The organism is Streptomyces resistomycificus, assembly GCF_001514265.1.
Taxonomy (GTDB): domain Bacteria; phylum Actinomycetota; class Actinomycetes; order Streptomycetales; family Streptomycetaceae; genus Streptomyces; species Streptomyces resistomycificus.
In genome coordinates this window covers 224,876-281,132 of record NZ_KQ948996.1, presented here as the reverse complement: position 1 = coordinate 281,132, position 56,257 = coordinate 224,876, and the positions used below count along the sequence as shown (strand labels likewise).

The following is a 56,257-nucleotide window of genomic DNA, read 5'->3' as shown; positions in this document are numbered from 1 at the left end:
CTCGGTCCAGATCAGCATCGCTGACGGTGAGGGCTGGACCGCGTACAACCGGTTCTGGCTGCAGGATGTCCCTCCGGGCAAAACCGGACGGGATGACGCGCTGATCGGATCCAAAGAAATGGGTCCGGTTCCGCAGGTGCCGAAGATTTACGTCGATGATTTCACTCCCCTCGTCGACCGAGAATAGAAACGAAGACCAGTGACGGACCGCCGGCCGCCGGGACACCGGCACTAACGACATCCATGTGCAGGCGCGCGTGACATAGCCCTGGACAGAGTCTCCTGGTGTACATCAACCCACGGAGAACGAGACCGGTTTGGATGCGGCACGCTCCAGCCGTATCCCGGATCCCCTGCCTCCAGCGCACCATTGACGCCCGTATCGCCCGTGTCCAGAAGAGAGATGAGGAAGACAGTTGATATCCGGCTGCAGAAGACACGCGGTGACGGTCCTCGCCGTCACCGCGGCCCTCACAGGGCTCATACGGATTCAGCCCGCATCCGCCCAACCCGCCCCCAAGCCAGAGTCCACGCCTTCCCACAGCGCTGCCGGGCGAGGTGTGAAGAGCCCTGACAAGACCCTCGGCCACGGGTGGAGGACGGCGACCGACCGGGCCGTGACCGCCGCCGCCGACAGTGACGGCCTCCATCTCCTGGTCGCCGACAGCAAGAACGCCTACGCCTGGAGGACCGCCGCAGTCCTGAGCGAGCCCCAGCTGCCGGCCGACACCTGGATCGGCAACCAGTGCGTCATGGACGACCACCACGCGGCCGTCGTCTACGCTCCGCGCACATTCACCAACAAGCCCGACCTGATGCAGGGCGGCGCCTTCACGGCGATCGTGAACCTCGATGACGGCAGCGTCACCAAACTGCCCTTCACCTCCTCCCTGGCCTACTTCGACCCGACGTGCAACCCGGCCACGCATACCGCCGTCTTCACCGCCCTCCGCGACACCAAGACGCGCCTGGTCACGGTGAACACGAAGGGCGCCACCGTCGCGGACACCACCGCGAAGGGCGAGATCACCTCTGCCGTGCCCACCAAGGACGGTGCGATAGCCGCCGCCGGCAACCGGCTCGTCCACGTCGACCGCAAGGGCAGGACGACCGAGCTCGCGGCCGCGAAGCACGCCCCCTACGGCATCCGTGTGGCCGGTGACGGCACGGTCAGCTACCTGGACCGGACCGGCGACACCCGGGCGAACGTCAAAACGTACGCGCACGGCAAGACGGCCACGGTCGCCGGCGGCAGGCTCACGGCGATGAACCTCCGCCAGGCAGCCGGCGGCGCCGTCTTCCTCACCGGCCACGCCACCCCAGCCAAGGGGTTCAAGGCCAGCGGCATCACCGCGCTGAACGTCTCACCGGACGCGGATCTCTCCAGTCACGGTCGCCTGGCCGTCAATCCGGTCGTCTCCCCTGCCGTCAAGGCGGGACTGGACCACATCAAGAACTCGGGCAAGAACTTCACCACGCCCAAGACCAAAGAACCCGCGCCCGAGCAGGAAAACGGCACCGTCAGTCACGTCCTGACCATCACCGGCACGGTGGCGGCCACCGGCAGGAACACCAGTCAGACGGCTCCGGAACCCACCACGACAGCGGGCGGCACCCCGTCGCCATCGCTGACCGGCTCGACCAAGCCGCAGCTCACGACGATGAGCATGATGACCACGGCTGCGGACAGCCCCAGCATCGAGCACAACCCCATCGACACGGACCGTTGGTGTTCCGTGCCCCGCAACGACGTGGAGACCCAGGCTCTCCAGCCGACCCCCAACCAGGTCGAATGGGCCGTGGACATGGCCATCCGCGGCAATCTGCGTTCGGGCTATCTCACTCAGGGCGGCTGGCGCTCGCAGACCGGGATCAGCACCATCGACCCGCAGGGCATGTTCCCCGCCCCGACCTTGAACACCGGCGGACGCATCCCCGCTCAGGTCGAACTGGGCATCCTCGCCCAGGAATCCAACCTGTGGCAGGCCGAATCCGGCGCCATCCCCGGCCAGATGGGCAGCCCCCTCGCAGCCGTAGACGGCTTCTACGGCCATCAGACCGGCGGATCCCTCTCTGACTACTGGACCATCCACTGGGACGAGTCCGACTGCGGATACGGAGTCGGCCAGGTCACCGACGGCATGCGGATGGCCGGTCACGAGAAGGATCATGAGACCGCGCGGGATCCCAACGAGCAGCGGGCCATCGCCATCGACTACGCCACCAACATCGCCGCCTCGCTGTACATCCTCGCCGACAAGTGGAACGAGGTGCACGGGTCCGGGCAGACGGTCGCTGTCAACAACGACGATCCCGCCAAACCCGAGAACTGGTTCACCGCCGTGTGGAACTACAACCTCGGCTTCAACAAGAAGGCGGACGAGTCAACCAACGGCAACTGGGGCCTGGGCTGGTTCAACAACCCGGCGAACCCCGTCTACCCGCCGTCCCGGCTCGCCTTCATGGACACCGACCTCGACCACGACGCCAACCAGGACGCGGCCCACCCGCAGAACTGGCCCTACGAGGAGAAGGTGATGGGCTGGTCCGCCTGGTCCATCGACACCGGGCACTCCTACGCGACCTCCGGCCGCCAGGACTGGCCGGGCGACCCCGGCTTCTCCTCCGCCGGCTTCTACCCCGCCTGGTGGAACACCACGGCCGAGCGCTCCGCGATCAAGCCGCCGCTGGACACGTTCTGCAACACGGCCAACAACTGCGACGTGTCCAGCCCCCCGGACTGCCCGGACGCCGGCTGCTACACCCAGTACTGGTGGAACGCCTCCAACGCCACCTGGAAGAACGACTGCTCCTCCACCTGCGGCAACGAACACATCAAGTACGTGAGCCTCATCAGCGAGCCCGGTCGCGGCTACCGCCTCCAGTACGGCACCCCCGTGTGTTCCGGAGCGCCTGCGGGTTCCCTCGTCGTCGACGACGTGCCGACCGGCACCGAGACCTGGAGCAACTGCGGAACGACAACCACGGACGGTTCGTTCCAGTTCACCTTCTACCCCGACCCGAACGCCACGGGTCCGGGGCTGGGGCCGTACGACGCGAAGGCCGATCTGCACCAGATCGGGGGTGGCTACGAGGGGCACTTCTGGTACGCCCACACACGCGACTACGCGCATCTGGGCGGTACCAGCGGGCGTATGACGGCCCTGGGAACCTGGAAGCTGAACGGCCCGGTCAGCGAGAAGCAGGCCGAGGTGTTCGTCCACGTCCCCGACACCGGAGCACAGACCCACGAAGCCATCTACAAGATCAACACGGCGTGGGGGGAAGCCCAGGTCCGTCTCGACCAGGACGCCAACGAGTCCGACAAGTGGGTCTCCCTGGGCGCGTACCGGTTCAACGACAACACCCCGCAGGTCACCCTCTCGAACTCCTACGGCACCGCATCCGGCGACGACGACATCGCCTGGGACGCTGTTGCCTTCGTGCCCGGCGACTACGGCATCAGCAACGACCGTCCCGTGGACCTGACCCTGCCCGACCCGAACGAGAACAGCCCCGATCCCGACCTGCTCGACCAGCCGGTCAGCACCGAGGCGACCGGAGCCCTGAACGAGGAGGCCTCCAACCCGGCACAGGACGGCAGCGTCGTGCCCTACGTCAGCAGCCATGGTGTGGCCCCCTGGTGCGACGACGGCAAGATCGTCGCTCGTGCCACCCGCACCATCGAGTGCGAGACTCGTGTCGTTCCCTACTACCTGCGGGTGGACGGCCAGGTGAAGGCCACCGCCTGGTTCCAGTTCCAGCGCACCATCGAACTGACCGGCACCAACTCCTTCACCGAACACCTCAGCGTGGCCGGTGAGGATATCCCGCCGGATTTCGCCATGATCCAGCTCGCGATCAACGAGCACCTGTGCGCATCACCGTGCCGGCCCGTCGAGGCAAGTATGAGCGCATGGCAGGGAACTCCCACGTGGACAGCCGGTGACACCCACGAGGCGTCCATCACCTCGTCGTACACCTGGGACACCTCCACCAGCGGACAGACCTACTTCTTCCACCCGGATGTCAAGATCGACGGTGACGAGTACCCGTCGGACGACAGCATCCAGTACCAGTCCACCGGCTACCAGTGGAGCGCGAGCACATCTCGGGCGACCGACCTCGACACGGTCCGCTGCGACACCGTCGTCACCGTAGGCGGAGGCTGCGTCTTCTCCAACTACGCCCCCACCTACACCTTCAACGGGGCCAAGTATCCCCAGGCCGCCGCGCATGCCTGGCTGATCCAGACCTTCTCGCCCAAGCACCCCGGGTCCAAGGTGACAGGCCAGCCCCTCTACTACCTGAGCGACACCAGCCAGAGGGACAGGAACCGGGGCCGCATGTGCCCGACCGGGTGGGCAGCCGACAACGGCGACCTCAGTGCCCTGGACGGGTCCAGCGATTCGATCCTCAACTGCGACGAGTTCGCCTTCGGCGCCAGCTACAACAGCGGCGGCATGAGCACCAGCGAAGGAGGTCTCAACCCGGCCATCCCCGACGACAGCACCACCGGAGTACCGAACGGGCGGGCCTGCATCCAGACCTACGCCACCGAGGTCAACGGCACGATGCACCTGTACAACCTCAACGGAACGGTTCCCACCTGGACCGAGGTCTGCGGGCGCTCCGCCATCTCCGACACGGACAACCAGCAGTCCATGTCGCCCTTCGGCGGATTCATCACCAAGATGCGCCTGATGGGCAAGGACGCCTACTGGCTCGACACCGCCACCTCCGGGGACTGCGGAACGCCCAGCGTCTCGACGTCCGTCAAGTGCACCCTGAGGGCAACCAGCTGACACCCGGAACCTGACACAGCGCACCCGCCTGAGCCCGCCCCCCAGGGGCGGGCTCAGGCGCCTTCCGGCAGCCGGATCCACGCCTCAGCCGCAAGCAGTCACTCCTCGCCCCACCTGAGCGACCCCTTCTCCACCCGTGCGGGCCACCCGCCCCAGCTGCCGCTCTCCAGGGCATCCGCGAACGAATCCAGTAGCGCCGCCAGCGACGGGGAAGCCGCCACCGGAACAGAGCCCTCGCCATACTCCAGCGCAGGGAAGCCGGACGTCCCAGAAGCATCCACGGCGTATCCGTAGTACTGCCCCTCAAAGTCCTGGATGACAGGGACCCAGGAAGCCCTCCAGTAGCCGTCGAGGCCGTTCTCTTCCTCAGTCCGCCGCCATTTGGCGTACTCCGTGGCGATCTCTGTGCATCCCAGGAGAATCTTTCCGTAGGGGAAGATCGCCGCATCCAGGTGACGGACAGGCACCACCCGCCCGTTGGGAAGGCTCCGGGTGGTGTCCTTCGCTGTGCTGCCGTTGTTCATCCGCAGCAACGCCTCAAGCACGTCGGGCACCTCGAAGCCCAACGCCGCACGCAGACCCTCGACGTCCTCATCCGTCGCCGGCCCGCACAGGGCCTGGGCACTGGCCGGCGCGTTCACCGTAAGCCAGTGCACTATCCGCCCCCACGCCGACTGCACTTCCTCTGTCTCGGACACTCCGGCTACACCGCCTCTGTATTCATCAGAGCTACCCACCAACACCGCACGCACCATCGGCATCCCGCCCAGCGTGCTGCGCCAGAGGCTCAAGGCCTCGCGGCGGCGCCCCTGCGCGTGGCCTGACTATAGATGCGCACTGAGACGGCGGTTTGAACGGGCTGGTCGAGGCGAACCTGCGCGCAGCCCGGCAGGTCCTGAACGCCTGACCACCCCCTACCCGGGCTGGTCCGGGGCTTCCGCTCGGTGCGGGCGCCGCTGCACCGCCGCATCCAGCTCCCGGCCCACCGGCCCCGGCAGCGGCTGCCCCAGCGCCCAGGCGATCACGGCTTCGGCGACCGTGTGCAGCTTGATGTTGGTGTGCTGGGAGACCTCGCGCAGTAATTCAAACCCTGCGGCCGGCGGTAGCCGGTGGGCCGCGACGAGGACACCAATGGCCTGGTCGACCGTCGCGTGAGAGTCGACCGCCTGCCGCAACTGAGCGTTCTCCTGCTCAAGACGGGCCACCGCGGCGTCACGCATGCCGCCGTCGTGGGGCCGCTGTTCGCGGGAGGTCGTCATGACAGGTCTCCATGCAGGGGGCGAGGATCTCCCTACGCCTGCCCCGGACGGGAACAGCAAGACATCCTCAGCGCGGCGCGAAGATCACATGAAGTACGGGAGGGCTCTTCGCCGCCCATGGACAGCGAAGAGCCCGAGAGGCTGTCTCCCCAACCCCTCCCCTACCGAGTCGCCCTCACTAACAGGCTCACACCTCCTCCGTACGATCCACGGCCACGGCAGCACTCTCAACACTCTCAACGCGTCAATGAGGCGAATGTCTGCCGCACAGCGCCGTCGCTGTCCGGCAGGACGCAGGACGCCGTGTCAGACCTTCCGGATGCGCCGTAGGCGTCGCCCGTCGGACCCGGTGTGGACTATGGGCATATCCAGCAGTACAAGCCGTGGCCCTGGCCGACGGCTCGCTCCGCGAGGGCAGCCAACTGCTGGAGAAAGTCGGCGAGATGGTCCTCGTCCGGTGGTGTCGAGAATCGACCGGAGCTGGCCCAGCTTCGTGCGACATCGTTCAGGAACTCCCGGTCGACGCTCGCGAGTTCGTCACGGAAGGCATCGGTGAGCGACACACTGACAACGTCACCTTCGCCCACCGTGGCTACCAGGTGGCCGTGCCGGGGGTCGGCCTTGATGACGCTCGCGGGTCGGCCTGTCAGGACGAATTCGACCGTCAACAGGTCGACGATCGGATCCACGCCCTTCACCACGAACTGGTCGTACCCGGTCCCGCTGGGTTCGCCGTCCGTACGAACGACCGCTCGCCCGGCATCCTGATCATCCGCAGCGGCGTAATAACCGAAAAGAACTCCCATGCGCCCGATCATGACACTCTCTGGTGAGAATCGGACCACGTCGCGCAAGTCCAGTGACCAGGCCCGACGTTCGTGCCACGGAGGTCGATCCAGCACCCGTCCTTGGCGGCACCGCGGTTCCTACCCGGACAGCCCTCTTGTGTTCCACCGCAATCCGATGAGGGGCGCGGAATTTTCCGGTCTCCTGTCAGGGAGCGAGGTAGCGTCCAGGTCATGACGGACCTGGTTTCGGTACCCCTTGACCTCCCGTGGCTCGGTGTGGGCTGCGGCGACGGAGACGGTGGACTGCCGTTGCGTTGCCGTCATCGCTGACCCGTCTGCGCTCGTGCGGTCGTGGGACCTGGCCGCCGGCCGCCCTCTGGCGAGTCTCGCTGGTGGGGCGTGGGCAGCGGCGACGAGCGCGGTGAACGGTCGGTCCGTGGTCCTTGTCGGCAGGCAGAGCGTTCCTCGGCTGCTGATGTGGGACCCGGTCACGGGAGAGGCTGTGGGCGACCTCGTGAGCGACCCGTCGGCGGGGCGCATCGGCGCCGTGGTGGCGGTGGCGACGGCCGTGGTTGACGGCTCCCCCAAGGCCGTCACCCTGCACGACGATAGTAGCGTCAGAGCATGGTGTCTGGCTGAGCAGCAGTATGAGGGCCTGGTCGCACCCCTCACCCATGGCAACCAGCAGCGGGTGTCGCTGACCGCCGCCGTCGTGGGCGGCCGGCTGGTCGCCATCACCGGCGGCTGGGAGGGCCAGGTTCAGAGGTGGGACGTGGCCGCGCTGCACGCAAGTGACGAAGTGTGCGCCACTGACCGGCCGCACCGGTCCGGTGTGGGCCCTCGCCACGGCCGTCGTCGGCAGCCGTCCCCTCCTCGTCACCGGCGGTGACGACCGGACGGTACGGGTGTGGGACATGGCCGACCACCGTCAGGTGGGCTCGGATCTGGTGTTCCCCACGGAGGTAACCGCCGTGACCATGGCGTCCGACGGACGGCTGGTAGTGGGGTTCGGCGGCGACATAGCGGTTTTGGCACCGCACCCACGTGCCTGAGCATGCCTGGAGCGCCGCCGCGGCAACTGCGGTCCCCCCGGGGCGGCCCCAGCGAGACGCCGACCGGCGCCGTGCGCAGCTCCCGTGAGACCGGTCTGGTGCAGCACGGGCGGCCCTCTGCGCCCGTCGCAGATGTAATGGTTGAATGTATTTGACCCATGACCACACTCTGGCGGACATGGCACGAATTTCAGACGTGCGGCGTGGATCGTGGTGGTGCCCCTCCTGTGGCCTCTCCTCCGAGCCCTGCCGCCCGGTATCCGAACACTTCACGTCCGAGGGAATGGTGCGGTACCTGTGGTGCACCACCAGTGGATGGTTCATCACCCGGTCCGACTTTCAGCTGATCCAGGTAAGTGAACAGAGCAGGGAAAACCCGTCCGCTGCGCGTGGGGCTTCGTAACGCCCAAAAAGGTCACGTGCTTCGTAACACCAAGAAGGTCACGTGCAGCAAAACCATTACGGCCGCCTGGGGGCGGTACTGTCCGCCGATTTGATCAATCTCCCCGAGTTGAGCGCGGCGAGCATTCAAGCTCTGCTCGAGGCACACGAGATCCGTCGCCCGGAGGTCGAGGATGCCGATGTGGAAGGTTTCGGGCGCTGGCGGGATCACCTGGCGTGGGTGTTCGACGCGAGGGATTCGGCTGAGCGGTGCTCCGCCGTCAACGATTTGCTGGTGGAGGCAACCATCCGTCCGTGGGTGACCACCCATGACGGTCTCCAGCCTCATCTTCACTTCGTACCGGACTCGGCTGACGTGCTCTCCCGAGTCAAGGCCGTCACCGCCGGCGGCCTCGCCTTCGTCCTGTGCTGGGAAGGGGGCGAACGGCTGGGGCGATGCATGCGCTCCGCGTGCTCCCGAGCGTATGTGGACACCTCCAGGAACGGACGGCGACGCTACTGCACAGCACGCTGCGGAAACACTGAAGCGGTGATGCGGCATCGTTCCCGACACTCACGCCCCAAGCCCTGACTCGGCTGGCCGGTTGTCCCTCTCGGGCACGGCAGCCTGTCGCACCCTTGGCGCCCGCGTGCTGTGGACGTCGCAGACGGGGTTTCCTGTCACCCGCCGACCTCGTGTGGGTTCCACGACGTGGTGAACCTTCGCTCCCGCCCGGCAGCGTGTCGGTTATCTCGGCCGCGCGGGAGCCGGGTCCCTGACGGGTGGCCGCGGCGTGCGACCTGCTGGACATGTCGATGCCACGGACAGCATGGGTTGCATCGGAGCCGGGTGGAGGTCCTGTCCGGGCACGACGACCACCCACCGGCCCGCGCCCTGTCAGACACACTGCGCGGGCACCGCTGGAGGCCCGCTCCAAGCATCGCGCAGGGCTTTCGCCGAGCTGTGGGCGGTCGTTGCGCCTGCTTTCTCCTACACCAGCACGTCGCCGGGATCCCGGGTGCGGATACGCGTTCGGTCAGGAGCGGACGATACGGCGTACGTTGTCCACAGCGCCGCAGCCTGCCTTCAGCTGACGCTCCCGTTCCTCGAGGAACGCCCCGCCCAGCTCCTCCCGGCGCTCCATGGCGACGTTCTCGCGCGCTCCGTTGAGGATGGTGCGCTCCTCCTCGTCGGCGTGGTGGGTGACGGCTTCTACGAGCTCTTCCAGCTTCGTGTCCCACTCCTCAGAGCCGACCTCGTCGACCTCCAAGAGTTCGAGGAGTGCCTTGTTGCCCTCCTCATGCTCCTCCTCGCCGTGCTCAACCTCTTCGTCCTCGATCTTCTTGTAGCGTTTGAGGGCGGGGTACACCTTCGACTCTTCCGCCAGCGCGTGCGCAATCAGCAGATCGGCGAACTCCCGCAGGGCGGCTGCCCGGTCAGCTTCGACGCTGCGCATCAGACGAAAGAGATCTTCCATTCTCCGGTGATCCTGGAGAATGAGTTCAACGACGTCTCGTGTCTCGGCCATGAGAACAGGCATCACTTTCGTACGAGGGAACCTTGCCGGAACCTATTGCCCCGCCCGCGTCGGCGTACTCACGCAAAGTGGCTCTGTCAAGATTTTCGTAGCCGGAGAGCACCGTGGCGCGGCGGGCGGCCGGTCCACGTAGCCGCGGCGTGGGTGGGCCATCAGCATGACGCGGTGGCACGCCGTGGGGATGCCGGCGCGTCCTGCCATGATGCGTTTGGAGTCCGAGGTCGGCGATGCGGCCTTCGTTGGCCTCGGCGTTGCGGGGTGGAAGCGTCGCGGACTGTCTCGGCGGCGGCGGCCTGGGCGTGGGCAGGGAGGCCGCAGACCACCGTCACGAGCGTCCTTCACCGGCCGTGGAGCGGATCCGGGTGCCGTCAGCCCAGGCTCGGAGGTGTCCACTGCCGGCATGCGGCGTAGGTGCGGCCAGTCGCGGGAGGGGCCGGCCGGAGAGCGTGTTCCGCGCTCGCACGTCCGTGACGGCTCGGCGTGCGGCTGAGTAGGGGGCCGACCTGCGCGGTCGCGCACGGCACGGTGCTGGGACATCGCCGGCTGCCATCGCCTACGTAACACAAGCGGCGACACCGTGCACAACATGCGCACTACGCCATTCGGCTCCATCCTGAAAAGCGGCACCATCGGCTGCACAGGCCGACCATCCCTCGGGAGGTCCTGTGATTCTGCTCGCTCTCCTTGTGCCCGCCCTGATGATGGCGTTTCTCTTCGGCATGGACGCTCTGGAGAATCTCCTCTTCCCCCGCCCCGCAGCGGCAGATGACGTGGGGACTCCCACCGACGACATACAAGCACGCTTGTCCTGACAGGAACGCGCGACGGAGCAGCACTGACGCGGCACCTGCGGGCCCGAGGGCATCGGGGTGACCGAGGGCAATCAGCCGACAGGGCCACCCGAGCGGACCGGCGGTGCAACGCCGCACGACTCGGCACGGTCTTCGAGGGGGTGTGCTTTACCTCAGGAGGACGTTCGTGGCGATCGGTACGATCCGCGAGTCGACGTCGGAGAGCGCAAGCTCCATTGCCCGGAACCCGACCTGCCGGAAAGGGACGGTCACGGAGGTCAGCTCCGGGATGAGGTTCACCGCTGGGCCGATGTCGTCACGGCCGAACACATTTGTACGCCCCCGCAGGCCCACGCGCCCCCTGGCATCCATGGTGATGCAGGCCGGCGTCACCGCCCTGGTGGAGAAGCCGACGACGCTGAGCCGCTCCGCTCCGGAGTGAGCCGAACCCGCTCACTCCGCAAGCCCCTGCGGTGTGCGCTCCCCGCCCACAAGGGAGTGCACACCCTCCTCGCCACCCCGGGGGCTGCGATCGCAATAGACGCGGGGGAAGTGTCTGCGAACGACCAACGACGGAAGGCCGGAGAAATACGAGCGGTTGATGACACCACACCGCCGGTGCTGCTGCTGGCCGACGTCAATGGCTCGGCGAAGTCGAGGCACTCCAGGTGACAGGGACACTCGATGTCGGCACGAGTGACAAGCGATCCGTGGCCCAACATGGAATCTCCAGACCTGCACCGGCTAGGAAGATCTGAACCCGACATCCGCCCGGCGCAACTCCCCGGCCGCAAAGACGACATACGCGGCTCCAGCAAGGATCAGGCCTGGGATCGCAAGCATGCTGCGCTGATCGCTCTCGAGGACGGCCAGGTACCGGCTGTGCGAGACCTCAATCGTGCCGCGCGCGTGGGGAGTCGTGTCGAAGACGAAGTATCGTCCGTCCTTGACCTCTGCCGCCTGCAGGTTTCCCGCGTCGACCGAGCTGAGAAGCATCAGCACGACGCCTGAGACGACCAGCGCCCCGAGCACTGCCTGCAGGTTGCCGGGCAGGCACCGAAAGGCGAGCCACACCGAGTGCCGGTCCGGTCCACTCAGGAACATGCGCACCAGGGCAGCTATAGAGATCGGGAAGAGAAGCACCACGATCACCACCATCGGCCACTTCGAGCCCACCAGCGGCAAGGTACCCGGCAACCACGTGAGCGCGGCGAGCAACAGCAGCACGGCGCTCAGCCCGGCCGCGGTCCCCCCGTGCAATTTGAAACTGCACCCCATATCCCCAGAGCCTGCCACACGCGCTGCTCCGCCTCATTGCCGTAACTCGGCAGAGCTGCCTGCTCCCCGATGCCGGGTTTCGCTTCGGGCCGGCAGACAAGGTCCGAAGGCGAGCGGCGCAGGGTCGAGGAGCAGCGATTGCCAGATGGTCGGACGCTCGGAGACTTCCACGCCGTCGGCCGCCCGCCCTCAGCGAGGCGGGTGAGACGGGAGGGCATCGGGGTCGGCGCGCTCGGCCTTGGCTGCGTCGGCGAGGGCTGCGGCAGCGGCTTCCTCGGCCTGAGCCGTGTCGTCGGCGGCCTGGGCGGCCATGTCGTCCGGGGGTTTCTCGCGGGTGGCCGGCGACTGGGGCAGTACCTCGGTGAAGGCGCGGGACACACCCTGGAGTGCGGAGGTGATCTCGCTGGGGATCACCCAGAAATTGTTGCCCGAGCCTTGCGCGAGTTGTGGCAGCGTCTGGAGGTATTGGTAGGCGAGCAGCTTGGGGTCGGGATCGTTGCGATGTACGGCCTGGAACACCTCGTCGATGGCCCGGGACTGGCCCTCGGCCTGGAGAATCGCAGCGGTACGGTTACCCTCCGCACGCAGAACCGCGGCCTGCTTGTCACCTTCGGCAGTGAGGATCTGCGACTGGCGTTGCCCTTCAGCCCCGAGAATCGCGGCCCGTTTGTCCCGCTCGGCTCGCATCTGCTTCTGCATCGCGTCCTTGATGGACTGCGGGGGGTCGATGGCCTTGATCTCCACCCGGTTGACCCGTAGCCCCCACTTGCCGGTGGCCTCGTCCAGCACACCACGGAGCTGGCTGTTGATGGTGTCCCGGGAGGTGAGCGTCTTTTCCAGGTCCATCGATCCCACGACGTTGCGCAAGGTGGTGACGGTGAGCTGTTCAACCGCCTGAAGGAAATTCGCGATCTCGTAGAAAGCTGCTCGTGGGTCGGTGACCTGGAAGTACAGAACGGTGTCGATCTCGACGACCAGGTTGTCCTCGGTGATGACGGGCTGCGGTTTGAAGGACACGACCTGCTCCCGCAGATCAATCACCGGATGAACGCGGTCGATGTAAGGGATCACGAGGCTGAGGCCGGGATTCAGGGTCCGGTGGTAACGGCCGAGCCGCTCGACATTACGTGCACGCGCCTGGGGCACGATACGGACCGCCCGCACCACGGTGAAAACCGCGATAAGCGCGACAATCAAGCCGGCAATGAGGAACGGCGAGGCTTCCATAGTTTCAGTCCCGTGGGTAGACGATCGCTGTGGCGCCGCTGATCTCCATGACATCGACGGTCTTTCCAGGAGGAATCACCAGCGTTTCGTCGTAGGCGCGTGCCGTCCACTCCTCACCCCCGATGCGGACCCTGCCGCCCAGGCCCGTCACCTCCGAGACGACATACGCACCCCTGCCGACCAGTGCGTCTACGCCGAATCTCTCTGTCTGGGGCCGGAGAACGTGGCGCAGCGCAATGGGCCGCACAAATAGCACGGTGACGGTGGCTACGACGGTGAACACCAAGAACTGCAGCGGCAATGGCAGCCCGACCGCGGCGGATCCCGCCGTGACCAACGCGGCCGCACTCAGCATTCCGAGCGCGGCAGTAAGGGTGAAGATCTCCGCCGCAGCCAACACGGCTGCGATGATCAACCAAATCAGCCATGGATCCATTGCGTGCCTCTTCTGACCGGTACGGGTGCGGAAGGGCCTGACTCCCACCATTGCACCCCGACACGGGACGGCCGCGATACCCCTGGGTAAGGAAAGCCTGCCGACCGATCGGAGGTGTACCAGCGCAATGTGCACGCCGAGCAAGCCGCTTCGTATCTTTGCGGCAATTTTACCCATTTGGCAAGATCCGCGAACTCCTCAGCACCGGCCGGCTGGGTCCGAAGATCAGCCACCCGCTGCCGAGCAGCCTGCCCTGGCCACGTATCCGCGTCAGCAGTTCCTTATCCGAGTCGAGGCGGTCGGTGGCCTCGATCAAGGCGCCCATCGCGTCGAGAGTGACAGCCGAGCGGCTTCAGACGGCGGATGACGATCCGGCGGCAACTCGAAACGGACTCCCGCAGCACCACGACGAGATCACCACACGGGGAGCCCGCCTCGTTGCCGTCTCCCCCGCAAGTCCCCGACGCGTCCCTCTCCCCGACAGAGAAGCACCAGCTCTCCTTCAGCGTCCTCAGCGACATCGGCTCCGACAACGCCAAGCAGTACGACCTCGCCCCCGACCTCCCCGACGCCCGCCACCTTTGTCATCGACGGGGACGGCGTCCTCCGCTGAGCCTTCGCGGACCCGTGCTACATGACTGCCCCACTGTCAGACCCGGGCGAGTTCGGCGGCGCCGAACGACACGTCGAATCGGTCGCACCAGATGCTCACGCTGCCGAAGCCCGACGGATTCACCTCAGCGGGCAGGGCGTAGTTCTGACTTCCCTTGTTGCCCTTCAGCTTGCCGAGGCTGACGTACTTCCCGTCGTCGAACACATGCCACCCGGCCCTCCCCTGCTTCACCGGCGCATCGGTCAGCCAGACGCGCAGGTCCGGTCCGTTGCTGGTGTTCAGGTTCTCCAGCCGCACGACATGGGAGCCGTCCCCCAACCGTACGAGTTTCACCGTGCCCGAGGTCGCGTGCTCGTGGCTGATCAGCTCGCCGCTCGCCAGCGTCTGCGGACCGGTGGCCGGGGAGGGCGGCGCGGAGGGTTCGTCCGAGGGTGCCGCGCCAGGAGGAGCGGAGCTCTCCACGACCCCGGGCAGCGCCTCTTGGACGGTCTCGTCCTGCCACAGCTTCCACGGCTGGAACCAGTACAGCCCCAACCCGACTCCGCCGACTGCCACCACCAGCACCACGATGACCAACGGCCCGGTCAACACCTTTCGCACGCGCCCCATCCCCGCTCGCTTCCTGAACTTTTCCGTCTGCTCTCCATTCAACGGAGACTGGCGGCCATCCCGCACCCCGCAGGTGATGACGGAATCCTTACGTCGCACCGTCAGCCACGGGGACGAGATACGAGCGGACAGCCCGGCTCGGTCGCGTTGGCTGGGCCCCTGCCGACGCCGACACACGGCCTAGGGTGGCCGCGCCGTGATCATTTCACTGCTGTCGCGCAGGACCGCGGAGCTTCACCCAGCCTCCCTGCCGCCCGCGAGTCGACGACGCCACCAAAGATCAGAGCACCACTGGCGGCGGTCGGCAGACGGATCAGGAAGAGTGCGCTTGAGGTACACAGTGTCCAGAGAGACCACTTGGCGTTCCAGCTCGGACCGGGCTCGGACAGGCAACTGCTCCAGGACCAGCTCAAGCACGTCGCGTGCATGCCTCACGTCGTCGAAGGAACAACCGCGGCACGAGCATTCCGCATCCTGCGGATAGAGGGGCCGGCGTCCAGGCGGCTTCAGGAACGTTTGGTAACGCCGCAGCGCACGGTCCGTGGCACCGGGATAGACGTAGTAGTCGGCCGATAGCCTCTCTACTCGATGTACCGCGAGGCTGGTGCGGGCAGAGAGCCCGTGGATCCGATCCGGCAGTGGGTCCTCCCAGGCGCGAGGACCATGCTGTTCGACGCGCAGAGCGCCAGGCCGTCTACGCGGCATCGGCCTTTCGGTATGCAGTCATGAACCTCATCATGCCAGCGCCCGCGCCCCCGCAGCCAGGAGTGACGGGGCAACCCTCAGCCGGTGAACCGAGGTCATGGACAGAGTCTGGGGCTGTCCGTCGTCCACAACTGACGGCGCCGTCGGGCCCGTTGGAGGAACGCGAAACCGATCAGCGCGGGCAGGACGAGGAGGACGCCGAAGGCGAGGACCTGGCCGCAACGCCTCAACCCACTGCCGTCCCGATAGCGATCTCTGGATCGTCAGCTTGGCGTCTCTTGCCCCGGCAGGCCTCCGCGTGCCCGGAACTGTGGCTTCCACCACGGCGAATGTGGTCTTGTCCTGGTGAGATCACTGGATGCTCGGTTTCCTCCTCCGTCTCCTGCCGTTCTGGGTCCGCGAGCCCCTACTCATCGCGGTCGGGTCCGTTCTCGGCGTACGCATCATGTATCTCGCCGTCCGCGATCACGACCGGGTCGCGGCCGGTCTCGGCGTGGTGTTCCTCGTGTTCACCGCGGTACGCGTCTACGCGGTGGTCCGGGCCCTGCGCGCACGCCGGAACCCGCTTCCGGCAACCTCCGCGGACGGGGCGACGGTCGATGCTGCCGCCCAGACCCAGGTACAGGCCCAGGTTCAAGCTCAGGCCCCGATTCAAACCCAGGCCCAGGTTCAGGCTCAGGCCCCGATTCAAGCCCAGGCCCAGGCCCAGGCCCAGGCCCCGGTTCACGCTCAGGCCGGAACCGGGCCGCGTCCCGGCCCGGGCACTCCGGAGAAGGAGCCCAACGCATGGGGCCAGGCCGCCGCGGCCCTGGCCCTGTTCGGGGCACTCGGGGTAGCGCTGTGGGTGGCCCCCCGCGTGATGCCGTCCGAAGACACCACCCCGCAGCCCGTCTCGTGTTCGGAGGGGGCACACGAGGAACTGCCGAAGGCCTACAAGCAGACACCCCAACCTGTGACCGGTGAAGAGCTGTGCAAAGCGCTCAACCGGCCAGACCTGGCCAAGCTCCTGGGAACACCCGGAGAGACCGCGACCACTGCTTCCGGCACAAGCGACACCGCTCCTCTGACTGATGGGAAGGTCGCCCAACCGGAGGCCCAGGTCGCGTTCGACACGTACACGGTGAACGTCTCGGCCACGTACAACGAGCTGTCGACGGACCAGTACGTGAACCTGATGAAGTTCGGGAACGAGAAGGACGTCAAGACGCTTACGCTGCTCGGTCGGCCAGCGGTCCTCTCCTCCGATCACACCATGAAGATCGAGATCAATCTCGGGAGTGTCGGATCAAGCGGACCGGTCGAACAAGGTCCCCTCGCCAGGACACTGTCCGTGGCCCTGGACCGAAACGACCGGGGCGGCTACTGCGACATCACTGTGTGGAGCACGTCCGGAGCCGTAGCCCTCCCGGACGACAGCGTTCTCCTCGACATCGCTGAGAGGGTTCTTCCGAGGATTCCCGAAGGGCCTGTCCGATGAGACGCCGAGAACACCCAACATGCGGTGAACTGCGACCGAGTAACCGGGCTGCCGGGCTGCCGGGCTGCCGAAGTGGGACGGTTCTCCGGACATCCCGAGATGTCTCGTTCGGGCAGGCCAGTAGAGTGGCGGGGACGAGAGAAGAGATCCTCCGATGGACTCCCGCATATCGCGCATACGCTCCAAGCTGGCGAAGGTCCCGTACCAGGGGCAGCGCAGCCACTCGATGGGCGCCCGCCGTCACGCGTTTCGCGTTGGCCCGCGCATCAGTTCCGCGCAGGCGGACGCCTTCGAGGGCGAAAACCACATCGAATTGCCGGCGGCCTACCGAAAGTTCCTAGTCGAACTGGGAGGTAGCGGAGCCGGCCCCTTCTACGGTCTGCTTCCGCTGGAGGAGTGCAGGCTGTACACCATGGACCGGCAGCCGCCGGACGGCACCCCGCGGGGATTCCATCACGTGGACCACCCGGACGCGCTGCAAGGAGATCTATTCCTCCACATCATCGAGATGGGCTGCACCGACCTGTGCCTCATCGGCGTGACTGGCCCCCTTACCGGCCGCATGCTCACCGGTAACGCGGACGGCTTCTGGCCCCCGAACGTCTCTTCGTCCCCGGACTTCCTCTCCTGGTACGAACGCTGGCTGGACCACATGCGGGACGGCAAGGACAACGTCGCTCTGGGGCTCACCTCCCCGGCTACCGTCGCAAGCACCCCCTGGGGCCCCCGGGCCAGAGCCCGGAAAGCTCCGTGGTCGCACACCACAGAGTGTTGAGGTCCGACGACGGGCCTGACCCGGGTGGCGGCGGGAAAGAGCCGGAGCCGGCCGATGGCCACGCATGCCCCGAGCCACCGTCCGTCGGCCCGACCACGATGATCGCAGGCACGGCGGTGTTCAGCGCTCAAGCACCCAGCCCGGTGCCCAGGTCCCGTCGGCGTCGTGGCCGGCCCCTGTGGCGGCGAGGTGGGCGCGGAGGGTGGCCAGCGCAGGGTGGGGGTTGTCGCGGCGCCAGAGGAGCGAGTGCGGGTAGACGGGCGCCGGGTCGGTCACCGGGATACGGCGCAGGCCGTGGCCGGCGGGCCAGACGAGGCGGGTCTGCTCGCCCATGAAGGTGGCCAGGGCCGGGGTGTCGGCGATGGTGTCCAGAAGCGCGTCGGAGCCGAAGTTGGGGCCGGTCGCCTCGATGGTGAGGCCGAACTCGGCGACGAGGTCGTCGTAGTAGGCGGCCCACTCGGTACCGGGGACGATGCCGGGCATCCAGATCCGGTGCCCGGCGAGCTGAGCGACGGTCACCGACCGGGCGCCGGCCAGCGCGTGGGCGGGGCCGGTGAGGAGCTGGAGCGGCTCGTCGAGCACCCGGACCGACTCGATGTCCTCGGGAAGGGGCCGGCCGGGCGCGGCGACGGCGCGGAAGGACGCGTCGATCTCACCGGACCGGATGGCTGCGACGGCCTTCTCGATGTCGAACAGCCACACCACGTCGAGCTCGATCTCGGGGTACGCGCGGTGGAAGCCGCGCATCAGGCCCGACACCGCGCCGCGCGAGGCGATCACGTCGACGCGCAGGGGACGGCGGCCGGGACGCACGGACGCGACCGCGCGCTCGGCGACGCGCAGCATTTCGCGCGCGTGGGACAGGAACGCCTGCCCGTCGATGGTCAGCTCGGCGCCACGCGCGGTGCGAGTGAACAGCCGCACGCCGAGGCTGCGCTCCAGCGCGGCGATTCGCTTGGAGACAGCCTGCTGGGTGACCGCCAGCTCGGCGGCGGCTTCCTGGAACTGCCCCGCGTCGGCGGCGACGACGAAGGTCCGGACGGTATCGAGGTCCACGCCGACACCCTACGGGTACAACCCTTGGTTGTGGCCGGATGGTCCTACGGTTGTTTGATCCCTGCTGCAGTGCTCGCTTTGATGCTTCCGATCGCGGATCGGTTGTGCGGGTGAGTGGCGAGGGAGCGTCGGATTTGAGGAGCGGGCACCGGCTGGGACATCTGCTCGGACATCGGCTGGGGCGGCGATTCGGGTGGCTGTGGGGAGCGTACGGGACCAGTGCGCTCGGCACGTGGCTCGCCTTCGGCGCATTCCCGCTGATCGCCATCCAGGTGCTGCACGCCGGACCGGCCGAGGTCGCCGCGCTCTCGTCCGTGGGGGCTGCGGTGGGGGCCGCCGTGGCGGTGCCGCTCGGCCCGTGGGTGGAGTTCCGCCGCAAGCGGCAGGTACTGATCGCGACGGACCTGGTGCGTTTCGCGGCGCTGCTGACGATCCCCACCGCGTTCACGCTCGGCGCGCTCAGCTTCCTTCAGCTCCTGCTGGTTTCCGTCGTCGTCGCGGCGGCCGACATCACCTTCCGCGCCGCCTCCGGCGCGTACCTCAAGACGCTGCTGCCGGCCGAGGACCTGCTCGTCGCCAACGCCCGGTTGGAGTCCACGGCTTGGACGACCACGATCATCGGACCGCCACTGGGCGGCGTGGCGATCGGGCTCCTCGGTCCGGTGGCCACGGTGGTGGCTGATGCGGTCAGCTACCTGCTCTCGGCCCTGGGCATCCGCATGATAGGCGGGCACGAGCAGCGGCCCGAGCGCCCGATAGGCGGGCACGAGCAGCGGCCCGAGCACCGGGAAGCCTCGCGCGTGCGGGCCGGAGACCTCCTTCACGGCTGGCGGTACGTCCTCGCGGACGCGGCACTGCGTCCGCTGTTCTTCAACACCGTCTTCTTCAACGGCCTGGTGATGGCCGCCCAACCGCTGCTGGCGGTCCTGATGCTCGGCCAACTCGGGTTCACACCGTGGCAGTACGGCCTCGCCTTCGCCGCGCCCTCGATCGGCGGACTGCTCGGTTCGCGGCTGGCCCGACCGCTCGTCACCCGGTTCGGACAGCACCGGGTCCTGGTCGTGACCGGGGCGCTGCGCGCGATCTGGCCCGTCGGCCTGGCCTTCCTGGGCCCGGGGACCGGCGGACTGTTCCTGGTGATGGGCGTCGAGTTCGGGCTCATCTTCTGTTGCGGGGTCTTCAACCCCGTCTCCGCCACCTATCGCCTCGAGCGCACCGCGAGCGACCGGGTCACCCGCACGCTGACCGCATGGTCGGTGACGACCAAGACCACGACCGCTCTCCTGACGGCCGTCTGGGGCGTGTTGGGCAGCCTGCTCGGCCCGCGTACGGCCGTCGGCCTGGCCGGCGTCCTCCTGCTGGCGACCCCGCTGCTGCTCCCCCGCCGCGCGGCAGCGCTTCCCTCCGAGCCGGAGCCGACACCGAACCGCGCCTGACGGGCCGCCATGGTTGTGGCCGCGATCGGGCAGGGCGTACTGCCCATGTTCGAAGCGGCTCACCCTCCGCGTACGGCCCCGAGAAGAGCGTGAGGGCTATTCAGGAAGGTGAGCCGCGGGCCCAGGGAGTAGGCCGTAGTCACAGTTCATGGCGTCCCGGGAGAGCCCGCATCTCAGGCGAAGCCAGGACGGCATTCACCCACGGGCCGGGACAGCCACCAGGGCCGATCATGAACCGTGCGCGCACGTCGGCCCTGACGCTGTATCACACCTGACGGACCCTACTGACCGACCGGTTCAGAAGGCGTGCGCCATCAGCTCGGCGAACAGCGCGTGCTCGTCGACCTCGAGGCCCCGCGAGCGGAACCAGCCACAGACGTTGGCGCAGTCGCGCTGGAGGAAGGTCATCCCGTTGAGGTTGCCTACCAGGTCGACGATCTGTGGCAGGTCGATGATGACCAGCCGCTCGCCCGCCGCCAGGATGTTGTACGCCGAGAGGTCGCCGTGCACGACGCCGTTCTGCACCATCGTCGCGAGTGCATCGGTGAGCTGCTCGAAGTACGCCGCCAGCAGCTCGGGTGAGGGTCGAGTCTGGGCTAGCCGGGGCGCGGTCTCGACGGCCCCGTCCTCGCCGACGACGCTGATCCACTCCATCAGGATCTCGGTGCCGTCGATCTGGACCGGGTAGGGAACCGGCAGCCCGAGGTTCCAGAACCGCACCAGTGCACCCCACTCGGACACCGCCCACTCACCGGCCGCGACCTGCCGGCCGAAGGTGCTCTTCCGCTTGAGGGCCCGCTCGTCACGTGAGCGCTTCATCGAGCGGCCCTCCGTGTAGGACGCGGAACGGTGGAAGGTCCGGTGCTCGGGAGAACGGTACCGCTTGGCCGCCATGACCACGCCGGCGGCGGGGTCGAGCGGGTCTGCGCGCTCGACGAGGTGGACGTCCGCCTCCTTGCCGGTCTTGAGGACGCCGAGTTCGGTGTCGATCGCGCCCTGCGAGGTCACCACCCAGTCCGGGAGCGGCTGGGGGCCTCGGCAGAGGGGTTCGACGCTGAGCCAGGTCGACCAGCGCTGGCCGTCCTCGAGGTCGTCGTAGGAACGGAAGTCGAAGACGAACCGGTCGTCGATGTCGCCCAGGTCGTCCAACGGCGGGACGTAGCGGGAGGGGGCGGTGGTGAAGTCGTCAGGAAAAGCCGGGTGCTGAGGGTGTCGAGGGTGCTGCGAGAGATCGTCGTGAGACATCGCTGGAGGTGCTCCATGAGGTGAGAGAAAGGCGGTCTGCGGGCAGGCCGAGGACAGTCGTCGTCACGGTCGTGCCTCCTCTCGTGGAGCACCGGGCAGCTCCCGGTGTGTGGGCCCATGGTGAAGGGCGGGCACGGGGAGCGGCAACCGAATTAGGTCGTGTGAGGAGCCGTCACACCGGCCCCTGTGGGTGGGGGTCACTCTGGGCAGGGTCGTAAGCGATGGTCGCGTACGTCATCACCCCCGGGATCGACGGTTCGGATGAGAGGCACTGGCAGAGTCCGTGGGAGAACCAGTGGGGGCCTCAACGGTCCGGACTGCACCGGCGCTTGGAGCCCGCCGGACCTGGTCGACCGCTACAGCCACCTCGCCTCTGCAACCACCTCGTCCCTGCAACCACCCCCGGCGCCGCAGCTGCCCGAGGAGCAGGCGCCGGCAGCCCGACTCCGAGGGGCGTAACCAACGTCTGGGGCTCCTAGACCTAGGCCCTGTCTCTTTGGAGCTCTGACGCCTTGGAAGATGGCCGATTACTCTGTCGTGATGGCCAAGAGGATTGAGTCCGAACTGGTGGTTGACCTGCGAGGTAGGCCGATCGAGACGCTCGATGATTTCTGGGACGCCGTGGCTGAGCCTTGCGGACTGCCGGAGTGGTTCGGCCGGAACACGGAAGCCTGGCGGGACACTATCCAGACGCGGGGCATCTCCGAGGTTATCGATAGCTATGACGTCCTGGTCGTGCACGTGGACAAACGAGGAGTCTTCGCTGCCCGGAACGGTGAGGCCCGAGCCCTGCGAAGCGCCTTCTCGGGGAAGCAGTCCCGCCTGGTCGTGCACGAGCTGCTCTGATCACCGCGTCGAGCGGGACCAGATCAGGATGGCTGCCAAGTGCAAAGCAGCCTCGTAGGCCAGGGCAAGCTTGTCCGTGCGCATTGCCAGACCACGCCATTGCTTCAAGCGGTTGATGCACCGTTCGACGGTGTTGCGCTGCTTGTATGCCTCCGCATCGAAACCTGGCGGCCGGCCGCCGGCTCGCCCTCTCCGCAGGCGGTGTCCGACCTGGTCGGCAGGCTGCGGAATGACGGCGCGAATGCCCCGCCGTCGGAGATGGCCGCGGATCGCGCGGGAAGAATACGCGCGGTCCGCGAGGACGGTCTCCGGCCGAGTCCGGGGCCTGCCGAGTCCGCGCCGGGGGACGCGGATCCTGGCCATGACGGCCTCGAATGCCGGAGCATCGCCCGCCTGACCAGCGGTGACGTAGAGGGCCAACGGCCGTGCCCGGTTGTCGCTGGCCAGATGTACCTTCGTACTCAGGCCGCCACGAGAACGTCCGAGTGCGTGGTCGTCGGGTTCTGACCGTCGCGCAGCCCCTTTTTCACAGCCCCAGCCGCGTGCTGATGGGCTCGGCAGATGGTGGAGTCCACCGAGACAGTCCATTCCACGTCGTCATCCGCGTCGGCGGTGGCCAGGACGGCGGCCAGGATCCGTGCCCAGGTGCCGTCAACGGCCCACCTGATGAGGCGTTTGTGGGCCGTCTGGAAGGAGCCGAGTTCCCCCGGCAGGTCCCGCCAGGGCGAACAGGTGCGGTACTTCCACGCAATGGCCTCAAGGGTGCGGCGGTGGTCGGCCCATCGCCGACCGCGGACCGGATCGGCCGGCATCAGCGGCTCGATCCGGTCCCACATCGCATCGGTGATCACTAACCGGATGGACACGTCCGATCAACTGACCAGCCCACCAAAGAGACACGCTCTAGATGTATGAGGGCTCGACGTTGGTGACCTCTCGGCCCTCGACGCTCAGGGGCGCATTCGCGTGGGGCACTCGTCGTCCTCTCGAAGTCAGACGACGGCAGGCGCGACAGCTGTCGTGCGCGCCTGCCGCAATGCGGCCTTTCAGCCCTTCGGTGCGACGCGGATACGGTTCCCGTCAGGATCGGCTGCGAGGAAGGTCAGCCCGAACCCCGCATCATGAGGCTCACGCAGCATTTTGACCCCCTTGGCATTCCACTGCTCAAAAATCGCGTTGAGCTCGTCGGGTCCACCGTCGATGGCCAGGCAGATTTCACTGGTGCGCGGGACGTCCGGTGACAGATCCTCGAACTGGCCAGACCACAGACCGAGGTCAGCGCCTGGCCCGAGGTCGAAGGTGATGTATCCCGAAGTCTCGAACGAGGGGCTCATGCCGAGGAGGTCGCCGTAGAAACGAGCTGCGGCGGGAGCGTCGTTCACGTAGACGATGGACACGACGGATGTGGTCATGGTTGTTCCTTCTCACAGGTGGTAGGTACGCATCCACCAGCCTGACCGGGATATGCGCCGCATCGTGTCGCAATTCGCTGAGAAAATTGGTGGGTGACCCCAGATCGCTTCTTCGCCCTGATGCTGCTCCTCAAGTCGAGGGATGCCGTGACCACACAGGAACTCGCCTCAGCGCTCGGGGTGTCCCTTCGAACCATCACCCGAGACCTGAACTGGCTCCGCGACGCCGGTCTGCCGGTGACCGCACACCGGGGCCGCCTCGGAGGCGTGACCATGCTGCCCGGGTCCGGGCTCGACCTCACGCGACTCACACCGGGCGAGCGTGATCATCTCTCGCTCACCGGGCTGGATGAGAAGCAACGTGCGGAGCTCAACGCATCGGCCGAAAGCAAGCGCGCGCTCTCCAAGATCGGCGCTACACAGCCACGTCGAGGTCATGAGCTCCTGCCGCTCACCGACGTAGTGCACGTGGACAGCCGTCCCTGGCGTGAGGCACGAGCTTCCGGCACGACTCCGGCTTCGCTGATCGGCGCGGTGCGGCGAGGTCGCCGACTACGGATCGAGTACGACAGCTCACGCGAGGCATGCCCACGCGACCTGGTCGTGGATCCCTACGGGCTGCTCGCCAAGGCCGGCATCTGGTACCTCGTCGCCGACTGTGCCCGAGTGCCACGGATGTACCGACTCGAACGGATCACGACGTGGAATGAAGTCGACCAGCCACGACGGATCCGCGAGGGCCGGACCCTGGCCACCGTCGCCGCAGCGCTCATTGATCAGTGGGAGCACAACCACGCGATAGAGGTCAGCGCCACCATCGACCGGACCCAGATCGAGCGAGCGCAACGGATCTTCGGCCTACCACTCGTCCCGGACAACCATGAAGAATCCGCCACCGGCCGCAAGGTAACGATCCGCTTCCTGCATCTGGAGGACGTGCGAGCACTGCTGCCGTTCGGGAGCGCCATCACTGTGCACGGCCCCACCGAGGCCAGGGCTCACCTCCGCGACCTCGCCACCAGTCTCGCCCACCACTATGCGCCGTCACCAACGTCCTGACCCGCAACACCGACGTACTGCTCGGCGTATTCCACCGTCGGGGCAATGGGCGTGATGATGTCGATCAGGACGCCGTTGGGATCGGCCACGATGAAGTGTCGCTGCCCGAAGTCCTCGCTGCGCAACTCGAGGACGGGCGGGAGCCCTTCGCGGGTGACGAGGCGGTGCCATTCCGCGTCTACGTCCTCGACTTCGAAGTTGAGCAACAGCCCCTGGGCGCGGCTGCGGTAACCCTCCGGGAGCGTTGGGTGGGTGTGGTCGAGGAGGGCGAGTTCGTAGCCGGCCTCCCCCGGATGCCGCAGGCTGACGTACCAGTCCGTCTCGAAGGTCGTCCTGAATCCCAGCAGGCGTGTGTAGAAGTCGCTGGACTCCTTCAGCCGCGCCGTGCAGATCACCGTATACAAGCTGGTCAGCATCATCACGGAACCCTTTCGCATACCATCGGTATGCGAAGCAGGCTATTGACGTACCATCGGTATGTCAACGAGGGGAGTGCGATGCGGCAGCAGGGCGTTCGGGCACAGCAGCGGGAACAGACCAGGCAGGCGCTGCTGCGGGAGAGCAGACGGCTGTTCTCGGAGCGCGGCTATGCCGCGGTGGGGACGGCAGAGCTCGTGCAGTCGGCCGGCGTGACCAAGGGAGCGCTCTACCACCACTTCCCCGGCGGCAAGACGGACCTCTTCCGGGCGGTGCTCCTGGAGGCCCAGCAGGAAGTGGGCCGACGGGTCGCCGCGGCCGCCGATGCGCAGGAGGATCCGTGGGTCCGGTTGACGGTCGGCTGCCAGGAGTTCCTCGCCGCGGCCACCGCACCGGAGACAGAGCGGATCATGCTGGTGGACGGCCCTGCCGTGCTGGGCTGGAGCGAATGGCGGGCGATGGACGAGGCCGCATCGGCCCGCCATCTCACCGAGGCACTGACCTCCCTCGTCGATGCGGGGATCATCGCCCCGCAGCCCGTCACGCCCCTGGCCCATCTGCTCTCGGGGGCGATGAATGAGGCGGCTCTCTGGCTGGCGTCCTCGTCCGCCGGCCCCGAGGACCTAGCAGACACCGCGGCCGCCCTGACCCGCATGCTCCAGGCTCTGCGCGCCGACTGAGCCTCTGCCGAGCCGCCGGACGACCAGGGCACCGTGCGGATATCAAAGGGATGGAATGCCGCCCCCGTCTCACCCACGCACTCGCCGCCAGGCCCGGACTCGATCCGCAGCGACGGATGAAAGGGGCAAGGGCGGGCAGAAGAAACGGATGGCTGACCTTTCACAGTTGTTGCAGCAGGGCATGCGCCGCCGCCACCTGAACGCGCAGGCCCTCGCCGAGCGCACAGGAATCCGCACCCCCCGCATTCGCGCCTTCGCCCAGGACGGCGCCCATGGCCCCGTTCATCCCACGCAAGCAGAGCTGGCCGAACTGGCCACTGCCCTGGCTCTGCCCCTGCCTGAGGTCCTTGCTGCCGCCCGCACTCCCCAGACTGCGTCGTCGGCCTGACCGTCCCGGCGCGCGTGCACGTCAGGCGGGCGGGCATGCCCTGAACGTCGACAGCCGCAGTGTCACCAGCGGCTTCCCGTGCGGGGCTCCGCGGACCGCTCGCTGACCAGAAGGGCAGTCCTTGAGGACTTGCCCTGGGCTCGGCGAGTGCTGCCGTCGAAATTCGTAGATCCCTACGACGCGGCCGCGTCCGGAGTCGGCCGAGCACACCAAGCTGTGGAGGCGGCGGCCGTGGTCTGGCCGCGTCTTCGTCGCCTCGCCGGGCTGCACCTGGCGGAAGCCACCCCGGTGGTCGACAGCGTCAACGGCGGGCCGCGAGAGCCTGCTTCAGTCCTGTGCGATCACGATCACCTCGTCGCGATCGGTCCAGCGCCGTCGCTCGCCCTTGTCCGGGTTGATACGTACTCCGTGGTCGGGAACGGCGGTTGCCCGGTCGTGGCGGCGGTAGCCGATGGCGCATTCGCCCCGCTGCCGCGCCGCTGCGACGACCGTGGCGAAGGACGTCTCAAAGCCGGGCAGGACGTACGACGCCGCCGGTCGCAGGTGGACCTGACTGCCGGTGAGGGAGAACAGTTCCTCGAACACGGCGGCCAAGTGCCGGTTCTGGGAGATCTGGGCCATCAGCAAGCCGATGAGTTTCCCGCTGATGATCACGTCGGCTCCGGGGCTGACGGGCGCGAGCGTCCGGTTGCGGTCGTCGGTCATCTCGGTGACCACCGGCAGTTCCCGTCCGGTCTCCTGTTCCAGTAGTTGCAGTACGAGGAGCGTGACGAGGGTCCGGTTGTCGGCCTCGTCGGGCTGTTGTCCCGGCAGGGGGTCCGGGCCGAGCACGACGACGCTGTCGTACGAGTCGATCTCCAAGCATCGAAGTGTCTCGGGCCGGGTGACGTCTCCAGGCCGGAAGGTGACGGTCAGCCGGGGTGCGAAGGCTGTACCGGCGTCGCGTACCTGCTCGGCGGTCACCTCCTTCCGGTCCGCCACCACGGCGATGACCGAGCCGTGCACGGCGTTCCGGCCCAACTGGTCGACCATGAGCGAGGCCCGCCGGTTCCAGCCGAGGATCAGAATGCGTTCGGGCCGAGGGCTCTCCGGCTGCCAGGACGTCATCACCGACTCGTCGACCAGCCCGGAACAGTCGCTGAGCCGCGCGGTGTCGTCGTCCCGCGTGATGACGATCAGCCGGTCACCGGGGCTGATCAGGGTCTGGGGCGATGGGTTCAGCAAGGGTTTGCCGTCGCGCAGCAGACCGACCACGCTGGAGGTGGCGTAGGCAAGCAGCGTGTCGCCGAAGGAGCGACTGGTCAGAGCCGGGTCGAAGGTGAGGTAGAACTCGTCCCCGGCGAAGTCCAGAAGGTCGCGGTACACCAGGGAGAGTCCGGGACGGCGAGCGGACTGGACGATCAGCCGGGCGGTGATCGCGTCGCTCTCCAGGACGGTTCCGTGGGTTCCCGCGGCGAGGGCTGCCGCAAGCCGGTACCGGTCGTCTCTGACAGCGGCCACGACGGGCGGACCTTCCGCCTCCCCGAGTGCGGACCGCAGCGCCAGCAGCGTCTTGACCACTTCCGGGTCCGCTGACGGATCGTCGTGGGGCAGCACCAGCACAGCACTGGCCGCGCCGGGGTTGGTCAGGGCGAGCAGGGCGGGGTCGGTGGGGGGACCACTACGGCAGATCAGCCGGGTTCGGCCGGTGGCCCCCACCTTGCTGCCGAGGGTCTCTTCCATGGTGGTCTTGTTCCGGTCCGCCAGTACGGCCACCGCGCCGTACCGCTGGTTGGCGTTGGCGGCCACCAGTTCGCCCACCACCGTGAACACCTGCTCGGACCAGCCCAGCACCACCGAGTGCCCCTGCTCGACGACGGTGGAGCGGCCCCGCCGCAGGGCGGTCAGGCGCTCGGTGAGCCCCGTGGTGATCAGACCGACGAGGGTGGAGACGTACACCAGGGCGACCAGCGCGAGCAGTACCGACAACAGCACACGCAGGAGCGGGCCTGTTGCCCCGCCGAGCCGCAGCGTCTCACCAGTGAGACGCCAGATCGCCACCATCCTCCCCGAGCGGGACTCGGGGGCATGTGGGTCCGTCCACACCAGCACGGCGCTCGCCGGGAAGACGACTACGAGGCAGCCCAGGGCCAGCCAGCCGACGAGTGCGGAGGTGCCGCGCGCCAACGTGGTGTCGAACCAGTAGCGTGCCCTGCCGGTGAGCGAAGCCCTACGTTCCACGCCTACCCCCTGTTCGGCTGCCCGTTTGCTCGGCTGCCCGTTTGCTCGGCTGCTCGGCTGCTCGGCCGAGGTACCGGCGGCGGCAGCCACACCGCTCCCGATTGCCCCGTCGCTCCCCCACCGGCCGCACACGGCCGCGCGGCCACCTGGAATTGTGCCGACGAGGCGGCCGTGACACGCGGATCACCGTCTGTCTTTCATCCCTTCGGGGACGTCCCCGAAGGGCACCGCTCCGCGGACATCCGACCTGGCGTCAGCGGTTTGACCTCGGCATCGCTCGTTCGGGGCAACGCCGCGGCACAGGTGGGCGGGTCGGGTCGGCCCACCGATACAAGTGCGTCATGACTGAAGATCATGAGGCCGTCGTGTCAGGTTCAGGCCTCTCAAGGCGCAGCTTCACTACGACGGCGGGAACGGTTGCCGCGGCCACGGCTCTGGCCAGTGGCACGCCTGCCGCAGCGAAGTCCGTACAGGCCGTCCCGGCCGCACCGGCGCCCGCCCGGGGCGCGGACTTCGACAGGTGCCTGGCTGTGGCCCGGGCCCTGCTGGTCGTGGACGACCACGACCGCCCCCTGGTCCCCCGCTACGAGCGCGTGCTCCGGGACGGACTGCCCGCCCAGCGGACGGCCACGCCCAAGAAGGTCCTCGTCGTCGGGGCCGGCCCCGCCGGGCTGGTGGCGGCGTTGCTGCTGAAGCGGGCGGGCCACCACGTGACCGTTCTCGAGGCGAACGGCAACCGGGCGGGTGGACGCATCAAGACCTTCCGACGCGGCGGCCACGAACGGGCGGCGCAGCCCTTCGCCGACCCCCGCCAGTACGCCGAGGCGGGTGCCATGCGCCTGCCCTCCAGCCACCCGCTGGTGATGGGCCTGATCGACCAACTGAACCTGAAGAAGCAGCGTTTCCACTACGTTGACGTCGACGGCGACGGCAGGCCGGCCAACCGCACCTGGATTCACGTCAACGGCATCCGGACGCGACGCGTGGACTACGCCCGCGCACCCCGCCGCGTCAACCGGTCCTTCGGGGTGCCGCGTGCCCGCTGGGACACGCCCGCCGCCGCCATCCTTCGGTCGGTGCTGGACCCGGTGCGCGACGAGTTCAGCACCGTGGACGCCGACGGCAAGCGGGTCGACAAGCCGCTGCCGGAACGAGTGCAGGGCTGGGCCAGGGTCATCCAGCGGTTCGGCGACTGGTCGATGTTCCGCTTCCTGACCGAGCACGCGGGGCTGGACGAGCGGACGGTCGATCTGATCGGCACCCTGGAGAACCTCACGTCACGCCTGCCCCTGTCGTTCATCCACAGCTTCATCGGCTCCTCCCTCATCAGCCCCGACACCGCGTTCTGGGAGCTGGAGGGCGGCACGGCGGTGCTGCCGGACGCGCTGCTGGCGCAGGTTCGCGACACGGTCCGGTTCGACCGCCGGGTCACCCGCATCGAATACCACCACCCCGACCGCGCAGCCTCCGACACCCGGCACGTCGGCCGCAAGGGCCCTCAGGTGTGGGTGGACACGGTCTCCGAGGGGCGCGACGGTCCGGTGGTGCGTGAGCAGTTCACCGCGGACGCCGCCGTGGTCACCGTGCCCTTCTCCGGCCTACGGCACGTACAGATCAGCCCCCTGATGTCGTACCGCAAACGCCGCGCGGTCGCGGAACTGCACTATGACAGCGCCACGAAGGTGCTGCTGGAGTTCAGCCGCCGCTGGTGGGAGTTCACGGAGGCCGACTGGAAGCGCGAGCTGGGCCGGATCGACCCGAAGCTGTACGACGCCTACCGCACGGGGCGCGCACCCGCCGACGGCAGCCTGCTCGGCGCCCATCCCTCCGTGCCCGCCGGCCACATCACGCCGGGCCAGCGCACCCACTACGCCGCCAACCGTGCCGTCTCCCGCGACCAGCCAGAGGCCGCACACGTCGTGGGCGGCGGTTCGGTGTCCGACAGCGCCAACCGGTTCATGTACCACCCCTCCCACCCGGTGCCCGGCAGTTCGGGCGGAGTGGTGCTGGCCTCCTACAGCTGGGCGGACGACGCACTCCGCTGGGACTCCCTCGATGACGAGGCCCGCTACCCGCACGCCCTGTGCGGACTGCAGCAGGTCTACGGCCAACGCGTCGAGGTCTTCTACACCGGCGCCGGACGCACCCAGAGTTGGCTGCGCGACCCCTACGCCTACGGAGAGGCGTCCGTACTGCTGCCCGGACAGCACACCGAGCTGGTGCCCTCCATCCCCGTGCCCGAGGGCCCGATGCACTTCGCCGGCGACCACACCTCTCTCAAACCGGCCTGGATCGAGGGCGCCCTCGAGTCGGCGGTCCGCGCCGCTCTGGAGGTCCACACCTCGCGACCTGACTGACGACCCGCCTAAGGGCTCGCGGATCGACCTGCTGTTCCGCACCCGGATTCGTTCACGTGGCAGCGGCGTCCCTGACACGACACTCAGTCGGTTGGCGCGCCTCCTTCGGCTTGGGAGGCCTAAGAACGAATGCGCGGACCGATTGCCCCTTGTACACGTCTACGACTCGGGAGCGAAGTAGTCACATGATCGGCCGGACAAGTCCAGGGCAGACGGGAGGTGTTGCGTACCTCGCGCTGTGAAGCCGATCGCTCACGCCCCTCACGCCCCAGGGGCGTCGCCTTCACTTGGTGCGCAGCATCCTCGGGACGAAAAGCAGGGTGCGGGTAACGGCCAGCCGCCTAGGAGTGGGCTGGCCGAGCCTCCCCGAGGTCTGAGGGGTGAAAGCGGGATCCGGCCGTTACGTCAGGTTCGCGGCCGCCCTCTCACAGCCGCAGCCTGACCAGCAGCCGGGCGAAGGTCCGATGCATTTCGGGGTGAAACGCCGTGCCCGTGTGGCTGCCCGGTCGCCCGGTGGGGTCACGGGGAATGGCAGAGGCCCACCGCATGTGCTTACAAGGCGAGGGTGACCGGACGGCCGGGAGGCTGGGGGCGTGGTCGTCGACGTGATCAAGGCATTGCCGCAGGCAGGCAGCGGCGGGCCCGAGGCCCCGGCTGCGTGCCCGCCGGGACGGCGTGTCAGACCACGGCGAGCCGGTCTACCAGCAGTTCCACCCTCGGCTCGACGTACTCCGGTGGCAGCCGTCCCGCCCGGGTCAGGGTCGCCAGGCCGTGCAGGGCCGCCCAGAACGTCTCGGTGAACAGCCCCGGGTGCACGCCGTCCCCGGCGACCTCGCCGAGGCTCTCCAGTAGGGCGGCGAAGGCGTCCTTGAGAGGTTCCGGGGTGTCCTCCTGCGCGAAGGCCAGGCCGCCGTCGAGCTGGAACAAGGCGTCGTAGACCGCCGGGTTTCGTGCGGCGAAGTCGAGATAGGCGCGCGCGAGGGCGGCGACCCGCTCGCGCGGGCCGTCCGCACCGGAGGCAGCGTCACGCACGGCCGCGGCCAACTCCGCGGCGCCTTCCAGGGCGACGGCGCCGATGATCTCGCGCTTGCCGCGGAAGTGGCTGTAGAGGACGGGCTGGCTGTACTCGATGCGCTCGGCGAGCCGGCGGGTGGTGACCGCGTCCCAGCCCTGCTGCTCGGCGAGTTCGCGGGCTGTCGCCACGATGAGGCGCTCGCGCTCCGCCCGTTCGCGCTGCTTGCGTTCCTGTACCGACATGATTCGATCCTAGCACTGCTAGACAATCAAGCGGCAGTAGTACTAGCGTTGCCTCATCATCTAGCAACACTAGATTTCAGGGGGCACCATGTTCAACGCACTCGAGGTCGTCACCACCGTGACCGTCGGCGTGATGGTGGGGGTCGAGTTCTCCGTCGCCTTCGTCATGAACCGGATCCTCAACGCACTCCCCGAGGACAGTCGCCAACTCGGCCATGCCCACGGGGGCCGGATGCTCGGCGCCGTGATGCCGGTCTGGTACATCGGCTCGGTCGTCCTCGTCGCGGTCTGGGCCATCGCCGGATGGCACCAGCACGGCACCGGCCTCGTCGTCACCGCCGGCGCGCTGCTGATCCTCAGCGTGATCATGTCGCTTCTGCTGCTCGTCCCGATCAACAACCGGAACAAGACGTGGACCCCTGACAACCGGCCCGCCGACTGGAAGGACCAGATGAACCGCTGGGCCCGCTTCCACTACGTCCGCGTCGCCGTCATCATCGCGGCCTTCACCCTGCTGGTCACAGCCCTCACCTGAGCCCGCGGACCCACCCGACACGCACTGGTTCGCCCCGTCATATCGACGGCTTTCCCCCGTCATATCGACGACTCTTGCCCCGTCAGTCGACGACTTTCGCCCCGTCGGGTGAGCGCGACAGGACCTCGGATTAGGACCCCGCGGGCCGACATCGCGCCGGTGGCGCGCAATCCCCACTCCCCCGGGCGGCAGCCGGCTACCGCGAAATCACGGCATCCGGGAATGCGGCTGCCGCCCGGATCCCGCAACGGCGATCCCGACAGACCGCGCCCCTCGATCAGCCGCGTCCGCGCGGCCTGATCAGGCTCCACACGACTCAGCAAGCTCCACGAAGCTCACCAAACTGACGAAGCCTCGCAAGGAGAAGAAGAATGTCGCTGAAGAAGATCAACACCCTCCTGGCCGCCGCCTTCATCCTCTTCATCCTCTGGTTCGGGGCGATGTTCATCCTGAGCCCGGACACGACGGCACCGGGCTTCGGCCTGCCGAGCTGGCCGTCCGGCGACGGCGGCGGCTTCCTGATCATCAAGGGAATCCGCGACGTCGTCCTGGCCCTGGTCCTGGGCGTCCTGCTGGTGACGGGCCACCGCCGGGCGCTGGGCTGGGCGCTGCTGGTGGAGGCCCTTGCCGCGTACGGCGACATGACCACCGTGCTGGCCCACCACGGCTCCGTGGCCACCGCGCTCGGCGTCCACTGCCTGACCGCGACACTGATGGTGGTCAACGGTCTGCTCATCATGCGCGAGACCCGCAAGGTCGCGCCCGCTCCGGCGACGCCCGCCCCGCAGCCCGTCTAACACCACCTTGGCCCGGTATTCCCCTGCCAGCGTCTGCCGGGGAAAGGCGAGGCGCCCGGCCACCAGCCGCAAAACGCCCTGAAAATGGCCCATCTCTCCCGAGATGGGAGCGGGCTCTATGCGGGAGAGGTCCAGCGCACGCTGGATGTCAGAACACGATCGAGCACCGCCCGGCCTGCGGGTCCCCACGTCGGCTTGCCGCCGGGAAGGCCCCGCTCCCCGTTCTGTCCCATGAGGATGAGGAAGAGGCTCTTCAGAGCGGCCAAGCCTCGGGCGCGCCGGACCGTCGCCTCGTCCGCATGCGCGTACACCTCGAAGAACCGTGAGGCCGCGCCTGCGGGAAGCAGCACCCAGGCGGCCGCGAGGTCCCACGCCGGATCACCGGCGAACATGGCATCGAAATCAATCACGCCCGCGAGCGTCCCGTCCGACACGACGACATTCGCGGGATGGAGGTCACCGTGCAGCCATACCGGCGGGCCCTCCCACTCGGGGGCCGCGACAGCATCGTCCCAGACGGCCCGGACGGCCCGGACGTCGGCGGCAAAGCCGCCGGGGGCAATGGCTTGCAGGAAATTTTCGAAGCCGTCGGTGCAGTTCTTGGGGTGAGCGCCGCGGTCCAAACTGGCCGGCGCCTCAGCGGGCGCCTCCACATGGAGCGCCCGGAGGAAACCCGCCAGAGCGTCGGCCGCGTGGTCGCCGCGACTGATCGAGGTGCAGTCGAGTGGCTCGCCGGGAACCCACGTCATGATGGTCCACGGCCTCGGGAAGCGCGCGGACGGTTCACCGATCCGCACCGGATTCGGAACCGGGAGCGGAAGACGTGGGGCCAGGACGGGCAGCCACCGGCACTCCTTGCGCAGGAGATCCGGGGCACCTTCCGTGCGAGGCATGCGCACGGCCAACTCATCCCCAAGGCGCCACATTTGGTTGCCCCAGCCGCCCGCTACCTCGCGGATGGTGAGCCCCGCGAGGTCCGGATGCTGCTCCTTGAGAAGAGCGTGCACCAGCTCTGCGGTGATCTCGATCTCGGACTCGGTCATGCGAAGCCACAGTACGTGAGACAGGCGGAGCGAACACCGATTCGGACGATCTTCCGGAGCTGGTCGTCGACCTTCAGGTCGTTCCACTGGATGACCGAGGCGCCCCTTACTGGCGGAGGACTGAGCCCCACCCAAACTGAGGCCGCTGTTCTCGTACTTGGCTTGCAGCCCGGCCGGGGCAGGGCTGCAAGCGGTCGAGGCGTCAGCGCACGTCGACGTAGTCGCCCGCTGCGCTGGCCGCCGACGTGGTGGACGTGCCCGCGAAGGACCAGCGCCAGTAACCGTCGGCCGAGGCGGTGACCGTCGTCGACAGGTTGCCGTAGTTGTTGGTGGAGACCGTCTTGACGGTCGTGTAGGTGTTGGTGCCCGCCTTGCGGAACTGCAGCTTCACCGGCTTGTCGGCATAGCCGGCGTAGGTGCGCTTGTCCCAGTTGGCGCGGGTCAGCTTGCCTGTCACCTTGAGCGGCTTGCCTTTGTACACCGGCTCCGGCGAGGCGTCGACAGTGAGCTTGCCGCGCCGCAGGACGGGGTGCTTGGGCTCGCCGGCGTTGTTGTACAGGTCGCCGTCCTTGGCCTGGAGCTGGACAGTCACGTCCCACGGACCCGCGAGGGCGTTGCGGGGCACGCCCCAGCCCGAGTCGAGCTTGACGGTGAGCTTGCAGGTGGAGGTGGTGGCGCTGGCCGCGGTGCACTTCGGGCTGCCGTGGTAGGACCAGTAGTCGTCCCCGGCCTCGCGGTCGATCGCCAGGAACGCCAAGTTGCTGCTGATTCCCGAGTCGTCCGAGGCGGTCACCGAGATGGTGAACGACTCGGTCTGGGAGGTGCCGAGCACGAGAGGCTTGCCACCGTTCACGGACAGCTTCTGGATCACCACACCGGTCTCCGCCGCGTACGCGACAGGGGCGGTGACGGCGGAGGCGGAAAGGACCAGGGCACCGGTGAGAACGGTATGTCTGGATGTTGCGCGCATGAATTCCCAAACGGTTAGAGCCGGCCGCAGACCGTGAGTCCCCCCGGTCGCGGGCATGGCGGGTGGCGTGAGGATACGTCACCCGCAAGGCTCAACCGTCGGGAGAGGCCCCGCCAAGTCCCCACGCCCGGTGCATCGCGTCGGCTCCGTCCGCCAGGGCGTGATCGACGGAGCTCTGTGAGATCGACCCGCTTCCGCGCGAAGGGGCGTCTCCTCCAGTCCGAAGCGGAAGGCGCGCCCATGTGGTTGGTCAAGGGCCACTACCGGCTCAGCGGACCCACCGCCCGGCTCGTCGTCGGACTGGTTGTCATCTACTCCGTGCGCGCCATGGAGGTTGCCCACCTCGACCTGGCGGACCCCCACCTCACCCACCGGACTCTCGCGGTTCGACGGGGCAAACGCATCCACACCGTCTACCTCAATGCCTTGCGCGGCGGACCGTGGCGGGTACGGCCGTTGGCCTAGTAGGCGGTGGACCAGGCTTGTGTGGTGTGCTGGATCCAGCGCTGGATGGTGGTGTTGATGCTGTCGGGCAGGGCGCTGAGGTGGTCGATGGCTTCCCGGTCGTTGGGGTGGGACGCCGGCCGTGGTGAGGGCTGCGCGCGGGTCCAGGCGCCGCCGGTCGCGCGGGCCGACCGCGATGTCGAGGCGCTGGGCGGGTTCGGGGACGGCAGCAGGTAGTCGTCCTCCACGCGGGAGCTGACCCGCGAGCCAGTTCGTGGGCGAAACCGACCGTTTCGGTGAGGCGGTCGTTGGCCGTATGGCGGTCGAGTTCGGCAACGAGGTCGGCGTCGAACTCGGAGGCACGATCGGCGAGCACTGAGGGCGGTAGGAACGAGGTAGACCGGAGGATGTGGCCGGCAAGTTCGGGAAGGTGAGATTGGACCCGACCTGCACCAGGGGACGGTGTCCACGCGACCACCGTGGCATGGGGCAGCAGCCCGGCCCAGGAAAGTGACCGGAGGGCAGCAGACCACCTCCGTAAGCCAATCGCCCGGCGCTGCAGGTGCACGGCGTCGGCCCGCTCGGAGTTCCCGGGCGGGCCGACGCCCACGGGCCTACAGGTGGCGTCCCTCCTCATCGTCGTCCACACCGTCGGTGTCGATGTGTTCCTTACGAATCCGGCCGCGCACCGTTTCCTCGTCGGTGTGCTCCTCGGTCGACAGGCGCACCCGCTCCACCGGCACTGCCTCGGTCTCCACCACGGGACGCTCTTCGTGCAGGGTGACCTCGTGCTCGGCCTCGCCGATGTCGTGCCCGGACATGGCCGCGTCCCGGTTGGCGTCCGTGATCGGCTCGCGCTCGACGCGGACCTCCTCTCGGCGCACCGGCACGGTCCGCTGCACTTCCTCGGTGACGACGTACTTGCGCAGCCGGGCCCTGCCGGCCTCACGGCGCTCGGTGCCGACGCGCATGCGCTCCTCCGAGCGCGTCATCGCATCGTCTTCGCCGACCCCGGTACCGGTCGAGCGGGACATGTCGCCGGTGGCGTCGGGGGTGGGCATACCACCGGTGCCGGTGTGTGCCCATCCGCCCTCGCCGGGCTGGTTGGCCTGCTGCCAGGCGTCGTCCCAGGCGATGCCGTAATGCTCGTACAGGCGGTGCTCCTCCTGCTCTGACAGGTGTCCGCCGGCGTCGACGTCGACGTTGGGCGCGTCCTTGACCTTGTCCTTGGGATAGGGCACCTCCAGGTGGTCCTCCACCACGGACGCGTCGCGAATGGGTACGAACGACTCGCTGGTGCCGAACAGGCCGGTCTTGACGCTCACCCATTCCGGCTGGCCGGTCGCATCGTCGAGGAAGACGTGCTTCGCGTCACCGATCTTGTTGCCCTCTGCGTCGCAGACCGGATGGTCCATGACGGATGAGATCTGCTCACGGGTGATCACAGGCTCCACCCTCTCCTTAATGTCCGATTTACTACTCTTCGCCCCTTTCGGTTCACCACTCCATCCAGGCCGAAACCACTGGATGGCAAATCGCAGGATTTGCCGGACGGCGAATTGAGCAGCGCATCGGGCCAGCTGCGGTCGCTCCGGTGGACGCCGAGCACGTCGATACGGGGGCTGGACTCGCGCCGCGCGGGTACCTCGGCGAACCGGCCGCATGTGCCGAAGCCGGCGGCGCCAGCACGTCCACGTCCTTGCCGGTCAGGTGGGTCAGCAGCGCGTCCGGCCGCTGTCGGTGGTGAGACTGCGAGTGCGTCTCGCCGGGGCCATGGACGCGGCCACCAACGGGTGAAACATCCGCTGGCATGGCACAGGGGTTCGGGGGTAGTCGTCGGACGTTGACGAGGATGCGGCGGGATGCCTGGGGAGGTCGAACGCCGCGTCCTCGTCCTTTCTGCCGAGTCCACCGTCAAGTCCCCGCGTGGGCAGTACCCCTCGACCCCCACTCGCGAGTACTGGTCCGTCCAGTACTGTGTCTCGGGAGACAAGGAGGGTCATGGAAAAGAATCCGGAAGGTCGCTCGGCCCGCAAGCGTCAGGCAATCCTGGAAGCGGCCACGGAGGTGTTCCTGAACAAGGGGTACCTGGGCACGAGCATGGACGAGGTCGCCGCCCTGGCCTCGGTGTCGAAGCAGACGGTCTACAAGAACTTCACCGACAAGCAACGCCTGTTCACCGAAATCATCCACGGCGGTCTCGACCGCATCGACGAACTCTTCAGCGGTGTCACCGGCTCACTGGCCGACACCCAAGACCTGGAGAACGACCTCACGGCACTCGCCCGCCAGTTCGTCACCATCCTCACCCAGCCCCGCATGCTCCAACTCCGCCGACTGGTCATCGCCGAGGCCGACCGGTTCCCCGAACTCGGCCGCACCTACTACGAACGCGGCCCCGAGCGCGTCCACGCCCTGCTCGCCCAAAGCTTCGGACGTCTCGCCCACCGCAAACTGCTGGCCCTGGACGACCCGCTGCTCGCGGCCAACCACCTGACCTGGCTCATCACCTCCATCCCGGTCAACAAGGTCATGTTCTGCGGCACCGGCGAACACTTCACCCGCACCGAACTCGACCACTACGCCGACGAGGCGGTACGGGTCTTTCTCGCTGCCTACCGCCACGACACGCGTTCCGCTTGACGGAAGGCTCCTCGGGTGGCGGCCTGAAACAGCGGATCCTGATCGCCCACTGAGCCGTCGGCCCCTGAGCGCAGCTCGTGAATCGGGAACGTCGCAGGTGAGAGGTGTGCCTCGCACCCCTCTCCGTGCAGTTCCTCCGGCCGCAACGCCCAGGCGATGGCCTCGCCCGCGCCGAAGTACGAGGGATCGAGGTGGAACGTGGTCCTGTTCCCGTACGGCCTCCGCGCGAGGCACTCCTCCCAGACACCGACGGGAGCCACCCCGGCCAGCTCCTGGCAGTAACCATGGCCGTCCAGCCAGACCTCAACGACCGTGCGAACGCTGAGCGCGGCTGCTGCCGCAGGAGCCCACCGGTCCTTGTCGAGCAGCGATGCACAGAACCCAGGAAGGGGCCTTCGCCGCTCGTCGACGCTGTGCGGTTGATCGTCCTCCACCGTGAAGCTGAGGTCAGATGTGATCTCGACACTGATCTGCCCGTGTGTGCCGTCACGGCGGTGCAGCGCGTCCCAGACCCCCCGCTGCAGCACCTCAGTGGGAAGCTCGGGACTATTCCGCTCGACACGGAAGTACAGAGCCGGACGGGCCCGTACGTGCTCCTCGAACGCAATCACCCGATGCTGATCGGCTGTGAAGCGCTCCACGCACCTCCCCGTCACCACCTCGTTCGCCAGGGCACGATCATGGCACCCGCTCAGGTCACGCTCCATGCCGTCCACTCTCAAACCGTTCGCTGCCCCTCCGCGGCGCGTGGTCGAGGCCGAGCGGCCCGCTTCCGACGCTCAGGGCGGGCTCCACTCGTGTGGGCCGCCGCCGCGCCATTCCACCCAGCGCGGATCGTCCAGCACGCCCTCGGGATCGACGACGCCCGCTCCTTCGAGGAAGACCACCAGGTCGTGGTCGCTGTAGGCGGTGCCGAGGATCTCGTCCCGACCGTGCGAGTGCACAGTGACGGGTCGGCCACCGGTGCGGGAGGGGTGGTGTACGACGATCGGCGCGCTGGTCACGTCTCCCAGCGTGCTCCCGGCAGCGCCGTACGGCGAGTCGGATACCCCGACAGGAGGGCGCCGGACCAGTCGAAGCGGCGCGAGACACCGGGACGCGGGTCCTCCAGCGTCCGCCCGCCGGACGACGAACGGCCCCGCCCTCTGGAAGCGACGCCGGTGTCGATTCCGTGGCCGAAGGTCACGCAAGCAGCCTTACCCGCACGTCACCACTCACGCGGTCCACCTGCACCGCATGACCGGCCTGTGTGAGGACCGCCAGCAGCGCCGACCGCAGAGCAGCGCGAATGCCCTCGAACTCGGCGTCCTCTCGGCCTGCGGGATCCAACTCGCTGCCGGGCACCCACACCACCATCACCGAGTCCGTTTCCCGCCGCACCCGCAGACCAGGGCTGCCCTCATCACGGGCCGACGCCACCTCGAAGCCGGCACGGGCCAACGTCCCGCGCACATCGGCGAGTAGCTTCTCCACGGCATCAGCAGTCACCACCAAAGCCTATACACACAACTCCTGACTGTTTTGGGCACGGGTGCTTCACGTACGGAAGAAGGGGGGGCCGGGCGCATGCAGTGGGAGCCGACGCGCCGGATTGTCGGCGAGATTGCGTGCGGTCGGTACACCGCGGCGCTGGCCCCGCTCAGAACGGCAAGCGTCCCCGCGCCCTGCGGCCGGCCGAGCCGCTGCGGCCCACGGCGCGCGAACTGGACCGGAAGGGCTTGCTCAGCAAGCGTCCCAGCGGACCAGGGGCCTTGGAACCGGCGCGCGATCCAAGACCCAGGGTGCGCTGGGCGCCGTTCTGAGGGTGCCGGCTCAGTCGCGGGACGACGAAAGCGAGCACGGCAAGGACTGCACAGACGGCGATCACGCCGACGATCATCATGAGGAGACTCCTGGGCCGGTCCGGACGAGTTCGACTGCGTGCCCGCAACGCGGACACTGTTTTCGTTCTCGGCCGAGTTCCCGCTCCGACATTCAGCACGCCCCGGGAGGGACGGAATCAAGGATGAAGCGCACTCACGAGCCCAGAGCGCCGTCGACGGAGGCGGGCATTTCGGCTTCGGACTGGCCGCGTCGGAGCACAGGTTGAAGGCCCATCCCTGGAGCCACAAGCGTCGTAGGTCCAACGAGTTCGCAGGACGTTCACCATCTCCCTGACACCGTGGCGCATCAGGGGAAGAGGAAGTTGGCGATGGTCGCGTCGATGACCTGTGAAACCGGGATGATCGAGGCGTCGTTGACGAAAGTCCGGTTCTGGAAGACCGCGACGAAGCGGCGGCCGGCCGAGGCCTCCTTGATGATGGCCGCTTCCGAGGCCACCTTGGCGCCGCTGTTCACCGGCCCCAGTCCGATCTTCGACTGGAAGGTGACGAACTGCACCGAGGTGTCGCGGTTGAGGAACAGGTGCAGACGCGGCACGTTCACCGCGTTGAACAGAAGCTTGAGCATGGCCTCGTCGGAGGCCGCGTCGACAAGCGGTGTGTTCTCAGGGTCGGGGGTCTGGCCCGGGTCGACGCCCGCGGCGCCCGCCGCACCGGGACTGGCGGCCAGGAAGGTGAACAGCCGGGCCATCTGCAAGGCGGACGTCGCCTGGGCTACCGGTGTGTCGTTGACGCACGGGATGCGCTGGGGTGGGAAGCCGTGCTGGAAGTCGCCGCACAGCCACATCCCGTCCGCGGTCTGCGGGGTGTCGACGGCACCGTCGTCGAAGAACTCGGCGGTGGCGGCGGCCTTCGTGAGATAGCCGAAGCCCAGTCCGTGGACCACCGCACCTGCCGCGCTGTTACTGCCGTCGACGATCGCGTCAAACAAACTCCCGAAGAAGTCGGGCGTGAAGTTGACCGTGGCATCGGGCTGCACCTGGAACACCTTGTCCCATCGGGGAAGCAGGAAGCCCTCGAGGTTCTTGCCCGCGAGCTGGGCGACTCGGTTTTCGTTGATCTCTCTGTCGAAGGTGCCGCGCAACAGCGCGAGGGTGTCGGCCGGCGCCGGATGAGCAGTCGAGATGAGCTCGTTGGCGGCCCTGCGGAGTTCGAACGCGGCCCACATCGCGGTGGCTTTCAGCAGGCTCGCCGAGTAGTGCACCTCCTCGACGAGCTGGCCGGCGAAATCGTGCGGCTCGGCATCAGCCAGGGAGACCAGGACGATCGGCGTCTTCTCCAGCCCGTGTCCGAAGGTGGCGATGGCGGCGTCGAAGGCCTGCTGGAGATCGGGGTCCGGGTCGATCAGTTCGGGTTTGGCGTCGGGAAACAGTCCCATACACGGCTCCCGGGATACGGCCGGGCGCACGCCCGGCTGCCGGATGGCGACAACGGCACAACGGGCCGCCAGAAGCTCATATCTCGATGCTGGCACGCCCGGGGATGCATCGCACTCCGGTGCCCCGACCCGCTCCAGGGCGCGTTCTCCTGGGACGTCGTCGCGGAGGGCCTGGCGGGACCGCCGAGCTCCCGGTCACCGCGGCCCGTCACTGCAGCTGCCCCACGCTGCGACCCGAAGCCGGCACCTGCTGGAGGTGCCAGGGTTCCCTTGCCGGCACAGGTACCGGCCCCGGGCCTGACCGGGCGCGTACCCGCAGACAGACCGGCGATACAGGCCGTTGTGTGTACAGGACGTGAGAGAAACCCGGACACGACGGAGGGGGCGCACCGGTGATCAGTGCGCCCCCACCCACATCTCGCGTCCTACCAACGCGACTTACTCACGCGCCTCACCAGCGATACCAGCGCCCTCGCTTCCCACTCGGTCCCGTCGAGCGGGCGAGGAAGCCGACCAGCCAGATGACCAGGACGATCACCGCGATCCACCACAGAGCCTTGAGGGCGAACCCGGCGCCGAAGAGGATCAGAGCGAGCAACAGAACTACTAGCAGGGGAACCATAGTTATCAACCTCCGTCCCGCCGTGTGCCCCCACCTGATCTCCACACACACCGAAAACTTATCTGTTTCTTATTCGCCACTCGGGGCACTTTGACAGGCCGCCCGCAGCGAGGCGGTCAGGTGGATTGGAGCCAAAAGTGCAGCACGTCGGTGACGTCAGCGGGGGCCGGTTTGCCATCCGCATCGGTCACCGCGGTCACGGTCAGGCCGACGACGGCGGCGAGTTCCTCGAACTGCTCCCGGGTGTACCAATGCATGATCCACGGGCGTTCTTCGATGGTGCCGGCTGAGCCGTGGTGCCGTTCGTAGCGTAGGAGCGACGTCTGGGTTCGGGCTGTTTCGTCGCGTTGCTCGGCGACGACGGATACTCGGAGTTCGGCGCCGTCGGGTGCGGCGGCTGTGCGCACCCGGCCGATCTGTTCGGCTGGGGTCGGCGCGGGGGTGAACAGGGGCACCAGGGCGGTACCACCCTCAGCCAGGTGAGCGCGGATGCCGCGCAGGGCGGCGAGCGCTGTGGCGTCGTCGGGGAGCAGGGTGAAGGTCGGCCCGGCGAGGAAGATCGCCCGGTAGCGGCGGGGCAGGTCCAGAGCCTCCATGCGCTGGTGGAACACGGTGGCAGCGATGCCTAGTTCGTCTGCCCGGTGCCGGAGCCGCTCCAGCATGTCGGCGGAGGAGTCGACGCCATCGACGTCCAGGCCACGCCGGCGCAGTTCGAGCAGGGGATCACCGTCTCCGCACCCCAGCTCCAGCGCCGGCATGCCGACTTGCTGGATGAAGGCCGCGTAGGGTTCGGGATCCTGGGAGTAAGACTTCAGCGGTGCGTAGAGTTCCGCGACGATGCCGGTGTAGAAGTCAGCTGGGTCCACGATGGTCACCCTACGCAGCCCGTTCCGTACCTTCACTCGAATATCAAGCGCTGCCCTGAGGGGATCGAGGTTCGCGGTCACCGCGCTCGCCGTGCGGGGTTCCGGTCGCTGCGGACCGTCTCCCCGCACGGCCTTGGCCACACGGATCAGCTCGGCTGGTCTCCGGTGTAGCGGTAGATACCGCCGGCGGAGTTGACGACCCAGACGGTGCCGTCTGCAGCGGCGCCGACGTCGACCGCGCCGCCCGGGATGCCGGTCCAGGGGTTCGCGTCGTGTCCGGTGTAGCGGTAGATCTGGTCGGAGGAGTTGATGCCCCAGACGTTCGTCCGGGAGCCGGCGGAGATGCGGGACAGGCCGCCCGAGACGCTCACCCAGTCGGTGGAGCCCTGGTCCCCGGTGTACCGGTAGATTCCACCGGCCGAGTTCACATGCCACACCGTCCCGTCCGCGGCCACGCCGATGTCCACCGCACGCCCCGGGATGCCGATCCACGGGTTCGCGTCATGCCCGGTGTAACGGTAGATCTGCCCCAGCGAGTTCACCCCCCACACATGGGTCCGCGACCCCACCGAGATGCGGGTTAACCCGCCGGCGACGCCCACCCAGTCGGTGGAGCCCTGGTCCCCGGTGTACCGGAAGATTCCACCGGCCGAGTTCACATGCCACACCGTCCCGTCCGCGGCCACGCCGATGTCCACCGCACGCCCCGGGATGCCGATCCACGGGTTCGCGTCATGCCCGGTGTAACGGTAGATCTGCCCCGAGGAATTCACCCCCCACACATGGGTCCGCGACCCCACCGAGATCGTCGTCAGACCACCAGAGATCTGCTTCCAGTCAGCCACGTCTGTGCCCCTTTCACGTCGCACCTTGCACCCGGAACATGCGGCACGACCAGGACACCCAAACAGCCCCATATGCTGATTGACCGCTGAAAACATCTAGAAATCGATGTTTGATGCCATCTCGCCCTCTGAGAGCACGGGAACCATAGGCTCGGCGTCAGTTCCCGAGAGGCCGGAAACGCTGTAACCCACATGGAGGTTCGGCGCCCACGCCCGCTCAGCCCTTCGCACGTCGCGAGCAATCCGCCCGACGCGTGACTACGAGCTGACGGGACTTGTGCGGGGTCGGCGAGCGCGCGGTCAGAACCAGTGCAGGCAGTGCGGGGAGCGCTCGGCGCGGAAGAGGGCGTCAGCGAGGGTGGCCGCGCCCGGGCGGTGGGCCCGGATGTGTCCGGCACGCACGAGCGTGCTCGGGGCCGTGCCGCCGAGGTAGACCGAGCCCAGGTCGCTCACGTCCAGGGACAGGTCGGGCTCCCGGTCTGTCGGGACGCAGTCGGCCTTGCCGTCCCGGACGGTCAGCAGGTAGCGGCCATGCTCGCCGAGGAAGGGGTCCTCGACGTCGAGGACGAGTTCGCCGTCCATGAACCACCCGCGCGCGGTCAGAGCACGCGGGACGTCCAGCAGCCGCACCCAGAGCCAGTCCATGTCGCCGCTCACCTCGCCGGCGCGGCGGTCCGCAAGCTGCCAGCGCAGCGGGTGCTCTGGCGGGACGTGCTTGAACACGACCTGAGAGACCAGGTCGTGTCCGAGTACGAAGCGGGCCAGGGCCGTGAAGACGGCGTCGTCGGTGGCGATGGTCTCGTCGACCGTCAAGGTGTTGGGCTCGCCGATCGAGTAGCTGGCGTAGCCGTCCGGGACGCCGTCGGCGTCACGGTGAACGGCGACGTAGCGCGGTGCCGGCGAGATCGGGGGCTGCCCCGCCCGCAAGGCCCACCAGCGGTGCGGCCGGGACAGCGCGCCGGGCTGGGCGCGCCGATACCGGTCGTAGACCACTTCCAGGATCTCGCCGCACTCGGCACGACGCAGCACTTCGACCGAGTCGTTGTCCGAACCGGTCGCCGGTGCGTCGGCCTCTCCGCGCGCCCGGGGAACGGCGAGGGCGGCCTTGTGGCGCGGCACCGTCAGCTGCGCGGTGTAGGTCGCCGGTCCGTAGCCGAACCTGCCGTAGATCGGGGCCTCAGAGGCCAGCAGCACGGAGAGGAACTCTCCGCGGGCCCGCGACTCGGCGAGCTGATGCCGCATCATCGCGCTGAGCACGCCCTGGCGTCGGTGTGAGGGGAGGACGCCGACGGCGGTCACTCCCGGGGCCGGGACGAGGGTGTCACCAGGCAGGGTGAGCTCGAAGGAGTGCGTGGCGGCGGTGCCGACGGGTCGCCCGTCCGCCGTCAGGGCGAGCAGGCAACGGTCCATTTCGAGCGCCGACCACCAGAGCCCGCCGCCCTCGACCGGGGTTTCCGGGAAGCGCCCGAACGCGGCATGGACAGTGTCGACGAAGACGTCAAAATCCTCATCGGCCGTGGAACGAATCTCCATTACTGGCGCTGCCTCCTCGAAATACCGGCACCACGACTCGTGGTGTCCCGCCACAGTGCAGCGTTGCCCCGTGGCTCGGGCAAGCGAATTACGGCCGGGCCCGCGGCCGGTTACGGCCCGGCCCGGTCCCAGCCCGGCACCAGGGGTGAGTAGCGGTGTTCGGGGTCGGCGGCGGTGATCCCCGAGCGCGAGGGAAGACGCCAGGCCGTCACTGGCGGTGGCCGCGGCGCGCCCCAGCGGATGCCCCTCTCGCTGCGGATGCGGCGCGCTCGAGGCGTTGGGCGCCTGCACGTAGGGGTGTCGGCGTTGGCGATGGACGTGGCAGTGGCGGTGGCGATGGCGATGCGCCGACGCGGGTTGCCGCCCAGGCTGACCGCCAGGGGCCCAGCCGCCTCCGCCGGTGAGCCGGAGAGCCGGAGAGCCGGAGAGCCGGAGAGCCGGAGAGCCGGAGAGCCGGAGACAAAGCTGCCCGAACTCGTCGACACGCGAACAACCGGTCCGGGAAGCGCTCCACCGCTCCAGGAACTACTCGATCCGGTCAAGCTTGGCGCCGCGGTCGGGACCGGGGACTCCAAGGCTCGGCCGCGGGTCTCGCCCGTCGGCGACCGGCCCTCGACCGGCGGGGACCCGGCGGCGCGGCCACACGGCGGCCGTCACCCGTTCGTGCCTCTGGATGGGCGCGGCCACCGGACGGCGGGCAGGCTCGGAGGCAGCTCATGTCAGCCGTCCCGGACGAAGGGATTCTCCATGGCAGTCAGCGACAAAGTCCGCACCATTGGCCGCAGTGGCCTGGAAGTGCTTGACATCGCCGTGTCCAGGCCGTGCACGGTCGAGATCAAGGAGCCCCGCGACACCCTCGCCCTCACCCGGCGCGTCAACGGCGTGAAGCTGGATGTCGTGGACGACCCCAACTTCGCGGCTCTCAAGAGGGGGCAGACCATCCCGTGGGGAAGCATCCGCGCTTCCGGGGATGAAGGTGTGCGGATCTCCTACCGGGTGCGGACCGGACGGGACGTGACGGGAGACCCCGAGTTCTGAGGCCTGCCCACACCAGGCTGTCTGGGAGAACGTGTCCAATTAAGACGGCCCAAAAAAAGGCAGCCGGTGGCCCCGACCCGCACACTGACACTGCGCCCGCCATGGCCTCTCCCCCGCCGGCCTCGCTCCCCCGCCGGCCTTGCCCCCCTGTGGCGGCGACGCTTCGCGGCAGGCCGTCAGGGAATGCCGTGGGAGTCCAGCGCAGGCCCCGGCTGCTGCTGGAGGCCGCGTCCGGTGACGTCTCCGCCGGGCTCCTCGGTCAGGGCGATGCGGGCGGTGATGCGTTTGCCGACCGGCTCCCGCTGGACCTCGAAGCCCTGAGCGACGGCCATGACGATTTCCAGGCCGTGCTGCCCGACTCTGCCCGCATCGGCGGCCCGGGCCACCGGCAGCACCGGATCGCTGTCCCACACGATCACTTCCACCACGGCCCCGGCGATGCGCAGCTCCATCAGCACGGGTCCGGGAGCGTACTTCCGGGCGTTGGTGACGAGCTCGCTGACCACCAGCCGCGTCAGATCCATCGCCCGTGCGGACACCAGGATGCCGTGCTCGGCCTGTGCACGGGCGAGGAAGTCAGCCGCGCGGCGGCGTGCCTCACCGATCACGTGCCCGTCACCGTCCAGGGCGACAGTGTCCTGCATCGGAGGGGCGCCAGGCAGCGCACTGCCCTCACCATCGGAGACTGATCCCGCCGGTTCCACCTTGTTTCCCCCGTTCACCCGCCTGCGCTTACCCCGCACTCTGCCTCGCATGCCCCTTGAGACCGCTTACGTAGAGGGCCGAACGGGTGTTCACCTTAATATCGGTGCAGGCTGGCAGCGCTCGTAGTGTCGGGGCCTCAGGTCCCTCATCAGCGAGCGCAGTCGAGGAAACGGTGACAGGAACCCACGGAGCAGCCCGGCCCGGCCAGTTGTCGATCGACCACTCAGGCGTCGACGGGATCCGGGTTGTCACGATGCGCGGTGAAATCGACCACACCGTCACGAGCGAGCTCACCGAGAACCTGCTGTCCTGCGGCAGCGCGACGCGCCGCGGACCGTGGTGGACCTCAGCGGCGTAACCCTCACGGACTCCAGCGGCATCAATGTCCTTATCGCCGCCCACCAGCCATGAGTGAAGCGCTGGGGTGGCCGGCACTTCCGCTCGCTATGCAATCCATGTGTCCGGGGCATCCCGCTCGAGTGACCGCCGCCGTACGGCCTTCTCCAGCTCCTGCCCCACCGGCGGTGGCGGTCCTTCCCCACACTCACCCGAGCTACCGTCCCAACCGCCGAGTGGGGCTTGGTCTTGGTGTGCGCCCTCCGTTTCTCGCCCTGCGCCCTGATCGCCCCTGAGCGGTCCCCCACCCGACCCGGAAATGCCCCTGACAGGGGCACCGTATGGGCGACAGTGCACCTACCGTGACAACGGTGCCCCGGCCGGGTCCGCACGCCTGAGACAACCACTTCCGTCACGAGGAGGATCCATGCCGTTAAGGGGCAGATCCGCACTGCGGCGCATCGCCACGCGGGGCGCGGCCATGACCGTGGGAGGCGCCATGGCGGTCATCAGCCTCGGCGCCGCTCCCGCGGTCCAGGCGGCACCGTCTGCCACCGCGGCCCTGCGGTGGGCACCGTGTGACGACCCGGCGAAGCCAGGAGCCGAGTGCGCCACTCTCTCGGTGCCGGTCGACTGGGCCTACCCGGACGGGCCGAGACTCGACCTGGCCGTGGCCCGCCGCAAGGCCACCGACCACGGCGCACGCGTCGGCTCGATGGTGTTCGGCCCAGGCGGGCCAGGCGACTCGGGTGTGGCGATGGTGGTGGGCCGTATCAGCAGGTTCAGCCCCGAGGTCCGCCGCAGGTTCGACATCGTCAGCTTCGACCCGCGCGGCGTGGGCGGCAGCAACCCGGTGACCTGCTCCGGCGACCTGCTTGCCGAGCGGCCGTCACCGGAGCTGAAGAGCCAGGCGGACTTCGACGCCACCATGGCCTACAACAGGCGGCTCCGTGCCGACTGCCGGGCCCGTACCGGCCCAGTGTTCGACCACCTTGACACCGCTCAGACGGTCCGGGACCTGGATGCCCTCCGGGCCGCCCTCGGCGAGCGGAAACTGACCTTCCACGGCAGCTCGTACGGCACGCTGCTCGGCGCCCAGTACGCCGAGACCTACCCGCGCCGCGTGCGCGCGATGGTGCTGGAGAGCGTCATGGACCACAGCGTCCCGACCACCCGTGAATTCCTGCGGTCCGAGGCGGCCTCGGCAGAGGATTCATTCCAGGAGTTCGTGAAGTGGTGCGACGGTGCCGCGGACTGCGCGCTGCACGGCCGCGACGTCCGCGCCGTCTGGCAGGGGCTGTTGGCCCGGGCCGGGCGCGGCGAGCTGGAGGACCCGGCGAAACCGGGTACCCCGCTGTCGTCTTCGGACCTTGTCAACAAGATCGCGTTCCGGAAGTTCTACGAGGCCGACTACGCGGGTCTGGCCACGGCGATCGCGGGGATGGACGCGAGCAAGCCGCTGCCCGCGTCACCCACCTCGACAGCGCCGCTGCATCCGGCCACCCCGGTCTTCTGCTCGGACTGGCGCCTGCCAGTGCGCGGCTACCAGGAGTATGCCTCGCTCGTCGCGACGATGGACATGACCGCACCTGACCTGCCTTACCTGCTACCGATCCACATGGCAGCGGCGTGTCTGGGCGCGCCGACAGCCAACCCCCAGCACCGCCTTGACGCACACGGTGCCCCGCCGATCCTGCTGTCCAACGCGCTGCACGATCCCGCCACCGGTTACCCGTGGGCGGTCTCGGTGGCGCGGCAGCTCGGTCGCAGCGGCGTGCTCCTCACGTACGAGGGCCGGGGGCACGGCAGCGTCACCAGCGGCCCGTGTATGGAGGATGCCGTGGACAGCTACCTCACCGACCTGACCGTCCCACCACGGGGCACCAGCTGCCCCGCCGTGCCCTCCTGACAGCTTGCCGATCCGGATCCGCCTGGAGGGCGGATCCGGTGGGAAGACGAGGGAGCTTCAGTACCGTCCGCGGCCTGCCCGACGAGAGGGCCAAGCTGCCGGCGGCCACCCCCGCTGACTGACCGGCACGCTTTAGTTGGCACTCACCACGAGGGGCAGCGCGCGCGCTGGTCGGGAATCATCCCTGGTCATCCGACGAGGGGTAGATCCGCCACAGCTGGGAGAGGTTCGGTCCGCCCCACATGCGGGTCAGGCCCACCAGCCGGTCGTTGCCCTGAAGGTGGTCGACGATGGCCAGGGCGTAGCGCGGGTGCACGACCGAGACCATGTAGTAGTCACCGCCTCGCTCTGCGTGCGAGACCAGCCGCCAGTGCTGGCTGAGGCTGTCCGTGCTTTCTCGAAGAGTCACGATGTCGGGCGGGTTGGCTCCCGCGGTCAGGCAGCGGTGGTTGGCGTACGACTCGATGCGCACGGTGCCGTCGGCGTTCTGTCGCAGGAACCACCGGTGCGAGTTGTTGTCCTTGGCGAACGGGTCCTGTGCCCAGGTCTGGGTGTGGTTGCCGACACCGTCGTGCCAGTCGTTGCACATGAAGTAGGTGCCGGTGACGTGGTGGGTCATCGTCACCGATCCGCCCGCGAGCAGTACGAAGTCGCTCAAGTCAGTGCTCCTCAGCCTCGAGAGTCCTTCACAGGAGAGGGCGCCCCTGAACTCAGCGTAGGCAATCGGCTGTTGCTCCACAGCATGGCAAACCGGTCGTTTCACGAGGCCAGAGGCTGTCTGGGAGGTCTCGAACGGGTGGACGGCACTACTCGAACCACCTGACAGAGCGTCACCCACAGGTCCCGCACGCGGCGCAACGCTGTGGCAACGCACCACTGGAATCGAACGTTCACGGCGACGCCACGCGGCCGGCGTGAGCGGCAGGAACGAGAAGCTGACAGCTATCCCGACAAGCCGGCTGTCTCATACTGTGGGCGGCGATGATCAGCGAGGGTCCACCGATCGGCTGCCTCTGGCTTGCGCGGCCGGGACTTCGTCCAGCCGAGGGCCCGTTTGACAGGCGGCGACAGGCTGAGGACAGGCCGTCGAGCACCAGCCGCGGCCGATCGACGTCGAACCGGCCCTCGTTGAGGCCGCGTCGTACCTCCCCGCGTGCCCACGGCCTGCCCGGAGTGATGGCGCTCTTTGAAAGCGGCCACCTCGTGCTCTGAGGTGGGCCAAACCTGCTCTTTCGATCTCCCCACCCTTCGTGTGACCTTGTCGGGTCTCTTCGCGTGATGTTGAGCGGCGTGTCGCACTGGCATGGGTGTGTCGTGGAGAGCTTGCGCGAGCTACGAGTTCGGCCTGGTCGGGGGCCTGGATGCTCACGCTGGAGGAAGACGTGGACGCTCACGCACTGCGTCGTCAGGGATGGACGATCTCGGCGATCGCGCGGCATCTGGGCCGTGATCGCAAGACCATCCGCTCCTATCTGAACGGTGAGCAGGTCCCAGGGCAGCGCCGTCAGAGCCCGGATGCTTTCGTGCCGTTCCTGGAGTACTGCCGGCAGCGACTGGCAGACGACCCTCATCTGTGGGCCTCGACCCTGTTCGACGAGGTCAAGGGCCTTGGCTATGAGGGCGGATACTCGACGTTCACCCGCGCGCTTCGCCGCTATCAGGTGCGCCCTCACTGCGAGCCGTGTCATGCCGAGACCGGCCGGAACGTCGCGATGATCGCGCATCCTCCGGGCGAGGAGATCCAGTTCGACTGGCTGGAGTTGCCGGACCCGCCGCAGGGGTGGGGAGTGGGCGAGCACGCTCACCTGCTGGTCGGGGCGCTCGCGCATTCGGGCAGGTGGCGGGCGGTGCTGGCGGAGTCCGAGGACTTCCCGCACCTGGTCCAGGCCCTCGACCAGGTGGTCCGCAAGCTGGGCGGGACGGCGAGACGGTGACGCTTTGACCGGATGGCGACAGTCTGCTACCCCTCCAGCGGCCAGGTCACGGCCTCCTTCGCCGCGGTCGCGAAGTACTACGGCGTCGGGGTGGACATCTGCCCGCCGCGTCGCGGCAACCGCTAGGGTGTCGTCGAGAAGGCCAACCACTCGGCTGCCCACTGCTGGTGGCGCACGGTCCCCGATGCGCTGAGCGTCGGCCAGGCCCAGTCCGGCATCGACAAACTCGCCGTCCGGATGGACGAGCGCCGCCGGACCCTGGACGGCCTCAAGGTCACCGTCGGTGAACTCGCGGCAGCCGAAAGGCTGTTGGACGTTCCGGTTCGCCCGTTCCCCGCCGAGCTGGAGGTCGAACGGAGTCAGCCCGCAGTGCCTGGTGTCCTTCGACGGGAATCTGTACTCCATTCCGCCGGGACTGGCCGGGGCCCAGGTCAGGGTCCGGCACCGGCTCGGTGAGGACCATCTCGACATCGCCACCGCCGGACGGGCTGTGATCGCCCGCCACCGCCGGGCTCCTCGCGGCGCCGGTCAGACAGTGCGGGACGCCGGACATGTCATCGCGCTGGAACGAGAAGTCCTGGCGGCCTTCTCGGACCGGGCGCCCTGCAAGAACAAGGTCCGCAGGCCGCCATCCCAGGCCGCGCTCGCCGAGGCCGAGCGGCTGCGCGGACAGCAAGCAGCCGCTGATCCAGCCGAACGGGTCGTGATCGACCTGTCCCACTATGCCGCCGTGGCCGACCGGCTGCGGTCCGTTCCCTCACCGAAGGAGGAGAACACGGAGTGAGTACGTCGCCGATGCAGATGAGCGAAGCACGCCGCTTCCAGCAGCTGCGAGGTCACCTGTCCTACCTCAAACTCAACGACGCCGCCGAGGCACTCAATCGGGTGCTGGACCAGGCCCGCACCGAACGGATGTCGCTGACCGCAGCCCTGGAGAGGCTGCTGGAGATCGAAGTCGAGGCCACCGAGGCCCGCCGGCTCGCCGCCCGCCTGCGGTTCGCCTGCCTGCCCGAACCCTGGACCCTCAACGACTTCGACTTCGCCGCCCAGCCCGGCGTCGACGAGAAGCTCATCCGCGACCTGGCCACCCTGCGCTTCCTCGACGACGCCTCCAACGTGCTGTTCGTCGGGCCGCCCGGCGTCGGGAAGACCATGCTGTCCGTCGCGCTCGGCCGGGCAGCAGTCGACGCCGGGCACCGTGTCTACTTCACCACCGCCGCGGAACTCGCCGCCAAGTGCCACAAGGCCGCCCTCGAAGGTCGCTGGAAGACCTGCATGCGGTTCTGCGTAGGCCCGAAGCTTTTGATCATCGACGAACTCGGCTATCTCCCGCTGCCCGAGGACGGCGCCTCCGCCCTCTTCCAGGTGATCAACCAGAGGTATCTGAAGTCGAGCACGATCCTGACCACCAACGTCGGCATCGCCGACTGGGCCGGCGCCTTCGGCGACGCCACCGTCGCCGCCGCGATGCTCGACCGGCTCCTGCACCGGGCCGCAGTGGCCGGCATCGACGGACCCTCCTACCGGCTGCGCAACCACCAGACCCAGGCCGACACCATCCGCAAGGGAGTGAACGCCCGTGTCTCCTGACGCCGACACCGCCCCGCCCTCCCCGCAGCCAGCCAACTGCCCTGTCTGCCAGGGCGAGTTCATCCCGCACCCCCGCCAGATCTACTGCTCTCCCCGCTGCAAATCCGCGGCCCACCGACTTCCACCCGCACCCCCCGCAGCCCACATCTGCCCCGTCTGCCAGGGAACCTTCACCGTCAACCCCCGCCTGCGACAGGTCTATTGCTCGCCCAACTGCCGACGCGACGCGGAGAAACAGCGCAACCAGGTTCGCGATGAACAGCGAGCCATCCGCCTCGGCGAGCAGGCACGACCGGAGCCCGCGGGCGTCCCCGCTTACGCTGAGCAGGCCCTGGCACCCACCGCGATCCGCAACTGCCCTCACTGCGAGCAGCCGGTCACCATCGTCGCGCTGCTGGCCACCCCCGGCGCAGCCCGGCCTTCGATCACGAACCGCGTCCCGGACATCACTCCGCTCAGACGGACACCGTGACCGGCGCAGGCAGCAGCTCCGCCTGACCGTCACCGATCAACAGGACCCCGGCGACCTTCGGCCGCCGGGCAATGCCTTCCGCAGGGCCACAGCACGCGCACGTCGCACGTCCCACGGGGCTTCGCGCACTTCCGGGTCAGGCATGCGAAACCCGTCGTCCTCGAACCGGGGGACGACATGAACATGCACGTGATGAAGCACCTGACCCGGGATGTGGTTGTTCTGCGTGACGGTGCTACCCACAGCCCCATAGGCGTCCTTCACCGCGGAGGTCACTCTCGCTGTGACCTCGAAAATCTCATGCAGGAGATCGACGGGGAGGGCATGCAAGCCGGTCACGTGAGACACCGGCAGGACAAGGGCGTGACCGGGGTTGTTCTGCCGCTGCTTGAGCGCGGGGACGACGAAGACGTTCTCCGAGCGATAGGCGACCAAGTCCTCATCGATCTCATCTCGCCCGATCCTGCAGAAGACGCAGTCACTCACCCTCAAGACCTCCGAAGTCACCTCACGCTGGCGCTGTCCAGCTGGAACGACGAGTCTGGCAGGCCATCGCCCGGGTGGGCATCTTGATTCCTCTGAGCTCATTCACCGCGGCAGCCCGCCCCAGTGCGACCACGGACCTGGCCACTCACGCTCTTGTTCCCCACATCGTCCGATACCTGACCAAGTGAGGACGAAGAGCAGGTCTGGTCGAAATCAAGAATCCTCATCAGGAGCGTCAGCTCCACCGCCGAGGACACCGCACCCGGCGCCCACAAACATGGTGATGCCACCAGGACGACCGCCGTGCCCGAAGCGCAGGCCTGACCGTGGGGCCGACCCGCCGACTCGTCGGCCCCGGCGGTGGGCGGAGATGGCGCAGCCTCTGCGAAGGAGGCCAGGAGCCGCTCGCGTAACCACCGCGCAGCCGCGTGTGCCCGGCCGACCTCCGGCCGGCTGCGCGCACCTACCAGGGCACGTAGGAACGGCCGATGCGATCCCCTGGCGGGGCCTGGGCCAGAGCCGAGGCCACTGCCACTGCACTGCACTGCACTGCACTGCACTGCCACGGAGTATGCGCTGGTAGGCGCCTGGGAACTGAACTCCAGACGTGGGGCCGCCGGCCTGTCTCTTGGAAGGCGGCGGCCCCCGCAGCGTCCCGGTCAGCCGCCGAGGATGCCGTTGGGCAGGATCGAGCCCGGGGAACCAAGCAGGGCACTGCCGTTGAGGATGGCCGACTGGATGTTGGCCACCTGCTCGATCAGGCTCGGAAGGAGATCTGAGGCAGTGGCGGACGGGGCGGGGGCGGCTGCTTGGGCACTGGTGACGCCCGAGATGAGAAGTCCTGTGGTGAGTGTGCCGACTACTGTTGTGCGTACCGCAGTCCGCCAAGCAGTCATAGGGGCGCTCATGTGTCCTCCGTGTCGTCGCGGGTCACGGGCGGACCGATTCCGCCCGACTTGATCAACCCGACAACTGCGCGGTGCGCCGAAGGTCACTCCACGACCAATGGGTTCAGGCGTAGGCACTAACGACATTGGGATCTATTGGCGGCAAGGAGGGGCGCTGCTTGAGGGGAGATGCCAGGTCGCCCCTGGGCTCCCATGGTCGAGGTGTCAGTGGCTCATGCAAGGGTGCTCCCATGGAACCTTCGGGAGTGGTTGAGGCATTGTGGGATCGGATCGAGGCGCGCGATTGGTCAGGTGTCGCTGACTTGGTCGCAGAGGACGTCGTGGTCGAGTGGCCGGTCAGCGCGGAGCGCATCGTTGGCAACAAGAACTTCGTCGCGGTGAACAGCGAATATCCTGGGGGCTGGTCGATTCGGGTGTTGCGGATCGTGGCTGACGGCAGCGAGATCGTCTCCGAAGTCGAGGTGCCGCACGACGAGTTCGGCGTGTTCCGTGTGGCCTCGTTCTGGACCGTCCAGCAGGGACGGATCGTGCGTGGCCGGGAGTACTGGACGAGTGTTGGGGCTGATCCGCGCCCGGAGTGGCGGGCGGCTCTGGTTGAGCCCATGTGAGGCGGTTGCCGCTCTCAGCGACGTCCCGGTTGATTTGGCCGAGGCGCGGCGGCGCCAGTCCCCTCGGCCTGGATCAGCGTCGAGCACACCAACGCCGAGCTGCGGCAGTGGGCACTCTTGCGGCGCTTACCGGACGCCGTGAGAATCCACGAGGAGACTCACCTGGCGATCGCCCGCCTGGTCTCCGACCGCCCAGCACGGCGGCCACCCGGCGCCGGACAAGCACGCACTCATCCTCGTCCGCAACGGCGCCTGCTGATCACACACCAGCCGAACCGCCAGGCCAGCACGTCCCGACCTCAATTTCACCCGAGGTCGTGAGCGAGCGGCCACCACTCCCCCGCGCTCAGGGCCGACCATGAACCCGACCACGGCCGCCGGAGGCCAAGACCACAGGCCTACCACGACAGGTCACATCGGTACGCGGTGACTGCATAGCGATGGCGCGAGCAATGCGCAGGTCCGGATGTCCGGAGGGCCGCGTGGCGATCAGGGACTGTCACCGGCCCACTCGAAACGGCCGGGATCGCCGGGACGCGGGTCGTACAGGGCGCGGCCACCGGCACCGAACTTGCCGAGCTCGGTGGGCAGAGCGGCGCCGGCGGCGA

General features: G+C 68.1%; 58 protein-coding genes (2 of these 58 cut by a window edge). 24 read left to right on the top strand and 34 right to left on the bottom strand.

Annotation, left to right across the window (positions count from 1 at the left end; translation table 11 throughout):
- Positions 1 to 187: the 3' portion of a hypothetical protein gene (locus AQJ84_RS27370; RefSeq protein ID WP_128092274.1), read on the top strand. Its footprint begins 134 nt before the window's first position; only the last 187 of its 321 coding nucleotides appear in the window; its start codon lies beyond the left edge, outside the window; it ends in the stop codon at positions 185 to 187.
- A gap of 430 nt (positions 188 to 617) precedes the next feature.
- A complete protein-coding gene (locus AQJ84_RS27365; protein WP_198536349.1) occupies positions 618 to 4,805 on the top strand; it encodes a golvesin C-terminal-like domain-containing protein in 4,188 nt (1,395 codons plus the stop codon).
- 98 nt (positions 4,806 to 4,903) lie between these two features.
- Here AQJ84_RS27365 and AQJ84_RS27360 read toward each other — a convergent pair whose 3' ends face one another.
- The 3 genes from AQJ84_RS27360 to AQJ84_RS27350 all read right to left on the bottom strand — a co-directional run bounded on the left by AQJ84_RS27360 (position 4,904) and on the right by AQJ84_RS27350 (position 6,870).
- Complete coding sequence (locus AQJ84_RS27360; RefSeq protein WP_225877250.1) at positions 4,904 to 5,566, bottom strand: SMI1/KNR4 family protein; 663 nt, start codon at positions 5,564 to 5,566, stop codon at positions 4,904 to 4,906.
- A 153-nt stretch (positions 5,567 to 5,719) separates the two neighbouring features.
- On the bottom strand, positions 5,720 to 6,064 hold the full coding sequence (locus AQJ84_RS27355) for an ANTAR domain-containing protein (protein ID WP_078631903.1): 345 nt from the start codon (positions 6,062 to 6,064) through the stop codon (positions 5,720 to 5,722).
- 356 nt (positions 6,065 to 6,420) lie between these two features.
- A complete protein-coding gene (locus AQJ84_RS27350) occupies positions 6,421 to 6,870 on the bottom strand; it encodes a hypothetical protein (protein ID WP_030040601.1) in 450 nt (149 codons plus the stop codon).
- Between the two features lie 484 nt (positions 6,871 to 7,354).
- Between AQJ84_RS27350 and AQJ84_RS43190 the strand changes: the two genes are divergently transcribed.
- From AQJ84_RS43190 to AQJ84_RS41380, 3 genes are all read left to right on the top strand, one after another.
- Positions 7,355 to 7,741: a hypothetical protein gene (locus AQJ84_RS43190; RefSeq protein WP_157874985.1), complete on the top strand. Its 387-nt coding sequence runs from the start codon at positions 7,355 to 7,357 to the stop codon at positions 7,739 to 7,741.
- Positions 7,644 to 7,904: a hypothetical protein gene (locus AQJ84_RS45165; protein WP_374935417.1), complete on the top strand. Its 261-nt coding sequence runs from the start codon at positions 7,644 to 7,646 to the stop codon at positions 7,902 to 7,904. The genes AQJ84_RS43190 and AQJ84_RS45165 overlap by 98 nt, the downstream gene beginning before the upstream one ends.
- A gap of 445 nt (positions 7,905 to 8,349) precedes the next feature.
- Positions 8,350 to 8,877, top strand: coding sequence for a CGNR zinc finger domain-containing protein (locus AQJ84_RS41380; protein WP_078631905.1), 528 nt, complete (start codon positions 8,350 to 8,352; stop codon positions 8,875 to 8,877).
- 445 nt (positions 8,878 to 9,322) lie between these two features.
- On the opposite strand, the gene AQJ84_RS27330 is transcribed toward AQJ84_RS41380, so the two are convergent.
- The 6 genes from AQJ84_RS27330 to AQJ84_RS45005 form a co-directional block, all read right to left on the bottom strand.
- Positions 9,323 to 9,814, bottom strand: a complete 492-nt coding sequence (locus AQJ84_RS27330) for a hemerythrin domain-containing protein (RefSeq protein WP_030040604.1) — start codon at positions 9,812 to 9,814, stop codon at positions 9,323 to 9,325.
- Positions 9,815 to 11,358: 1,544 nt separating this feature from the next.
- A complete protein-coding gene (locus tag AQJ84_RS27320; protein WP_225877251.1) occupies positions 11,359 to 11,841 on the bottom strand; it encodes a hypothetical protein in 483 nt (160 codons plus the stop codon).
- Positions 11,842 to 12,081: 240 nt separating this feature from the next.
- Positions 12,082 to 13,119 (bottom strand): SPFH domain-containing protein, encoded by a 1,038-nt coding sequence (locus tag AQJ84_RS27315; protein WP_030040607.1) that lies wholly within the window; start codon positions 13,117 to 13,119, stop codon positions 12,082 to 12,084.
- Between the two features lie 4 nt (positions 13,120 to 13,123).
- Complete coding sequence (locus AQJ84_RS27310) at positions 13,124 to 13,555, bottom strand: NfeD family protein (protein WP_030040609.1); 432 nt, start codon at positions 13,553 to 13,555, stop codon at positions 13,124 to 13,126.
- A 649-nt stretch (positions 13,556 to 14,204) separates the two neighbouring features.
- A complete protein-coding gene (locus tag AQJ84_RS27305; RefSeq protein ID WP_030040610.1) occupies positions 14,205 to 14,777 on the bottom strand; it encodes a DM13 domain-containing protein in 573 nt (190 codons plus the stop codon).
- A gap of 1,111 nt (positions 14,778 to 15,888) precedes the next feature.
- Complete coding sequence (locus AQJ84_RS45005; protein WP_078631907.1) at positions 15,889 to 16,209, bottom strand: hypothetical protein; 321 nt, start codon at positions 16,207 to 16,209, stop codon at positions 15,889 to 15,891.
- Here AQJ84_RS45005 and AQJ84_RS43785 point away from each other — a divergent pair.
- On the top strand, positions 16,132 to 16,959 hold the full coding sequence (locus tag AQJ84_RS43785; RefSeq protein ID WP_310591783.1) for a DUF6215 domain-containing protein: 828 nt from the start codon (positions 16,132 to 16,134) through the stop codon (positions 16,957 to 16,959). The two genes, AQJ84_RS45005 and AQJ84_RS43785, sit on opposite strands and share 78 nt — an antisense overlap.
- Positions 16,960 to 17,113: 154 nt before the next feature.
- Positions 17,114 to 17,734, top strand: a complete 621-nt coding sequence (locus AQJ84_RS27295; RefSeq protein ID WP_030040612.1) for an SMI1/KNR4 family protein — start codon at positions 17,114 to 17,116, stop codon at positions 17,732 to 17,734.
- Positions 17,735 to 17,854: 120 nt separating this feature from the next.
- Here AQJ84_RS27295 and AQJ84_RS27290 read toward each other — a convergent pair whose 3' ends face one another.
- A complete protein-coding gene (locus AQJ84_RS27290; protein WP_030040613.1) occupies positions 17,855 to 18,790 on the bottom strand; it encodes a LysR family transcriptional regulator in 936 nt (311 codons plus the stop codon).
- Between the two features lie 134 nt (positions 18,791 to 18,924).
- Here AQJ84_RS27290 and AQJ84_RS27285 point away from each other — a divergent pair, with 134 nt between their 5' ends.
- Entirely contained in the window at positions 18,925 to 20,226 is a 1,302-nt protein-coding gene (locus tag AQJ84_RS27285) for an MFS transporter (RefSeq protein ID WP_030040614.1), read from the top strand.
- A gap of 297 nt (positions 20,227 to 20,523) precedes the next feature.
- On the opposite strand, the gene AQJ84_RS27280 is transcribed toward AQJ84_RS27285, so the two are convergent.
- Positions 20,524 to 21,471, bottom strand: a complete 948-nt coding sequence (locus AQJ84_RS27280) for a serine protein kinase RIO (RefSeq protein WP_053192120.1) — start codon at positions 21,469 to 21,471, stop codon at positions 20,524 to 20,526.
- Between the two features lie 540 nt (positions 21,472 to 22,011).
- On the opposite strand from AQJ84_RS27280, the gene AQJ84_RS27275 reads away from it, so the two are divergent.
- Entirely contained in the window at positions 22,012 to 22,317 is a 306-nt protein-coding gene (locus tag AQJ84_RS27275; protein WP_030040616.1) for a barstar family protein, read from the top strand.
- On the opposite strand, the gene AQJ84_RS41355 is transcribed toward AQJ84_RS27275, so the two are convergent.
- Positions 22,318 to 23,153, bottom strand: a protein-coding gene (locus AQJ84_RS41355) for an IS5 family transposase (protein ID WP_225889166.1) whose coding sequence is annotated in 2 segments (ribosomal slippage) — positions 22,318 to 22,826 and positions 22,826 to 23,153 — 837 coding nt in all. Because the reading frame shifts where the segments join, the coding sequence is not laid out codon by codon here.
- A gap of 210 nt (positions 23,154 to 23,363) precedes the next feature.
- The gene (locus tag AQJ84_RS27260; RefSeq protein ID WP_030040620.1) at positions 23,364 to 23,729 is read right to left on the bottom strand and encodes a VOC family protein; all 366 of its coding nucleotides are present in this window, start codon (positions 23,727 to 23,729) and stop codon (positions 23,364 to 23,366) included.
- Positions 23,730 to 23,822: 93 nt separating this feature from the next.
- On the opposite strand from AQJ84_RS27260, the gene AQJ84_RS27255 reads away from it, so the two are divergent.
- On the top strand, positions 23,823 to 24,788 hold the full coding sequence (locus AQJ84_RS27255; protein ID WP_030040621.1) for a helix-turn-helix transcriptional regulator: 966 nt from the start codon (positions 23,823 to 23,825) through the stop codon (positions 24,786 to 24,788).
- Here the strand turns inward: AQJ84_RS27255 and AQJ84_RS27250 are convergent.
- Positions 24,764 to 25,207, bottom strand: a complete 444-nt coding sequence (locus tag AQJ84_RS27250) for a VOC family protein (RefSeq protein ID WP_030040622.1) — start codon at positions 25,205 to 25,207, stop codon at positions 24,764 to 24,766. The two genes, AQJ84_RS27255 and AQJ84_RS27250, sit on opposite strands and share 25 nt — an antisense overlap.
- Positions 25,208 to 25,285: 78 nt before the next feature.
- Between AQJ84_RS27250 and AQJ84_RS27245 the strand changes: the two genes are divergently transcribed.
- The gene (locus tag AQJ84_RS27245) at positions 25,286 to 25,885 is read left to right on the top strand and encodes a TetR/AcrR family transcriptional regulator (protein WP_030040623.1); all 600 of its coding nucleotides are present in this window, start codon (positions 25,286 to 25,288) and stop codon (positions 25,883 to 25,885) included.
- A 148-nt stretch (positions 25,886 to 26,033) separates the two neighbouring features.
- The gene (locus AQJ84_RS27240; protein ID WP_053192118.1) at positions 26,034 to 26,273 is read left to right on the top strand and encodes a hypothetical protein; all 240 of its coding nucleotides are present in this window, start codon (positions 26,034 to 26,036) and stop codon (positions 26,271 to 26,273) included.
- 327 nt (positions 26,274 to 26,600) lie between these two features.
- Here the strand turns inward: AQJ84_RS27240 and AQJ84_RS27235 are convergent, their stop codons facing one another.
- The gene (locus AQJ84_RS27235) at positions 26,601 to 28,493 is read right to left on the bottom strand and encodes a CASTOR/POLLUX-related putative ion channel (protein ID WP_053192116.1); all 1,893 of its coding nucleotides are present in this window, start codon (positions 28,491 to 28,493) and stop codon (positions 26,601 to 26,603) included.
- A 341-nt stretch (positions 28,494 to 28,834) separates the two neighbouring features.
- Here AQJ84_RS27235 and AQJ84_RS27230 point away from each other — a divergent pair, with 341 nt between their 5' ends.
- Positions 28,835 to 30,850, top strand: coding sequence for a flavin monoamine oxidase family protein (locus tag AQJ84_RS27230; protein WP_030040625.1), 2,016 nt, complete (start codon positions 28,835 to 28,837; stop codon positions 30,848 to 30,850).
- A gap of 678 nt (positions 30,851 to 31,528) precedes the next feature.
- Here the strand turns inward: AQJ84_RS27230 and AQJ84_RS27225 are convergent.
- The gene (locus tag AQJ84_RS27225) at positions 31,529 to 32,107 is read right to left on the bottom strand and encodes a TetR/AcrR family transcriptional regulator (protein ID WP_030040626.1); all 579 of its coding nucleotides are present in this window, start codon (positions 32,105 to 32,107) and stop codon (positions 31,529 to 31,531) included.
- An 88-nt stretch (positions 32,108 to 32,195) separates the two neighbouring features.
- Between AQJ84_RS27225 and AQJ84_RS27220 the strand changes: the two genes are divergently transcribed.
- Positions 32,196 to 32,642: a DUF1772 domain-containing protein gene (locus AQJ84_RS27220; protein WP_030040627.1), complete on the top strand. Its 447-nt coding sequence runs from the start codon at positions 32,196 to 32,198 to the stop codon at positions 32,640 to 32,642.
- 371 nt (positions 32,643 to 33,013) lie between these two features.
- Positions 33,014 to 33,439 carry a DUF4267 domain-containing protein gene (locus tag AQJ84_RS27215; protein WP_030040628.1) on the top strand — a complete coding sequence of 142 codons (426 nt, stop codon included), beginning with the start codon at positions 33,014 to 33,016 and terminating at the stop codon, positions 33,437 to 33,439.
- 116 nt (positions 33,440 to 33,555) lie between these two features.
- On the opposite strand, the gene AQJ84_RS27210 is transcribed toward AQJ84_RS27215, so the two are convergent.
- Entirely contained in the window at positions 33,556 to 34,482 is a 927-nt protein-coding gene (locus AQJ84_RS27210) for an aminoglycoside phosphotransferase family protein (protein ID WP_030040629.1), read from the bottom strand.
- Between the two features lie 202 nt (positions 34,483 to 34,684).
- Positions 34,685 to 35,452, bottom strand: a complete 768-nt coding sequence (locus AQJ84_RS27205) for a hypothetical protein (protein ID WP_030040630.1) — start codon at positions 35,450 to 35,452, stop codon at positions 34,685 to 34,687.
- Between the two features lie 240 nt (positions 35,453 to 35,692).
- On the opposite strand from AQJ84_RS27205, the gene AQJ84_RS27200 reads away from it, so the two are divergent.
- Complete coding sequence (locus tag AQJ84_RS27200; RefSeq protein ID WP_030040631.1) at positions 35,693 to 35,917, top strand: hypothetical protein; 225 nt, start codon at positions 35,693 to 35,695, stop codon at positions 35,915 to 35,917.
- Here the strand turns inward: AQJ84_RS27200 and AQJ84_RS27195 are convergent.
- Entirely contained in the window at positions 35,914 to 36,144 is a 231-nt protein-coding gene (locus tag AQJ84_RS27195; protein ID WP_059198876.1) for a hypothetical protein, read from the bottom strand. The two genes, AQJ84_RS27200 and AQJ84_RS27195, sit on opposite strands and share 4 nt — an antisense overlap.
- Positions 36,145 to 36,510: 366 nt before the next feature.
- Positions 36,511 to 37,341, bottom strand: coding sequence for a YsnF/AvaK domain-containing protein (locus AQJ84_RS27190; protein ID WP_030040458.1), 831 nt, complete (start codon positions 37,339 to 37,341; stop codon positions 36,511 to 36,513).
- Between the two features lie 556 nt (positions 37,342 to 37,897).
- On the opposite strand from AQJ84_RS27190, the gene AQJ84_RS27185 reads away from it, so the two are divergent.
- Positions 37,898 to 38,539 (top strand): TetR/AcrR family transcriptional regulator, encoded by a 642-nt coding sequence (locus AQJ84_RS27185; RefSeq protein ID WP_053192112.1) that lies wholly within the window; start codon positions 37,898 to 37,900, stop codon positions 38,537 to 38,539.
- Here AQJ84_RS27185 and AQJ84_RS27180 read toward each other — a convergent pair.
- From AQJ84_RS27180 to AQJ84_RS27145, 10 genes are all read right to left on the bottom strand, one after another.
- Positions 38,512 to 39,246 (bottom strand): hypothetical protein, encoded by a 735-nt coding sequence (locus AQJ84_RS27180; protein ID WP_063785380.1) that lies wholly within the window; start codon positions 39,244 to 39,246, stop codon positions 38,512 to 38,514. The two genes, AQJ84_RS27185 and AQJ84_RS27180, sit on opposite strands and share 28 nt — an antisense overlap.
- A 72-nt stretch (positions 39,247 to 39,318) precedes the next feature.
- Complete coding sequence (locus tag AQJ84_RS27175; protein WP_030040454.1) at positions 39,319 to 39,543, bottom strand: hypothetical protein; 225 nt, start codon at positions 39,541 to 39,543, stop codon at positions 39,319 to 39,321.
- Positions 39,540 to 39,725, bottom strand: coding sequence for a hypothetical protein (locus AQJ84_RS43780; RefSeq protein ID WP_157874982.1), 186 nt, complete (start codon positions 39,723 to 39,725; stop codon positions 39,540 to 39,542). Before AQJ84_RS43780 ends, AQJ84_RS27175 begins: the two co-directional genes overlap by 4 nt.
- A complete protein-coding gene (locus tag AQJ84_RS27170; protein WP_030040453.1) occupies positions 39,722 to 40,027 on the bottom strand; it encodes a hypothetical protein in 306 nt (101 codons plus the stop codon). Before AQJ84_RS27170 ends, AQJ84_RS43780 begins: the two co-directional genes overlap by 4 nt.
- A gap of 151 nt (positions 40,028 to 40,178) precedes the next feature.
- A complete protein-coding gene (locus AQJ84_RS44375; protein WP_078631877.1) occupies positions 40,179 to 40,421 on the bottom strand; it encodes a DUF6411 family protein in 243 nt (80 codons plus the stop codon).
- Between the two features lie 287 nt (positions 40,422 to 40,708).
- On the bottom strand, positions 40,709 to 41,797 hold the full coding sequence (locus tag AQJ84_RS27165; protein ID WP_030040452.1) for a hypothetical protein: 1,089 nt from the start codon (positions 41,795 to 41,797) through the stop codon (positions 40,709 to 40,711).
- Between the two features lie 451 nt (positions 41,798 to 42,248).
- Positions 42,249 to 42,419 carry a DUF5670 family protein gene (locus tag AQJ84_RS27160; RefSeq protein ID WP_030040451.1) on the bottom strand — a complete coding sequence of 57 codons (171 nt, stop codon included), beginning with the start codon at positions 42,417 to 42,419 and terminating at the stop codon, positions 42,249 to 42,251.
- 116 nt (positions 42,420 to 42,535) lie between these two features.
- A complete protein-coding gene (locus tag AQJ84_RS27155) occupies positions 42,536 to 43,285 on the bottom strand; it encodes a class I SAM-dependent methyltransferase (RefSeq protein WP_030040450.1) in 750 nt (249 codons plus the stop codon).
- 146 nt (positions 43,286 to 43,431) lie between these two features.
- On the bottom strand, positions 43,432 to 44,130 hold the full coding sequence (locus AQJ84_RS27150) for a tectonin domain-containing protein (RefSeq protein WP_059198875.1): 699 nt from the start codon (positions 44,128 to 44,130) through the stop codon (positions 43,432 to 43,434).
- A gap of 300 nt (positions 44,131 to 44,430) precedes the next feature.
- Positions 44,431 to 45,663 carry a GNAT family N-acetyltransferase gene (locus AQJ84_RS27145; protein ID WP_030040449.1) on the bottom strand — a complete coding sequence of 411 codons (1,233 nt, stop codon included), beginning with the start codon at positions 45,661 to 45,663 and terminating at the stop codon, positions 44,431 to 44,433.
- 747 nt (positions 45,664 to 46,410) lie between these two features.
- Here AQJ84_RS27145 and AQJ84_RS27140 point away from each other — a divergent pair.
- The gene (locus AQJ84_RS27140) at positions 46,411 to 46,701 is read left to right on the top strand and encodes a hypothetical protein (RefSeq protein WP_128092266.1); all 291 of its coding nucleotides are present in this window, start codon (positions 46,411 to 46,413) and stop codon (positions 46,699 to 46,701) included.
- Between the two features lie 176 nt (positions 46,702 to 46,877).
- Here the strand turns inward: AQJ84_RS27140 and AQJ84_RS27135 are convergent, their stop codons facing one another.
- Positions 46,878 to 47,345, bottom strand: a complete 468-nt coding sequence (locus AQJ84_RS27135; protein WP_051869893.1) for an ATP-binding protein — start codon at positions 47,343 to 47,345, stop codon at positions 46,878 to 46,880.
- Positions 47,346 to 47,578: 233 nt separating this feature from the next.
- Between AQJ84_RS27135 and AQJ84_RS43185 the strand changes: the two genes are divergently transcribed.
- Positions 47,579 to 47,764 (top strand): hypothetical protein, encoded by a 186-nt coding sequence (locus tag AQJ84_RS43185; protein ID WP_128092265.1) that lies wholly within the window; start codon positions 47,579 to 47,581, stop codon positions 47,762 to 47,764.
- A gap of 405 nt (positions 47,765 to 48,169) precedes the next feature.
- The gene (locus AQJ84_RS27130; protein ID WP_030040446.1) at positions 48,170 to 49,651 is read left to right on the top strand and encodes an alpha/beta hydrolase; all 1,482 of its coding nucleotides are present in this window, start codon (positions 48,170 to 48,172) and stop codon (positions 49,649 to 49,651) included.
- Between the two features lie 178 nt (positions 49,652 to 49,829).
- Here AQJ84_RS27130 and AQJ84_RS27125 read toward each other — a convergent pair whose 3' ends face one another.
- Positions 49,830 to 50,309, bottom strand: a complete 480-nt coding sequence (locus tag AQJ84_RS27125; RefSeq protein WP_030040445.1) for an RICIN domain-containing protein — start codon at positions 50,307 to 50,309, stop codon at positions 49,830 to 49,832.
- 703 nt (positions 50,310 to 51,012) lie between these two features.
- Here AQJ84_RS27125 and AQJ84_RS44370 point away from each other — a divergent pair.
- From AQJ84_RS44370 to istB, 3 genes are all read left to right on the top strand, one after another.
- On the top strand, positions 51,013 to 51,585 hold the full coding sequence (locus AQJ84_RS44370; RefSeq protein WP_225877236.1) for a terminase gpP N-terminus-related DNA-binding protein: 573 nt from the start codon (positions 51,013 to 51,015) through the stop codon (positions 51,583 to 51,585).
- A gap of 283 nt (positions 51,586 to 51,868) precedes the next feature.
- Positions 51,869 to 52,369 (top strand): Mu transposase domain-containing protein, encoded by a 501-nt coding sequence (locus AQJ84_RS44365; RefSeq protein WP_225877235.1) that lies wholly within the window; start codon positions 51,869 to 51,871, stop codon positions 52,367 to 52,369.
- Positions 52,366 to 53,175, top strand: coding sequence for an IS21-like element helper ATPase IstB (istB, locus tag AQJ84_RS27115; RefSeq protein WP_225877234.1), 810 nt, complete (start codon positions 52,366 to 52,368; stop codon positions 53,173 to 53,175). The genes AQJ84_RS44365 and istB overlap by 4 nt, the downstream gene beginning before the upstream one ends.
- A gap of 508 nt (positions 53,176 to 53,683) precedes the next feature.
- Here istB and AQJ84_RS27110 read toward each other — a convergent pair.
- Entirely contained in the window at positions 53,684 to 54,235 is a 552-nt protein-coding gene (locus AQJ84_RS27110; protein ID WP_225877233.1) for an HIT family protein, read from the bottom strand.
- A 1,036-nt stretch (positions 54,236 to 55,271) separates the two neighbouring features.
- Here AQJ84_RS27110 and AQJ84_RS27105 point away from each other — a divergent pair.
- A complete protein-coding gene (locus tag AQJ84_RS27105; protein WP_030040442.1) occupies positions 55,272 to 55,649 on the top strand; it encodes a nuclear transport factor 2 family protein in 378 nt (125 codons plus the stop codon).
- A 489-nt stretch (positions 55,650 to 56,138) separates the two neighbouring features.
- On the opposite strand, the gene AQJ84_RS27100 is transcribed toward AQJ84_RS27105, so the two are convergent.
- Positions 56,139 to 56,257, bottom strand: partial view of a hypothetical protein gene (locus tag AQJ84_RS27100; protein WP_030040441.1) — the final stretch only. 157 nt of this gene lie beyond the right edge of the window; only the last 119 of its 276 coding nucleotides appear in the window; the start codon falls outside the window, past its right edge — the gene reads right to left on this strand; it ends in the stop codon at positions 56,139 to 56,141.

Excerpts from the sequence above, each read along its gene's own strand:
- AQJ84_RS27280 (WP_053192120.1), bottom strand. The coding sequence starts at position 21,471 with ATGTCTCACGACGATCTCTCGCAGCACCCTCGACACCCTCAGCACCCG.
- AQJ84_RS27135 (WP_051869893.1), bottom strand. The coding sequence starts at position 47,345 with ATGCAGGACACTGTCGCCCTGGACGGTGACGGGCACGTGATCGGTGAG.
- AQJ84_RS27130 (WP_030040446.1), top strand. The coding sequence starts at position 48,170 with ATGCCGTTAAGGGGCAGATCCGCACTGCGGCGCATCGCCACGCGGGGC.
- AQJ84_RS27185 (WP_053192112.1), top strand. The coding sequence starts at position 37,898 with ATGGAAAAGAATCCGGAAGGTCGCTCGGCCCGCAAGCGTCAGGCAATC.
- AQJ84_RS27215 (WP_030040628.1), top strand. The coding sequence starts at position 33,014 with ATGTCGCTGAAGAAGATCAACACCCTCCTGGCCGCCGCCTTCATCCTC.
- AQJ84_RS27240 (WP_053192118.1), top strand. The coding sequence starts at position 26,034 with ATGGCTGACCTTTCACAGTTGTTGCAGCAGGGCATGCGCCGCCGCCAC.
- AQJ84_RS27105 (WP_030040442.1), top strand. The coding sequence starts at position 55,272 with ATGGAACCTTCGGGAGTGGTTGAGGCATTGTGGGATCGGATCGAGGCG.
- AQJ84_RS27295 (WP_030040612.1), top strand. The coding sequence starts at position 17,114 with ATGGACTCCCGCATATCGCGCATACGCTCCAAGCTGGCGAAGGTCCCG.
- AQJ84_RS27310 (WP_030040609.1), bottom strand. The coding sequence starts at position 13,555 with ATGGATCCATGGCTGATTTGGTTGATCATCGCAGCCGTGTTGGCTGCG.
- AQJ84_RS27230 (WP_030040625.1), top strand. The coding sequence starts at position 28,835 with ATGACTGAAGATCATGAGGCCGTCGTGTCAGGTTCAGGCCTCTCAAGG.
- AQJ84_RS27145 (WP_030040449.1), bottom strand. The coding sequence starts at position 45,663 with ATGGAGATTCGTTCCACGGCCGATGAGGATTTTGACGTCTTCGTCGAC.
- AQJ84_RS27140 (WP_128092266.1), top strand. The coding sequence starts at position 46,411 with ATGGCAGTCAGCGACAAAGTCCGCACCATTGGCCGCAGTGGCCTGGAA.
- AQJ84_RS27250 (WP_030040622.1), bottom strand. The coding sequence starts at position 25,207 with ATGATGCTGACCAGCTTGTATACGGTGATCTGCACGGCGCGGCTGAAG.
- AQJ84_RS27180 (WP_063785380.1), bottom strand. The coding sequence starts at position 39,246 with ATGGAGCGTGACCTGAGCGGGTGCCATGATCGTGCCCTGGCGAACGAG.
- AQJ84_RS27225 (WP_030040626.1), bottom strand. The coding sequence starts at position 32,107 with ATGTCGGTACAGGAACGCAAGCAGCGCGAACGGGCGGAGCGCGAGCGC.
- AQJ84_RS27260 (WP_030040620.1), bottom strand. The coding sequence starts at position 23,729 with ATGACCACATCCGTCGTGTCCATCGTCTACGTGAACGACGCTCCCGCC.
- AQJ84_RS27210 (WP_030040629.1), bottom strand. The coding sequence starts at position 34,482 with ATGACCGAGTCCGAGATCGAGATCACCGCAGAGCTGGTGCACGCTCTT.
- AQJ84_RS27245 (WP_030040623.1), top strand. The coding sequence starts at position 25,286 with ATGCGGCAGCAGGGCGTTCGGGCACAGCAGCGGGAACAGACCAGGCAG.
- AQJ84_RS27355 (WP_078631903.1), bottom strand. The coding sequence starts at position 6,064 with ATGACGACCTCCCGCGAACAGCGGCCCCACGACGGCGGCATGCGTGAC.
- AQJ84_RS27220 (WP_030040627.1), top strand. The coding sequence starts at position 32,196 with ATGTTCAACGCACTCGAGGTCGTCACCACCGTGACCGTCGGCGTGATG.
- AQJ84_RS27275 (WP_030040616.1), top strand. The coding sequence starts at position 22,012 with ATGGCCAAGAGGATTGAGTCCGAACTGGTGGTTGACCTGCGAGGTAGG.
- AQJ84_RS27205 (WP_030040630.1), bottom strand. The coding sequence starts at position 35,452 with ATGCGCGCAACATCCAGACATACCGTTCTCACCGGTGCCCTGGTCCTT.
- AQJ84_RS27305 (WP_030040610.1), bottom strand. The coding sequence starts at position 14,777 with ATGGGGCGCGTGCGAAAGGTGTTGACCGGGCCGTTGGTCATCGTGGTG.
- AQJ84_RS27165 (WP_030040452.1), bottom strand. The coding sequence starts at position 41,797 with ATGGGACTGTTTCCCGACGCCAAACCCGAACTGATCGACCCGGACCCC.
- AQJ84_RS27330 (WP_030040604.1), bottom strand. The coding sequence starts at position 9,814 with ATGGCCGAGACACGAGACGTCGTTGAACTCATTCTCCAGGATCACCGG.
- AQJ84_RS27315 (WP_030040607.1), bottom strand. The coding sequence starts at position 13,119 with ATGGAAGCCTCGCCGTTCCTCATTGCCGGCTTGATTGTCGCGCTTATC.
- AQJ84_RS44375 (WP_078631877.1), bottom strand. The coding sequence starts at position 40,421 with ATGATGATCGTCGGCGTGATCGCCGTCTGTGCAGTCCTTGCCGTGCTC.
- AQJ84_RS27350 (WP_030040601.1), bottom strand. The coding sequence starts at position 6,870 with ATGGGAGTTCTTTTCGGTTATTACGCCGCTGCGGATGATCAGGATGCC.
- AQJ84_RS27200 (WP_030040631.1), top strand. The coding sequence starts at position 35,693 with ATGTGGTTGGTCAAGGGCCACTACCGGCTCAGCGGACCCACCGCCCGG.
- AQJ84_RS44370 (WP_225877236.1), top strand. The coding sequence starts at position 51,013 with ATGCTCACGCTGGAGGAAGACGTGGACGCTCACGCACTGCGTCGTCAG.
- AQJ84_RS27110 (WP_225877233.1), bottom strand. The coding sequence starts at position 54,235 with ATGAGCTCAGAGGAATCAAGATGCCCACCCGGGCGATGGCCTGCCAGA.
- AQJ84_RS27360 (WP_225877250.1), bottom strand. The coding sequence starts at position 5,566 with ATGCCGATGGTGCGTGCGGTGTTGGTGGGTAGCTCTGATGAATACAGA.
- AQJ84_RS27160 (WP_030040451.1), bottom strand. The coding sequence starts at position 42,419 with ATGGTTCCCCTGCTAGTAGTTCTGTTGCTCGCTCTGATCCTCTTCGGC.